Annotated in this window: 49 protein-coding genes and 2 tRNA genes (2 of these 51 cut by a window edge); 25 read left to right on the top strand and 26 right to left on the bottom strand. The window is 66.7% G+C overall.

Annotated features, from left to right (window positions below; genetic code table 11):
* The 6 genes from EC845_RS09015 to EC845_RS08990 all read left to right on the top strand — a co-directional run.
* Positions 1-1,147, top strand: the end of a protein-coding gene (locus EC845_RS09015; RefSeq protein ID WP_123297304.1) for an ATP-binding protein. The gene continues 2,336 nt to the left of window position 1, outside the view; only the last 1,147 of its 3,483 coding nucleotides appear in the window; its start codon lies off the left edge, out of view; it ends in the stop codon at positions 1,145-1,147.
* Positions 1,131-2,069, top strand: a complete 939-nt coding sequence (locus EC845_RS09010; protein WP_123297301.1) for a response regulator — start codon at positions 1,131-1,133, stop codon at positions 2,067-2,069. Before EC845_RS09015 ends, EC845_RS09010 begins: the two co-directional genes overlap by 17 nt.
* Positions 2,070-2,242: 173 nt before the next feature.
* On the top strand, positions 2,243-2,896 hold the full coding sequence (locus EC845_RS09005; RefSeq protein WP_123297298.1) for a TetR/AcrR family transcriptional regulator: 654 nt from the start codon (positions 2,243-2,245) through the stop codon (positions 2,894-2,896).
* A gap of 129 nt (positions 2,897-3,025) precedes the next feature.
* Entirely contained in the window at positions 3,026-4,189 is a 1,164-nt protein-coding gene (locus EC845_RS09000; RefSeq protein ID WP_123297294.1) for a Gfo/Idh/MocA family protein, read from the top strand.
* A 118-nt stretch (positions 4,190-4,307) separates the two neighbouring features.
* The gene (locus EC845_RS08995; RefSeq protein WP_123297291.1) at positions 4,308-5,495 is read left to right on the top strand and encodes a dihydrodipicolinate synthase family protein; all 1,188 of its coding nucleotides are present in this window, start codon (positions 4,308-4,310) and stop codon (positions 5,493-5,495) included.
* Between the two features lie 11 nt (positions 5,496-5,506).
* Entirely contained in the window at positions 5,507-6,385 is an 879-nt protein-coding gene (locus EC845_RS08990; protein WP_123297288.1) for a sugar phosphate isomerase/epimerase, read from the top strand.
* A 58-nt stretch (positions 6,386-6,443) separates the two neighbouring features.
* Here the strand turns inward: EC845_RS08990 and EC845_RS08985 are convergent, their stop codons facing one another.
* The 3 genes from EC845_RS08985 to EC845_RS08975 form a co-directional block, all read right to left on the bottom strand.
* Positions 6,444-7,721, bottom strand: coding sequence for a CitMHS family transporter (locus tag EC845_RS08985; protein ID WP_123297285.1), 1,278 nt, complete (start codon positions 7,719-7,721; stop codon positions 6,444-6,446).
* 99 nt (positions 7,722-7,820) lie between these two features.
* Complete coding sequence (locus EC845_RS08980; RefSeq protein WP_123297281.1) at positions 7,821-8,531, bottom strand: RraA family protein; 711 nt, start codon at positions 8,529-8,531, stop codon at positions 7,821-7,823.
* A gap of 74 nt (positions 8,532-8,605) precedes the next feature.
* Positions 8,606-9,574 (bottom strand): hydroxyacid dehydrogenase, encoded by a 969-nt coding sequence (locus tag EC845_RS08975; RefSeq protein WP_123297278.1) that lies wholly within the window; start codon positions 9,572-9,574, stop codon positions 8,606-8,608.
* Positions 9,575-9,971: 397 nt separating this feature from the next.
* Here EC845_RS08975 and EC845_RS08970 point away from each other — a divergent pair, with 397 nt between their 5' ends.
* The gene (locus EC845_RS08970; RefSeq protein ID WP_123297275.1) at positions 9,972-10,901 is read left to right on the top strand and encodes a LysR family transcriptional regulator; all 930 of its coding nucleotides are present in this window, start codon (positions 9,972-9,974) and stop codon (positions 10,899-10,901) included.
* A gap of 74 nt (positions 10,902-10,975) precedes the next feature.
* Here EC845_RS08970 and EC845_RS08965 read toward each other — a convergent pair whose 3' ends face one another.
* The 10 genes from EC845_RS08965 to EC845_RS08920 form a co-directional block, all read right to left on the bottom strand.
* A complete protein-coding gene (locus tag EC845_RS08965) occupies positions 10,976-13,180 on the bottom strand; it encodes a TonB-dependent siderophore receptor (protein ID WP_123297272.1) in 2,205 nt (734 codons plus the stop codon).
* A 312-nt stretch (positions 13,181-13,492) separates the two neighbouring features.
* The gene (locus EC845_RS08960; RefSeq protein ID WP_123297270.1) at positions 13,493-14,119 is read right to left on the bottom strand and encodes a GNAT family N-acetyltransferase; all 627 of its coding nucleotides are present in this window, start codon (positions 14,117-14,119) and stop codon (positions 13,493-13,495) included.
* A gap of 16 nt (positions 14,120-14,135) precedes the next feature.
* Complete coding sequence (locus EC845_RS08955) at positions 14,136-15,410, bottom strand: aminotransferase class I/II-fold pyridoxal phosphate-dependent enzyme (RefSeq protein ID WP_123297267.1); 1,275 nt, start codon at positions 15,408-15,410, stop codon at positions 14,136-14,138.
* Between the two features lie 3 nt (positions 15,411-15,413).
* A complete protein-coding gene (locus EC845_RS08950) occupies positions 15,414-16,829 on the bottom strand; it encodes an FAD-binding oxidoreductase (protein WP_123297264.1) in 1,416 nt (471 codons plus the stop codon).
* Positions 16,830-16,835: 6 nt separating this feature from the next.
* Positions 16,836-17,978: an Ldh family oxidoreductase gene (locus EC845_RS08945; protein ID WP_123297261.1), complete on the bottom strand. Its 1,143-nt coding sequence runs from the start codon at positions 17,976-17,978 to the stop codon at positions 16,836-16,838.
* Positions 17,979-18,017: 39 nt separating this feature from the next.
* Positions 18,018-19,709, bottom strand: a complete 1,692-nt coding sequence (locus EC845_RS08940) for an ABC transporter ATP-binding protein (protein WP_123297259.1) — start codon at positions 19,707-19,709, stop codon at positions 18,018-18,020.
* Positions 19,706-20,608 (bottom strand): ABC transporter permease, encoded by a 903-nt coding sequence (locus tag EC845_RS08935; RefSeq protein WP_123297256.1) that lies wholly within the window; start codon positions 20,606-20,608, stop codon positions 19,706-19,708. The genes EC845_RS08940 and EC845_RS08935 overlap by 4 nt, the downstream gene beginning before the upstream one ends.
* Before the next feature lie 2 nt (positions 20,609-20,610).
* The gene (locus EC845_RS08930) at positions 20,611-21,561 is read right to left on the bottom strand and encodes an ABC transporter permease (RefSeq protein WP_123297253.1); all 951 of its coding nucleotides are present in this window, start codon (positions 21,559-21,561) and stop codon (positions 20,611-20,613) included.
* Between the two features lie 2 nt (positions 21,562-21,563).
* Positions 21,564-23,258 (bottom strand): ABC transporter substrate-binding protein, encoded by a 1,695-nt coding sequence (locus EC845_RS08925; protein WP_123297250.1) that lies wholly within the window; start codon positions 23,256-23,258, stop codon positions 21,564-21,566.
* Positions 23,259-23,465: 207 nt separating this feature from the next.
* A complete protein-coding gene (locus EC845_RS08920) occupies positions 23,466-24,152 on the bottom strand; it encodes an RraA family protein (protein ID WP_123297247.1) in 687 nt (228 codons plus the stop codon).
* Positions 24,153-24,411: 259 nt separating this feature from the next.
* Between EC845_RS08920 and EC845_RS08915 the strand changes: the two genes are divergently transcribed.
* Positions 24,412-25,635 (top strand): ABC transporter substrate-binding protein, encoded by a 1,224-nt coding sequence (locus EC845_RS08915; RefSeq protein WP_158615659.1) that lies wholly within the window; start codon positions 24,412-24,414, stop codon positions 25,633-25,635.
* The gene (locus tag EC845_RS08910) at positions 25,593-26,045 is read left to right on the top strand and encodes a hypothetical protein (RefSeq protein ID WP_123297241.1); all 453 of its coding nucleotides are present in this window, start codon (positions 25,593-25,595) and stop codon (positions 26,043-26,045) included. Before EC845_RS08915 ends, EC845_RS08910 begins: the two co-directional genes overlap by 43 nt.
* Positions 26,046-26,162: 117 nt before the next feature.
* Here the strand turns inward: EC845_RS08910 and EC845_RS08905 are convergent.
* Together EC845_RS08905 and hrcA are read right to left on the bottom strand one after the other, a co-directional pair.
* A tRNA-Ile gene (locus EC845_RS08905) sits at positions 26,163-26,239 on the bottom strand.
* 227 nt (positions 26,240-26,466) lie between these two features.
* Positions 26,467-27,501: a heat-inducible transcriptional repressor HrcA gene (hrcA, locus tag EC845_RS08900; protein ID WP_123297238.1), complete on the bottom strand. Its 1,035-nt coding sequence runs from the start codon at positions 27,499-27,501 to the stop codon at positions 26,467-26,469.
* A gap of 89 nt (positions 27,502-27,590) precedes the next feature.
* Between hrcA and EC845_RS08895 the strand changes: the two genes are divergently transcribed.
* The 3 genes from EC845_RS08895 to rapZ are packed head-to-tail and all read left to right on the top strand — an operon-like array spanning position 27,591 to position 31,092.
* On the top strand, positions 27,591-28,475 hold the full coding sequence (locus EC845_RS08895) for an NAD kinase (RefSeq protein ID WP_123297235.1): 885 nt from the start codon (positions 27,591-27,593) through the stop codon (positions 28,473-28,475).
* 2 nt (positions 28,476-28,477) lie between these two features.
* Entirely contained in the window at positions 28,478-30,148 is a 1,671-nt protein-coding gene (gene recN / locus EC845_RS08890; protein ID WP_123297232.1) for a DNA repair protein RecN, read from the top strand.
* On the top strand, positions 30,145-31,092 hold the full coding sequence (rapZ, locus tag EC845_RS08885; RefSeq protein ID WP_370451271.1) for an RNase adapter RapZ: 948 nt from the start codon (positions 30,145-30,147) through the stop codon (positions 31,090-31,092). Before recN ends, rapZ begins: the two co-directional genes overlap by 4 nt.
* A 57-nt stretch (positions 31,093-31,149) precedes the next feature.
* On the opposite strand, the gene mutY is transcribed toward rapZ, so the two are convergent.
* Positions 31,150-32,274, bottom strand: coding sequence for an A/G-specific adenine glycosylase (gene mutY / locus EC845_RS08880; protein WP_123298026.1), 1,125 nt, complete (start codon positions 32,272-32,274; stop codon positions 31,150-31,152).
* 106 nt (positions 32,275-32,380) lie between these two features.
* A complete protein-coding gene (gene mutM, locus EC845_RS08875) occupies positions 32,381-33,253 on the bottom strand; it encodes a bifunctional DNA-formamidopyrimidine glycosylase/DNA-(apurinic or apyrimidinic site) lyase (protein ID WP_123297229.1) in 873 nt (290 codons plus the stop codon).
* Between the two features lie 103 nt (positions 33,254-33,356).
* Here mutM and EC845_RS08870 point away from each other — a divergent pair, with 103 nt between their 5' ends.
* From EC845_RS08870 to pth, 7 genes are all read left to right on the top strand, one after another.
* Complete coding sequence (locus EC845_RS08870) at positions 33,357-35,216, top strand: tetratricopeptide repeat protein (RefSeq protein ID WP_158615658.1); 1,860 nt, start codon at positions 33,357-33,359, stop codon at positions 35,214-35,216.
* Positions 35,216-35,719 (top strand): lipoprotein insertase outer membrane protein LolB, encoded by a 504-nt coding sequence (locus EC845_RS08865; RefSeq protein ID WP_123297224.1) that lies wholly within the window; start codon positions 35,216-35,218, stop codon positions 35,717-35,719. The genes EC845_RS08870 and EC845_RS08865 overlap by 1 nt, the downstream gene beginning before the upstream one ends.
* A gap of 76 nt (positions 35,720-35,795) precedes the next feature.
* Positions 35,796-36,674, top strand: a complete 879-nt coding sequence (ispE, locus tag EC845_RS08860; RefSeq protein ID WP_123297221.1) for a 4-(cytidine 5'-diphospho)-2-C-methyl-D-erythritol kinase — start codon at positions 35,796-35,798, stop codon at positions 36,672-36,674.
* 18 nt (positions 36,675-36,692) lie between these two features.
* A tRNA-Gln gene (locus EC845_RS08855) sits at positions 36,693-36,769 on the top strand.
* A 113-nt stretch (positions 36,770-36,882) separates the two neighbouring features.
* Complete coding sequence (locus tag EC845_RS08850; RefSeq protein WP_123297218.1) at positions 36,883-37,857, top strand: ribose-phosphate pyrophosphokinase; 975 nt, start codon at positions 36,883-36,885, stop codon at positions 37,855-37,857.
* 98 nt (positions 37,858-37,955) lie between these two features.
* The gene (locus EC845_RS08845; RefSeq protein ID WP_123297216.1) at positions 37,956-38,540 is read left to right on the top strand and encodes a 50S ribosomal protein L25/general stress protein Ctc; all 585 of its coding nucleotides are present in this window, start codon (positions 37,956-37,958) and stop codon (positions 38,538-38,540) included.
* A 133-nt stretch (positions 38,541-38,673) separates the two neighbouring features.
* A complete protein-coding gene (pth, locus tag EC845_RS08840; RefSeq protein ID WP_123297213.1) occupies positions 38,674-39,354 on the top strand; it encodes an aminoacyl-tRNA hydrolase in 681 nt (226 codons plus the stop codon).
* A 62-nt stretch (positions 39,355-39,416) separates the two neighbouring features.
* On the opposite strand, the gene EC845_RS08835 is transcribed toward pth, so the two are convergent.
* Positions 39,417-39,680 (bottom strand): YfhL family 4Fe-4S dicluster ferredoxin, encoded by a 264-nt coding sequence (locus EC845_RS08835; protein ID WP_123297210.1) that lies wholly within the window; start codon positions 39,678-39,680, stop codon positions 39,417-39,419.
* 352 nt (positions 39,681-40,032) lie between these two features.
* Between EC845_RS08835 and EC845_RS08830 the strand changes: the two genes are divergently transcribed.
* The 4 genes from EC845_RS08830 to EC845_RS08815 all read left to right on the top strand — a co-directional run bounded on the left by EC845_RS08830 (position 40,033) and on the right by EC845_RS08815 (position 45,164).
* Positions 40,033-40,983: an ABC transporter permease gene (locus EC845_RS08830; RefSeq protein ID WP_123297208.1), complete on the top strand. Its 951-nt coding sequence runs from the start codon at positions 40,033-40,035 to the stop codon at positions 40,981-40,983.
* Positions 40,984-41,152: 169 nt separating this feature from the next.
* Entirely contained in the window at positions 41,153-42,034 is an 882-nt protein-coding gene (locus EC845_RS08825; protein ID WP_233598018.1) for an ABC transporter permease, read from the top strand.
* A 158-nt stretch (positions 42,035-42,192) separates the two neighbouring features.
* Positions 42,193-43,719 (top strand): ABC transporter substrate-binding protein, encoded by a 1,527-nt coding sequence (locus EC845_RS08820; RefSeq protein ID WP_123297203.1) that lies wholly within the window; start codon positions 42,193-42,195, stop codon positions 43,717-43,719.
* A gap of 44 nt (positions 43,720-43,763) precedes the next feature.
* Positions 43,764-45,164 carry a tetratricopeptide repeat protein gene (locus EC845_RS08815; RefSeq protein ID WP_199739759.1) on the top strand — a complete coding sequence of 467 codons (1,401 nt, stop codon included), beginning with the start codon at positions 43,764-43,766 and terminating at the stop codon, positions 45,162-45,164.
* Between the two features lie 20 nt (positions 45,165-45,184).
* On the opposite strand, the gene EC845_RS08810 is transcribed toward EC845_RS08815, so the two are convergent.
* Both EC845_RS08810 and EC845_RS08805 read right to left on the bottom strand, forming a co-directional pair.
* Positions 45,185-46,810 carry a M81 family metallopeptidase gene (locus EC845_RS08810; RefSeq protein WP_123297201.1) on the bottom strand — a complete coding sequence of 542 codons (1,626 nt, stop codon included), beginning with the start codon at positions 46,808-46,810 and terminating at the stop codon, positions 45,185-45,187.
* A 161-nt stretch (positions 46,811-46,971) separates the two neighbouring features.
* Positions 46,972-47,682, bottom strand: a complete 711-nt coding sequence (locus tag EC845_RS08805; RefSeq protein WP_123297199.1) for a histidine phosphatase family protein — start codon at positions 47,680-47,682, stop codon at positions 46,972-46,974.
* Between the two features lie 225 nt (positions 47,683-47,907).
* Between EC845_RS08805 and EC845_RS08800 the strand changes: the two genes are divergently transcribed.
* Entirely contained in the window at positions 47,908-48,633 is a 726-nt protein-coding gene (locus EC845_RS08800) for an alpha/beta fold hydrolase (RefSeq protein ID WP_123297198.1), read from the top strand.
* Positions 48,634-48,675: 42 nt separating this feature from the next.
* On the opposite strand, the gene EC845_RS08795 is transcribed toward EC845_RS08800, so the two are convergent.
* Genes EC845_RS08795 through ptsP form a run of 3 tightly spaced genes read right to left on the bottom strand, consistent with a single transcriptional unit; the run spans position 48,676 to position 54,112 of the window.
* Complete coding sequence (locus EC845_RS08795; RefSeq protein ID WP_123297196.1) at positions 48,676-50,490, bottom strand: fructose-specific PTS transporter subunit EIIC; 1,815 nt, start codon at positions 50,488-50,490, stop codon at positions 48,676-48,678.
* A gap of 41 nt (positions 50,491-50,531) precedes the next feature.
* Positions 50,532-51,509: a 1-phosphofructokinase family hexose kinase gene (locus tag EC845_RS08790; RefSeq protein ID WP_123297194.1), complete on the bottom strand. Its 978-nt coding sequence runs from the start codon at positions 51,507-51,509 to the stop codon at positions 50,532-50,534.
* Positions 51,506-54,112 carry a phosphoenolpyruvate--protein phosphotransferase gene (gene ptsP, locus EC845_RS08785; protein ID WP_123297192.1) on the bottom strand — a complete coding sequence of 869 codons (2,607 nt, stop codon included), beginning with the start codon at positions 54,110-54,112 and terminating at the stop codon, positions 51,506-51,508. The genes EC845_RS08790 and ptsP overlap by 4 nt, the downstream gene beginning before the upstream one ends.
* 218 nt (positions 54,113-54,330) lie before the next feature.
* Here ptsP and EC845_RS08780 point away from each other — a divergent pair, with 218 nt between their 5' ends.
* Positions 54,331-55,335 (top strand): LacI family DNA-binding transcriptional regulator, encoded by a 1,005-nt coding sequence (locus EC845_RS08780; protein WP_123297190.1) that lies wholly within the window; start codon positions 54,331-54,333, stop codon positions 55,333-55,335.
* A gap of 84 nt (positions 55,336-55,419) precedes the next feature.
* Here the strand turns inward: EC845_RS08780 and coaD are convergent, their stop codons facing one another.
* From coaD to EC845_RS08765, 3 genes are all read right to left on the bottom strand, one after another.
* A complete protein-coding gene (coaD, locus tag EC845_RS08775; protein ID WP_123297189.1) occupies positions 55,420-55,932 on the bottom strand; it encodes a pantetheine-phosphate adenylyltransferase in 513 nt (170 codons plus the stop codon).
* A gap of 121 nt (positions 55,933-56,053) precedes the next feature.
* Complete coding sequence (locus tag EC845_RS08770; RefSeq protein WP_123297187.1) at positions 56,054-56,731, bottom strand: RsmD family RNA methyltransferase; 678 nt, start codon at positions 56,729-56,731, stop codon at positions 56,054-56,056.
* On the bottom strand, positions 56,728-57,027 hold the final stretch of the coding sequence (locus EC845_RS08765; protein WP_123298024.1) for a pitrilysin family protein. The gene runs 1,044 nt beyond the window's last position; only the last 300 of its 1,344 coding nucleotides appear in the window; its start codon lies off the right edge, out of view — the gene reads right to left on this strand; it ends in the stop codon at positions 56,728-56,730. Before EC845_RS08765 ends, EC845_RS08770 begins: the two co-directional genes overlap by 4 nt.

Below are 57,027 nucleotides of genomic sequence, written 5' to 3'. Positions count from 1 at the left end.
TTTTTCGCTGCTCATCGAGGGACAGGCACCGGCCTGGATACGTGCCGACGGCAAACGGCTGCGCCAGATCCTGCTCAACCTGCTGGGCAATGCGGTGCGCTTCACGGACCGCGGCGAGGTGCGGCTCAAGCTCGACTTCCGCCAGCACGTGGCGCGTATCGAGGTCAGCGACACCGGCATCGGCATCGCACCGCAGGACATCGAACGCATCTTCCTGCCTTTCGAACGCGGCAGCGCGGGACGGCGCAGCAGCGAGGCCGGCACAGGCCTGGGCCTGACCATCACCCACCTGCTCACCGAGCTCATGGGCGGCCAGCTGAGCGTGCACAGTGCGCTGGGCCAAGGCAGCACGTTCATCGTGCGACTGTACATTCCGGGCCTGGCCGAGACCGGATTGCACCTGCCCGTGGCGCAGGCGGCGGCGTTGCGGCCCGTCGTCGGTTACCGCCCGCCGCGCCGCTCCCTGTTGGTGGTCGACGATCAGCCTCTGCACCGGCAGTTGCTGGCCGGCCTGCTCACGCCTCTGGGCTTCGAAGTGCGCGAAGCCGCCAGCGGCAGCGAATGCCTGGAAGTGGTGGCGGCACAGCGTCCCGACCTGATCCTGCTGGATCTGTCGCTCGACGAGATGGACGGCTGGGAAACGGCAGCACGCTTGCGCGGCCGTCACGGGGCACGCGAGCTGCCCATCGTTTTTGTGTCGGCCAATCTCTTCGACAACCTGCCTGAAAAAGTCAATGCACTGGATTGCCAGGGTTTCGTGGGCAAGCCGGTGATCGAATCCGAGCTGCACGGCAGCCTGCAGCGTGCGCTCGGCCTGACATGGACCTATGCCACGGAAGCCGATCCGGCGGATGCCGTCGGCCCCCATGCTGCAAGCACCTACACGCCGGCCCCGCCCTTGCGTGCCATGGACACGGCATCCCAGGCACTGCTGGTCACCCACCTGCCGTCTGCCCTGCGCGAGGATCTGCTGCGTTTTGCGCGCCAGGGCAACGCCGCGCAACTCAAGCAGCATCTGCGCGACGCCAGCCATGCATTGCCGCAGCACGGTCAGGCACTGTCCATCCTGCGCGCCTGCTGCGACCGCTTCGATTTCCAGGCGCTCGCCGCGCTACTCAGGAACCCCGACCATGAATCCATCGATTGAAGCCGCTGCCGTCGCGGCATCCAATGCGGTACCTGCGCCTCGCCCGCCCTCGCAACCCGGTACGCAGCACGTCATCCTGGTCGTCGACGATGCCATCGACACACTGCACATGCTTTGCGACGCCCTGGTCGGCGAGGGCTATGCGGTACTGGTCGCCCGCGACGCCGAAGAGGCCGTGCAGCGACTCGACGTCACCGTGCCCGACGGCATCCTGCTCGATGCGGTCATGCCGGGGGCCAGCGGCTTCGAGCTCTGCCGGCGCATCAAGGCCACGCCCGCGTGGTCGCACGTGCCGGTGCTCTTCATGACCGGGCTGGCTGAAACCGAGCAGATCGTCGAGGGCTTTTCGTGCGGCGGCGTCGACTACGTCGTCAAGCCGCTGCGCATTCCCGAGGTCATGGCACGCCTGGCCACCCATGTGCGCAACGCCCGCGCGGCAAGGCTGGCGCGGGTGGCCGTGGATATCGCCGGCATGGGGGCCGTCGTGCTCGACAACGTGGGCCGCATCGCCTGGCGCTCGCCGCAGGCCACGCGCTGGCTGGCCGAAGCCTTCGAGTCGGTGGCGGCCCCGGCCTGCCTCGCCTGGCTGGCACAGGCCGTGACGTGCGGACAAAACACCACCGGACTGCTCGATGGCCGCCAGTTGCTGGCACGCCATGTCGGCATGAGCGGTTATGCCGAATCGACCGTGCTGCTCGACATGGCCAACCTGGGCGAACGCCTGCACAAGATCGCACTCACCCCGCGCGAAACCGAAGTCCTGTCGTGGCTGGCCAAGGGCAAGACCAATCGCGACATCGGCGACATCCTGGGCATGAGCCCCCGCACCGTCAACAAGCACCTCGAGCACATCTTCGAAAAGCTCGGGGTGGAGACCCGCACGGCTGCCGTGGCGGCAGCCGACCGTGTGCTGCGGACCTGAACCATGGGCGAGGCCGGTTTTTCTGCTCCTCAATTACCAATCTGGTGAATTAAAATAAGCCCCTGCAGGCGAAAACCTGGACCGGCGGGGCCGGCGCACCGCTGTCCGCGCTAACATGACCGTCGTCAGGCGCGGTTTTCCAGGCGCAGCCTGCGCAGCAACCCAAGGACCGCATGCCCGCCACCGCTCCCTCCTCGTTACCGGAAGCCAAACAGCGCGACGCCGAGCGTTCGCAGAAGGCCATTCTCACCGCCGCCACCACCGAGTTCTCCGAACACGGCCTGGCCGGTGCCCGCGTGGACCGCATCGCCGAGCGTGCCGGCCTCAACAAACGCCTGATCTACTATTACTTCAAGGACAAGGACAGCCTGTTCACCGCAGTGCTCGAGCATGTCTATACCGAGATCCGGCAAGCCGAACAAGGGCTGCGGCTCAAGGAGCTCGAGCCCATCGACGCCCTGCGCAAGCTCACCGATTTCACCTGGCGCTATTACATCGAGCACCCAGAATTCATCACCCTGCTCAACAGCGAGAACCTGCACAGGGGTCGACATCTGAGCGTCTCGGACAGCGTGCGGCAGGTCAATGTCGCCGTCATCGAAACCCTGGGCGATGTGCTCGAGCGGGGGCGCGTCCAGGGCGTGCTGCGCGGCGGCATCGATCCCATGCAGCTCTACATCAGCATCGCCTCGCTGTCGTACTTCTACCAATCCAACGCCTACACGCTCTCGAATGTCTTCGGACGCGACCTGATGTCGCCGCGCATGCAGACCCAGCGCAGTTCGCACATCGTCGACGTGATCCTTGGCTACTGCGTCAAGGACTGAGGAAAACCCGACGGAGGGGGCTGTTGACGGCCCCCTTTTTTTTACCTACTATTCACCAATCAGTTAATTAAGGCCGTTCTGGCCACAGGCAGATGCACCGGCATCGCCTCAACTCTGGAAGGTGGAGACATGGCAACACAACGACTCGGACTCATCATGCACGGCGTCACGGGCCGCATGGGCATGAACCAGCATCTGATCCGCTCGATCGTCGCGATCCGGGCCCAGGGCGGCGTCACGCTCTCGAACGGCGACACCGTGATGCCCGACCCGATCCTGATCGGCCGCAATGCCGAGAAGATGGAGGCCCTGGCCAAGGCCCATGGCATTGCCCGCTGGGGCACCGACCTGGACGCTGCGCTGGCCAATCCGGAGGACACGGTGTTCTTCGATGCAGGCACCACGCAGATGCGTCCCACGCTGCTGGCCAAGGCCATCCGCGCAGGCAAACACGTGTATTGCGAAAAACCGATCGCCACCAACCTCAACGAAGCCGTCGAGATCGCCCGCATGGCGCAGGAGTCCGGCCTCAAGCACGGCGCGGTGCAGGACAAGCTGTTCCTGCCCGGCCTGCGCAAGCTCGACATGCTGCGCCGCGCGGGCTTTTTCGGCCGCATGCTCAGCGTGCGGCTGGAGTTCGGCTACTGGGTGTTCGAAGGCGACCTGCAGCCCATCCAGCGTCCGAGCTGGAACTACCGGCAGGAAGACGGCGGCGGCATGATCCTCGACATGATGTGCCACTGGCGTTATGTGCTCGACAACCTCTTCGGTGAAGTCAAGTCCGTGTCGTGCCTGGGCGCGACCCACATCCCGCGCCGGTGGGACGAGAAAGGCCAGCCCTACCCCGCCACCGCCGACGATGCGGCCTATGCGACCTGCGAACTCACCGGCCACCAGGGCGAGCCCGTGATCGCCCAGCTCAACATGTCGTGGGCCACCCGCGTGCGCCGCGACGACCTGGTCACCTTCCATGTCGACGGCACCGACGGTTCGGCGGTGGCCGGACTCAGCGAGTGCCGGGCCCAGTCCCGCGTGGCCACGCCCCGCCCGGTCTGGAATCCCGACGTCAAGCAGAGCATGGATTTCATGGACCAATGGCAGCTCATCCCCGACAGCCAGGTCTACGACAACGGCTTCAAGATCCAGTGGGAACACTTCATCCGCCACGTGGTCGAGGACGCGCCCTACACCTGGACGCTGCCCGAAGGCGCCAAGGGCGTGCAACTGGTCGAAGCCGCGCTGGCGAGCTGGAAAGAGCGCCGCTGGATCGACGTGCCCGTGCTGAACGTGTAGGGCCTTCCGCACCCGTGCGTTCGGGCCGCCCGGCCATGGACCCACGCCGTGCAGCTTCGTGCCGCAGGCGGCGGCCCTGCCCGCTGCCATCCCCTCCTCTCCTTGCACCGCACCCGACATGGCCCTCACCCTCCAACTCCCCACGGCTTCCGGCGCCGTTGCGCCCTACACCCTCACCGGCCGCCTGCCGCCCAAGGCGGCACCGGGCATCGTTTTCGACCGGGTGGCCTATTCGGCCGCGCATGTGGTGAACGATCCGCTGGCCGTGGCCAATCCCTGGCTCGACTGCCCCATCGACTGGGACGCCACCCTGGCCTATCGCCGCCACCTCTGGTCGTTGGGCCTGGGCGTGGCCGAAGCCATGGACACGGCTCAGCGCGGCATGGGATTGGACTGGCCCAGTTCGCTGCAGCTCATCGAACGTTCGCTCGATGCGGCGCGGGACTTTCCCGGTGCACGCATCGCCTCCGGCTGCGGCACCGATCATCTCGACCCGGCGCTCGCCCGCACCGTGGACGATGTCATCGCCGCCTACGAACATCAGATGGAAGCCATCGAGAAACTGGGCGGAAAACTGATCGTCATGGCCAGCCGCGCTTTGGCTCGCGTGGCCCGTGGCCCTGCCGACTACCAGCGTGTCTACGGCCGCATCCTGTCCCAGGCCCGCCAGCCCGTCATCCTGCACTGGCTGGGCGAGGCCTTCGATCCGGCTTTGCAGGGCTACTGGGGCGCCAGCGATTTCGAATCGGCCATGGAGACCGCGCTTGCCGTCATCGCGGACAACCCCGGCAAGGTCGACGGCATCAAGATTTCGCTGCTCGACAAGGACAAGGAGATCGCCATGCGCCGCCGCCTGCCCGCAGGCGTGCGCATGTACACCGGCGACGACTTCAACTACGCCGAGCTCATCGCCGGCGACGGCTGGGGCAGCGAGATCACGCATGGGCAGAGCGATGCCCTGCTCGGCATCTTCGATGCCATCGCCCCCGCCGCCAGCGCGGCACTGGGCAAGCTCGCCGAGGGCGACCTCGCGGCCTTTCACGACATCCTCGGCCCCACGGTGCCGCTGTCGCGCCACATCTTTCAGGCCCCGACGCGTTTCTACAAGACCGGCGTGGTCTTCATGGCCTGGCTCAACGGACACCAGAAACACTTCACCCTGATCGGCGGCCAGCACAGCACGCGTTCGGCCCAGCACCTGGCCGAGCTGTTCCGGCTGGCCGATGCAGCCCACGTGCTGGAGCAGCCCGAGCTGGCCACCGCCCGCATGAAAACGCTGATGGCCGTGCACGGCATCGGCGACTGAGGAGGACGGACATGCGCGATTTCTCGACCGGCCACGAGTGGCTCTCCATCAACACCGCCACCATCCGCCAGCAGCAAGGCGAAGAACGCTCGCTGCTCGACATCATTGCCCAATGCGACCGCCGCGGAATCCGCGCCATCTCGCCCTGGCGCGATCAGGTCGCATCGGCCACCCTGACGGCGACCGCTTCCGCGATCCGTGCAGCGGGCATGGCCCTTTCGGGTTACTGCCGCGGCGGCATGTTCACGGCCACCGGCGAAGAAGGCCTGCAAGCGGCCCACGACGACAACCGCCGCGCCGTCGACGAGGCCTGCACGCTGAATGCCGCTTGCCTGGTGCTGGTGGTCGGCGCTCTGCCCGGCGCCCTGCAGGGCCAGGCGCTCAACAAGGATCTGCAGCTGGCGCGTCGGCAGGTCGAGGACGGCATCGGCCAGTTGCTCGACCACGCGCGCGAATGCGGCATGCCTCTGGCCATCGAGCCGCTGCATCCCATGTACGCCGCCGACCGGGCCTGCGTCAACACGCTGGAGCACGCGCTGGACCTGTGCGACACGCTCGACCCGGATCGCAGCGGTGCCCTGGGTGTCGCCGTCGACGTGTATCACACCTGGTGGGACCCCAAGCTCGAGGCGCAGATCCGGCGGGCGGGCGCCCCGCGCCTGCTGGCCTTCCACGTCTGCGACTGGCTCACCCCGACCACCGACCTGCTCAACGACCGCGGCATGATGGGCGACGGCGTCATCGACATCCCGCTCATCCGCTCATGGGTCGAGGACGCCGGTTTTGCGGGCTACAGCGAAGTCGAGATCTTCTCGAAAGCCAACTGGTGGAAGCAGCCGGGCGACAAGACCCTGGCCACCTGCATCGAACGCCATCGGCAAAGCGTCTGAAAATGCCGGCCCGCAGCCTGCTGTGGGCAGCCGCAGGCCATCGGCCTGCCCGGCCGCTTCAGTGATGGAGCGGAATGACACCGATCAGCAGCGACACGATCAGCATCACGAAGCTGGAGCCGACCGCCCACTTGATCGCCTGCTTCTGCACATCGCCGTAGTTCAACCCCAGCATGCTGACGAGCAGGTAGGTGGATGCGACCAGCGGGCTCAGGATGTGCACCGGCTGCCCGATCAGCGAGGCACGCGCCATCTCGACACCCGTGATGCCGTAATGCGCCGCCGCTTCGGCCAGGATCGGCAGCATGCCGAAATAGAACACGTCGTTCGACACCACCCAGGTCATGGGGATGCTGATGAGCGCGGTCACGATCGCCATATAGGGACCGAGTGCATCCGGCACCACGGCCACGATGGTCTTGGCCAGCGCCGAAGCCATGCCCGTCTCGTTCAGGATGCCGATGAACACACTGGCGGCAAACAGCATCATGGCGACCGACAGAATGGCCGGTGCATGCTCGGCCATGCGTTTCTGCTGGTCCTGGTGTTTGGGAAAGTTGACCACGAACGCAATCGCGGTGGCCAGCATGAACATATAGGCCAGGGGCAGGATCTCCATCACCAGTCCGACCATCAGCCCGATCGTCAGCGCCCAGTTGAAGTAGAGCTTCCAGCCGGCCGAAGGACGCTGTTCCAGCGTTTCCGACGCATCGAAACGAACGATGCCGACGCGCCGGCGTTCGCGCATGCCGAACAGCCAGGCCATGAAGAAGGCCCACAGCACGCACGCCAGCAACGGGACGATCAGCGGCGTGAAGACCGCGGACATCTCGACTTTCATCGATGCCGCGGCACGCGCCGTCGGACCGCCCCAGGGCAGCAGATTGCCGATCCCCGTGCACTGCAGCAGCAGGCAGGCGACCAGCGGCAGCGAAAGACCCAGGCGTTTGTAGATGGGCAGGAAAGCCGACAGCACGATCATGTAGACCGTGGCACCGTCGCCATCGAGGGCGACCACAAAACCGAGTGCGACCGTGCCGATGAAGATCTTCACCGGATCGCCCCCGACCGCACCGACGATGCGCCGGATGATGGGGTCGAACAGGCCGGTGTCCGTCATCAGCATGAAATAGGCCATGGCAAAGATGAGCAGCACGCCCGTCGGAGCGATCGTGCGAACGCCTTTGATCACCATGGCACCCATCTCGGGGCCAAAGCCCCCGATCAAGGCAAAGACCGTGGGCACCAGAATGAGCGTGGCCACGGCGGACATCCTGCCGCTGATGAGCAGGTAGATAAAGCAGGCGAACATGGCGAAGCTAAGGGCGACAAGCATGAACGTGTTCCTCCACCCCCCGGTCCGTCACGGATCGGGGAGAAAAATATAGTTGGTGATGATCGACCCGCCCCGAAACCGGCGGATCAGGCTTGTCGTTCAGACCGGCAGACCCTTGGCCCGCAGCGTCGCATCGAATCGTTCCGGATCGGAGCGGCCGGTTTCGTTGTCGGCGCGTATCTTCGCTTCCTTGACGAGATGGGCGCGGCCACGTTCCAGGATATGGGCGGCATCGGCGGCTGGAACCGCGATGACACCGTCGGCATCGCCCACGATCAGATCGCCCGGCAGCACGGCCATGCCCGCACACGAGATCGGCACGTTCACTTCGCCCGGGCCGTCCTTGGTCGGACCGCGGTGCGTGTGCCCCTTGGCAAAGATCGGCATGCCCTCCTCCGCCCATTCGCACAGGTCGCGCACGGCGCCGTCGATCACCAGGCCACCCAGTTTCCGGGCCACGCAGGTGGTGCGGATCAGGCCGCCGACCAGCGCCTGCGTCACGTCCCCGCCGCCGTCGATGACCAGCACGTCACCGGGCTGGACCATCATCAGGGCCTTGTGGATCATCAGATTGTCGCCCGGCCGCACCCGCACGGTCACGGCGGGGCCGCACAGCACGGTGTCCAGCCGGGCATGGTATTGGCGCAGTCCGATGGTGCCGATGTGGCGGCTCATCGAGTCGCCGATCGCGGCCACCGGAATCTCGCGAAAAGCGGCGACGATCTCGGGTGCGGGTCCTTCGACACGCGGGTTGATGCGATAGCCGGCAGGCCATTGATGCGACGCGATGGTCGGAGCGGGGGTAGTCATGGGCAAACTCCAGTCAGGTCAGTCGGTCCGTCGATCGATCGACGGATCGATCGGGCGACGGGGATAAAAAAAGCTCAGGCCAGCACTTGCGGATTGACGCAAGCGGCCGGGTCGGCAGGCTGGCCCTGCAGCCAGCCCAGAACGTTGCGGGCCGCGCCACGGGCCATGCCGGCCAGCGCCGCGGGGGTCGAGCCGCCCACGTGCGGAGCCAGCACGACGTTGGGCAGCGCCGCCAGCGCATGGCCGGCGGGCAGCGGCTCGACAGACATCGTGTCGAGGCCGGCGGCATACAGTTGCCCGGACCGAAGGGCCGCGATCAAGGCCTCCTCGTCGATCACTTCGCCGCGGGCCGTGTTGACGACGATGGCGCCACGCGGCAGGCGTGCGAGCTGTTCGGCGCCCAGCATGCCTCGGGTGTGTTTGTTCAAGGGCACGTGGAGGCTGAGGACATCCGCCAGGGGGAGGATCTCGTCCACCGAAGCCACCAGGCGCACCGCGGGGTTGGGACTGGTTTTCAGGCCTGGATCGAAGGCCACGACCTCCATGCCCAGAGCCAGACAGACCGCCGCCACGCGCTGGCCGATCTGGCCGAAGCCGACGAGGCCCAGCGTCTTGCCGTGCAGCTCGATGCCGTCCTGTACCCGCGACCAGCGGCCCGCATGCAGTTCGGCGTCCATCCAGGCGATCCGGCGTGCGGCGGCAAACATCAGGCCCAGCGTCATTTCGGCGACGGATTGCGCATTGGCGCCGGGCGTCACATAGACGGGAATGCCTCTGTGCGTGGCCGCATCGACATCGATGTTGCTGACGCCGACGCCATGCTTGGAAATCACCTTGAGCGTCGGGCACGACGCGATCGCCGTGGCCGAGAGATCGACGGTGCGCGAAATCACGGCATCGATCGGCTCGCTGGCCATGATCCGCTCGACCTCCTGCACGTCGTTGCCGTTCTGCAGGTAGATCACACGAGCCTGGGCCTGGTCCAGGAGTTCCACGCCGCTTGGGGCGAGTCGGGGCGCTGTCACGAAGATGGTGGGGGTCATAGGAATGCAGGAAAGAGATTCAGGGGTCGAACCGCGCGGAATCCGCGAGATCGCAGGAGGGGTCGCCGTTTTCCGTTGCATGACGACTGGGCGCGCAGGCCATGAGCCGGTCCGTCGCAGCGGCGTGCCGGCGATGGGCGCGGGCAGGGTCTCGCTGGAAACGCCGGCCCTGTTTCGCCACCGCAGGTTTCAGTCTTGGCGGGTCCGATCGGCCGCCGCAGCCAGGCCATGCAGACCGGCGCCGTCGAAGCCGTGAACACGGCTCATGGATGCACCGGCACGGGCCGGCTCCGTCTTGTTTCGCATGCTTGTCTCCTTTTATGGAGAGCCATTCTGCGAATGACAAATCATTCCGTCCATTTAATAATATTCATACATCGATTCCTTGGATTCATGAATGGACATCAACCTGAGAGACCTCAAGTACTTCGAGGCCGTGGCCGAGCTGGGCCATGTCGGCCTCGCAGCGGACAAGCTGGGCCGTACGCAGCCGGCCCTCACCAAGGCGGTGCAGCGGCTCGAGGACGCGTTCGACAGCAAGCTCTTCGAGCGCCATGGCCGTGGCATCCAGCTCACGGCGGTGGGCGAAGTCCTGCTGGCTCGCGCACGGCTGCTGCGCGGTGCCACCGAAGAGGCCTTGCGTGAGGTCAACGACTTTGCGCGGGGCAATGCAGGCCATGTGCGCATCGGAAGCGGCCCGATCGCCGCCGACTACGTGCTGCCGGAAATCTGCAACCTGCTGCTGGCCGAAGCCCGAGACACCACCATCGACATCACCACCGGCCCGAGCATGATGCTGCGCGAGCGCCTGAGGGAGGGCACATTGGATCTGCTGATCGGCCTGATGCCCGAGAACGACGACGAGCTCGTCACCCATGCCATCGTCGAGGACGTCGTGGTCGTGGCGACCAGCCGCAACCATCCGGTGTTCCAGTTGCCCGACATCACCATGGAATCGCTGCTCCAGTGGAACTGGGTGTTGCCGCTCGAAACCATTCCCAGCCGCCAATGGCTGGATGCGGCCTTCAGGTCCCGAGGCCTGCCGACGCCTGCCGTGCAGATCAACGCCAACTCGGTCCCCCTGCTGCCCCGCCTGATCGCCCACAACGATCTGCTGAGCTTTCTGTCGCGCCATACCCTGGCGGAAGGGCGAGGCACCGAAGCACTGCGGGAGGTGCCCCTCAAGGAAACCGAGCTGCACCGCAAGCTCGGCGTCACCTATCGCAAATCGGGTTATCTGTCGCCCGCGGCCCGCCGCCTTCTGACGTTGCTGCGAACGCGCGGAAAGAGCCTGTTCGTGCGGTCGGGGGATGCCGCTGAACGTTGAGCGACGCATAAAAAAAAGGCCTGCCGTTTTCACGGCAAGCCCTTTCCAGATGGCGCGATCGCGGTTTTACACGATCAGAAATCCACCTGGGCCGACAGCATCAGCGTGCGGGGTGCACCGACGGTTGCATAGCCCTTCGCGGTCACCCAATAGCCCTTGTCGGCGACGTTTTCCAGGTTGGCACGCAGCACCACCGGCTTGCCGGCGACCTGGGTCGCATAACGGGCGCCCAGGTCGACACGGGTCCAGGCCGGCATGCGCAGCGTGTTCGAGGCGTCGTACCACATCGACGAGGTGTGGATGACCCGTCCGTTCACGCTCAGACCCTGCACCCACGGCGTATCCCAGTCCAGTCCGACGTTGAAGGTGCGCGTCGGCACACCGTTGGCATCGTTGCCCTGGTTGGTGCCGCTGGCTGTCCGCACCAGCTTGGCATCCATCAGGGCGACGCTGGCCATGGCGCGCAGACCGCGCTGGATTTCGCCGTAAGCCGTCAATTCGATGCCTCGGTTGCGCTGCTCGCCGCCAAAGCTGTAGACGTTGTTCTCGACGATGCTGCTGGGATTCTCGATCTGGTAGACCGCGATCTGCGTGATCAGCGAACCCCAGTCGCGCTTGACGCCGATTTCATGCTGTCTGGATTTCTGCGGCGCGAAGACCTCGCCCCGGTTTTCGTAAGCGGGGCCGGCGACCCCGCCGGCCGTCAGACCTGCGGTGTAGTTGTAGTACACCGACGTGTCTTTCAGGGGCTTGAAGACCAGACCGACCAGCGGGGTGACCGAGCTGGCCTTGTAAGGCGTGGAGCCATTGACGCTCTTCTGATCGATGGTCTGGTCGCGCAGGCCCAAGGTAGCCAGGAAGCGGCCGTTGAACAGGCTCAAGGTGTCGGCCACGGCGAAGCTGTGCTGGGCCAGTTCTGCAGTCTTGCTGGGTTTGCCCCGTGCAAACGTGATCGCGGGCAGGGGCGAAGGGTTGTAGATGTTGGACGCGACGGGGGTGTTCGTCAGTTGGTAGAAGTAGCCGGTCTCGCGCTGCAGGGCATTGGCCGATACCACCACCGTGTGGCCGATCGCACCGGTGCGGAAGCGCGTACGCAGACCGACATCGCCGGACGTGGCCTTGTTGTACTCGTCGTAATAGCCGTTGTTGACCGAGAAGTTGCCCTGCGAATCGATGCGCAGGTCCGTCGGCCGCGACACCGCGGTCGGGAAAGTCTGGTCGGTCGAGGCATCCGTGTAACCGATGCTGCCGTAGAGCGTGGTGTTCTTGCCGAGGTCGAACTCGATGCGCGAAATGGCCGTCTTGGCTTGTTCCGTCAGCTCGGTTCCGGGGTAGAAGTTGGTTCGGGCATCGGGCACGGCAGGAATCTGCGTGGTGCCGGCACGGAACGCGCTCTGTGGGCGGAACTCGGTGGTCTTGCCGGTGGTGCGCATCACATCTGCCGACCAGCGCAGACGCTCGCCCGCGTAATCGACACCGAGCGAACCCAGAGCGACGCGCTGGCGTCCGTCGTCGATGTTGCCCTCGCCGTTGCGCCATACGCCATTGACGCGAACGCCCCACTGGTTGTCCGCGCCAAAACGGCGGCCGACATCGAGGTGGGTGCCGAACTGGGCTTTGCCCATGTAGGTCGAGGTCAGACGGGTCAACGGAATGTCGTTGGCCCGCTTGGTCACCACGTTGATGGTGCCGCCGATGCTGCCGCTCGGTCCGACGCCGTTGGTCAGCGAACCCGGGCCCTTGAGCACTTCGACGCGTTCGATCATCTCCAGCGGCACGCGGGTCGCCGGCACCAGGCCATACAGACCGTTCATGCTGACATCGCGGGCCCCCACCGAGAAGCCGCGAATCTGGAAGTCGTCGCCATAGCCGCCGCGTGCCTGCAACGTCCGCACCGACGCGTCGTTCATGACCACGTCAGCAATGGTCAGCCCCTGCTGGTTCTCGATCAGTTCGGAGGTGTAGTTCGTCGTGCTGAAGGGAACGTCCATCAGGTCGGTGCGGCCCAGGATGCCCAGATCGCCGCCTCGGGCGAGCTGTCCGCCGGAATAGGTCTTCTGCAGGCCTCCGATGGCTTCGGCCTGACCGATGACCTCGACTTGGCCGAGGGTGGTCGTCGCGGGGGTTGTAGAAGGGGTCGTCGTAGGCGCGGTCTGTGCCGCGACACCTGCGGCAGCGACGGCAAAGCTGATGCCCAGACAGTGCTGGATCAGAGACATGAGCGGCGAAAGCTTGAAGGACGACGCGAGACCGGCGTCGCGGACAGACGTTGAATGCATGGGAGGTTTGTAGAGGGCGCCCTGTCGACCGGGCGCAGATGGAGAAGCGGAAAGTACGATGAACCGACCTTCGCATGGAGGCAAGATCGGCTATCATAATCGTTCTCATTATAAATCTAAAAAACACCCATTTGCGTTATCGATGCTCTCCTTATGTTGTACGGACGCCGTGAGCCGGAGGCAAGGAAAGCAACGATCGCCGAAGCGATACAACCCGCTGCGCGCAGTCCTGTGACGGGAATTGCATCGGGGGCAGTCAGGGTCGGGCAACCGGAACACCGACCGGTGGCCCCTGGCGCCGCCGAACAGGGCTCAAGCCTGCCGATGACGGGCCACACGGGCCAGGATTTTTTTCTCCTGCTCGTCCTTGATGCGCGCCACCAGTTGGGTAGCGGCTTCCAGCGTCGACGACACTTCGCGCCAAGGCGTTTCGGCGAGCGGCCCTGCCCGCCTGCCGATGTGTTTCTCGAAAGGCAGCGAGCGGAACAGCGCCAGATCGACGGTGGTGTCGAAGAGCGGCCGGTAGCCCAGCGACACATACAGCGCAAAGGCCTCGGGCTGCCGGAAACCGGTGCTGAGATAGGCCCGCGTATAGCCTTGCCGAACGGCACTCTCCTCGAGCGCCGCCATGACGATGCGCGACAGACCCTGACGGCGCCAGGCCGAATCCGTCCACACCCGCTTGATCTCCACGGTCTCGTCGTCGTGGCTCATGTAAGCGCCGCCGGCGATCACCTGGCCGTCGCGGATCAGCAGCAGGAAGTCGCCCAGGGGCGGGACAAAGGCCTGAGGCGGGTACCGGTTGACTTCCGACGGTCCGTTGCTGGCCGTCGTGCTGCGGAATTCCCCATACCTCTGCGCATATTCGGCGTCCAGCGACTGCAGCAGGCGCTGGGCACGAGGATCATCGGGGGTGGTGCGGATGAGTGTGTCGCCCATGGTTTTTCCAGATCGATCAGAGGGCCGTGACGGCGATCGTCGTTTCCTCGTGCGCCCGAGGCGCGAGTTCGAGCAGCGCGACCGCGTCGGCCAGGCGTGCATGCGCACGCTGCAGGTCGTTCAAGCTGGCGGCAAACGACAGGCGAATGAACGGAGACTGCCCATGGGCGTGCCCTGCCACCAGGGCCACCCCGTTCTCGAGGAACCACTCGGCCACGTCCTGGTCGGTCGTCAACACCTTGCCGTCCGGCCGGTAGCGCCCCAGCAGTGCGGAGCAGTCGAGCCAGGCAAAGAACGAGCCCTTGGGCGGATAGACGCTCAGCCCCTCGATGCGGTTGAACTGATCGGCCACGAAGGCCGCGCGTTCACGGTAGGCTTCGCGCGAGGCCGCGAGGAAATCGCCCGCCACACCCGACAGCGCCGCCAGCGCAGCCGCCTGCCCCACCGAAGACGGTGCCGAGGACACCTGCGACTGCACCGCCTCGAGCGCCTTCACCAGGCGGGCAGGCGCCAGCGCCCAGCCCACTCGCCAGCCGGTCATGGCATACGTCTTCGAGACACCGTTGACGACCAGGATGCGGTGACGCAGGTCGGGCGCGACTTCCAGCAGGCTGGGCGCGCCTTCGGGTGCGAAGACGATGTGTTCGTAGATCTCGTCGAGCATCACCAGAACATGGGGATGACGGCGCAGCACCTCGGCCAGCTCCAGCAGGCGGGCGCGGCTGTAGATCGCGCCGGTCGGATTGCTCGGCGAGTTGATCAGCAACCACTTGGTGCGCGGCGTGATGGCCTGTTCGAGCTGCTCGCCGGTCAGCGTGAAGTCGTTGGCCTGTGTGGTCGCCACCACCACGGGCTTGCCCCGGTTGATCTGGATGGCCCCGATGAAGGTCGACCAGTAGGGACTCGGCAGGATGACCTCGTCGCCTTCGTCGAGGGTCGCCTTGTAGGCATTGAAGATGACCTGCTTGCCGCCGTTCGAGACGATGACTTCGTCGATGCCGAAACGCTGGCCGAGCTTGGCCGAATAATGGTCGGCGACGGCCTGACGCAGGGCCTTGGTGCCGCTGGTCGGGGTGTACTTGGTCTTGCCGGCGGCCAGGGCCTCGACGGCGGCTCGCTTGATCGGCTCGGGGGTATCGAAATCGGGTTCGCCGGAGGTCAGCGAGATGATGTCGCGACCTTCGCTGCGCAGCTTCTCGGCCAGTTGGCCCGCTTGCGCGATAGGGGAAAGAGCGACATTCCGCAAGGCGGAAGACAGCAGGGAATCCGCAAACGTATTGGACGAGGACATGGCTTAGAGAACTTTCCCGGGGTTGAAGATGCCCTGCGGATCGAGGGCTGATTTGACCTTCTGCATGAGCTTGATTGCGACGGCATCCTTGTAGTCGGGCAGGATGGCGCGTTTGATCTGTCCGATGCCGTGTTCCGCGCTGATGGTGCCGCCGTGGCGATGCACCGAGTCGTAGGTGATGCCGTGCAGAGCGTCCTCCTGCGCGAACAGCTCGGCCAGCGACTGCCCTGGGGCATGCGACAGGTTGTAGTGCAGGTTGCCGTCGCCCAGATGGCCGAAGATCATCGGCCGCAGGCCGGGCGTGTGGGCCTGCAGGCGCCTGGCGTTGCTGGCGAGAAATTCCGCGATGCGCGAAACCGGCAGGCCGATGTCGTGCTTGATGTTCGCGCCGTCGCGCCGCTGTGCCAGACCCAACCCCTCGTGACGCAGCCGCCACAGCGACCGTGTTTTCGACGGGCTGTCCGCAATCACGGCATCCCTCACTTCTCGGCTTTCGATCGCCGGCTCGATCAGGGCCGCCAACCGCACCTGATCCTGCTCCTCGTCGTCGAAGCCCGAGACTTCGAGCAAGGCATACCATTGATCTTCGGCAGCGGGCAAGGGCAAGGCGATCTCGGGCACATGGCGTGCCACCAGGGCATAGATGGGCCCCGATATCAGTTCGAAAGCCGTCAGTGCCGGACCGAGCCTGGCCCGCGACCGCTCGAAGAAGTCGACCACGGCGGCGATGCTGCCGAAGGACAGAAAGGCCGTGGTCTGCGAGGACGGACGCGGAAACAGCTTCAGCGTCGCCGCCGTGACGATGCCCAGCGTTCCCTCGGCCCCGATGAACAGGTCCTTGAGTGCGTAACCCGTGTTGTCCTTGCGCAGGCCCGCGAGTCCGTTCCAGACTTCGCCGTCGGCCGTCACCACTTCCAGCCCCAGCGCCAATGCGCGGGTGTTGCCGTAGTGCAGCACCTGGGTTCCACCGGCATTGGTCGAAAGATTGCCGCCGATCGTGCAACTCCCTTCCGAGCCCAGGCTCAGCGGAAACAGGCGGTCGGCCTGCTCGGCCGCGGCCTGAACCTCGGCCAGCGTACAGCCGGCCTCTGCGATCACCGTGTTGTCCTGCGCATCGACCTGGCGGATGCGGTCGAGCCGGCGGGTGGACAACACCACCGCGGCACCCGTCGCATCGGGCGTGGCGCCACCGACCAGTCCGGTATTGCCGCCCTGCGGCACGATGGGGAAACCGTACCGGCGAGCCAGCCGAACCACCCCGGCCACCTGCTCGGTGCTGGCGGGCCGCACCACACAACGCGCCTGGCCCACCAGGCGTCCGTGCTGATCCGCCAGATAACCGGCGGCATCGGTACCCGTCAACACGTGGGCCGGGCCCAGCAGTTCGACGAGCGAAGAATGAAGGGAGTGCTCGCTCATGGCCGTTCAGTCCACAGGATTCAAGACAAAGGGAACACCGGCCCGTGTGCTCACGGCGCGCAGTTGCTCGACCAGAAGACCGGGCAACGGCACGCCGCCGGCTTGCCGCTCGCGCCAATGCGCGGCTTCGAGGTCACCGGGCACCAGCACGGGCAGTTCGGGGTCGGCCGGTACCACCCCGTGCAGGAAGTCGGCCATGCCGGCAACCGAATCCGTGAAAGCACCCAGGCCGACCAGTGCCGCCGGGTCGATCACGATGAAGGAGTGGCCGATGTTGGCCGGCGCATCCGCCAGAGACGGATCGGCGGCCGTGGCGGCGGCAAACGCGCCGCCGTTGAGGCTGGCCCCGACGATCTGCGCGAACAGACCCAGCCCATAGCCCTTGTGGCTGGCCAGCGTCTCGTTGCTGCCCAGCGGCGTCAGGCCGCCGCCCTGGCGTTCGAACAGACGGGCATGCGCGGCCTGCGGATCTTCCACCGGCTGCCCGCCCTCGTCCACCACCCAGCCCGCCGGGATCGGCTGATCGCGCAGCGCACGCACCCGGACCTTGTTGGCCGCGCTGGTCGAGGTCGCGATGTCGAGCACGACATCGTCGCGGCCCTCGCCGGCCGGTACCGCCCAGGCGATGGGATTGGTGCCGAGCACCGGAACGCTGGCACGCGTGGGCACCACCAGCACGCCCTTGGCCGAGCTGGTGACGATGCCGATCAGACCGGCTTCGCTGGCCAGCCGTGCATAGACACCGGCCGCACCGAAGTGATGGGAGTTGCGCACACCGGCAAACGCGATGCCGTGCAGGCGGGCCTGCGAGATCGCATCCTGCATGGCCGCATGGGCAACCGGATGGCCCAATCCGGCCTGCCCGTCCCATAAGGAGGTCGCCCCGAATCGCCGGACCCGCACCGGCTCGGCCGCCACCACCAGTCCCTTGCCCCGCAGCCGGTCGTAATGCGGCAGCATCGAGATGCCGTGCGAATCCACGCCCAGCAGATCGGTCTGCACCATCAGGCGGGCCGTCACTTCGGCATGCGCCGCCGACATGCCCCAGGCCTGCAGCACGGCCACGATCTGCTCGCGCAGTTGCGCTGCGGGATAACGCCGTTCTTGTTCTTCCGCCGGCTGGGTAGCGGGATGAGTCTTTGAATTCATGGAGGGGGAAAGGCTTCGATGGGACACGACAACCGGGTTTCAGGCCCGCAAGGCCACGGGCTCGACGGCTTCGCTGCGCTCGTGTGCCAGACGCCGTCCCGGCACGGCGGCCAGCAGATCCTGGGTGTAGCGTTCGGCAGGCGCACCGAAGATCGAGGCCGCAGGGCCCTGCTCCACCACCGTTCCCTGCCGCAGGACCACGATGTCGTGGGCCACGGCGGCCACCACGGCCAGGTCGTGCGAGACCAGTACGTAACTCACGCGCAGTTCGTGCTGCAGTTCGGCCAGCAGCGCCAGAATCTGGGCCTGCACCGACACATCCAGCGCAGACACGGGTTCATCGAGGAACAGCAATTCCGGCTTGAGCGCCAGCGCCCGCGCGATCGCGACCCGCTGCCGCTGCCCGCCCGAGAGTTCGCGAGGCAGGCGGCCGAGCACGGCACGCGGCAGTTGGACCTGGTCGACCAGGCGCTGCGCCTCCTGCACCAGCGCCTGCCCCTTGAGCAGTCCGAAAGCACGCAGCGGTGCCACGATGCTGTCGAAGATCGTCAGGCGCGGATCGAACGAGGCATAGGGGTTCTGCTGGACCAGTTGCAGGCGCTGCCGCAGCGGTCTGAATCCCGCGGCATCGAGACGCGTCAGATCGTGCTGTTCATCGAGCATGATGCGGCCCGAGGTCGGCTTGTCCAGCCCCAGTGCCAGCCTCAGCAGCGTGGTCTTGCCCGATCCCGACTCGCCGACGATGGCCAGCGTCTGCCCCGCCTGCACACGCAGCGAGACGCCGTCCAGCGCCTGGAAGGTCTGCGCGGGTTTGCGCCGCAGCCAATCGCCCGTGCCGGGCAGTTCGAACGCCTTGCTGACCGATTCGAAGCGCAGCACCTCGCGCGCCGGTTCGCCGAGGCCGATCGGTGCGGCCTGCGGCACCCGCCAGGCCGGTGCGGCCTGAAGCAATGCCCGGGTGTAGTCGTGCCGCGGGGCCTTGAGCACGGCACCGGGCGTGCCCTGTTCCACGATGGAGCCGGAACGCATCACGAGCACCCGGTCCGCGCGGTCGGCCGCCACGCCCAGGTCGTGCGTGATGATGAGCATGGCGATGCCCTGGCGGCGCACCAGCGCCTCGAGATGATCGAGGATGCGCCGCTGCACCGTGACGTCGAGTGCAGAGGTCGGCTCGTCCGCGATGAGCAGTCGAGGACGTCCGGCCAATGCGATCGCAATCAGCACCCGCTGGCGTTGTCCGCCCGAGAGCTCGTGCGGGTACTGGCGGACACGCAAGGCCGGCCGGTCGAGCCCGACCTGCTCCAGCAGTTCGAGCACGTCGGCATCGAGCACCCGGCCACGTGAACCGCGCACCCGCTGCACCACCTCGCCGACCTGGCGGCCGATGCGCATGGTCGGGTTGAGCGCGACCATCGGATCCTGCGGCACCAGCCCCACCGTGCGCCCGCGCACCTGGCGCCAGCGCGTCTCGGAGTAACGCGTGGCATCCTCGCCCGCAATCGAGACCGAGCCGCCGACGATCTTGGCATTCGGGGCCAGCAGCCCCATCAGCACACTCGCCAGGGTCGACTTGCCCGAACCCGACTCCCCCACGATCGCAACCGTCTCGCCCGCCGCGATCGACAGGCTCACGCCGTTCACGGCCTCGACGGTCTGCTCGCGGCTGCGGTAATGCACACGCAGGTCACGCACGGCGACCAGCGCCTGTGCTTGCACATCGGGCAGGCTCATGACTGCAACTCCTCGAGTGTCTTGGCAATGTGGTTCAGGCTGAACACCACCACGGCCACGAACAGGCCGGGCAGCAGCGAGACCCAGGGCGCGGTCATCAGATAACCCCGGCCTTCCGCAATCAGCGTGCCCCATTCGGCCGCCGGCGGCTGTGCACCGAAGCCCAGAAAACTCAGCGCCGCCACGGCCAGCACCGCACCGCCGAACTCGAGGATCGCCAGCACCGCCACGGGCCCCGACGAATTGGGCAGGATGTGGGTCCAGACGATGTTCAGCCAGCGCGTGCCGCTCAGGTGCGCGGCCTCGATGTAAGGCAGGGCCTTGACCCGCAGCACCTCGGCCCGTGTGGTGCGCGCGAAGGCAGGGATGCTGCCCACGCCCACCGCGATCGCCACCTGCAGCGTACCGAAGCCGATGGCCGTCACGATGGCCAGCGCCAGCAGCAGGGCCGGGATGGCCAGCTTCACGTCCACCAGACGCATCAGCACCGCATCCACCCAGCCGCCCATGAAACCCGACACGACCCCCAGAAACAGTCCCGCCACAGCCGCGATCACGATCGCCAGCGCCGTGGCCTGGATGGTCAGCCGCGAGCCGTAGATCACGCGGGTGTACAGGTCGCGTCCCACATGGTCGGTGCCGAAGAAATGGCTCGCCGACGGCACCAGCAGCTTCGAAGCGGGGGCCGTCGCATACGGGTCGTGGGACGAGAATGCACCGGGCACCAGCGCGGTGCCGATCACCAGCAGCACCAGCAGCACCGACAGCGTGAAACCGGGCCGGCTCACGAGTACGCGCAGCACCTCGCCCAGACCCCTGCGCCAACGCGCCCCTCGCCCCGTCGGCGCTCCGTCCTCGTTACGCACGGCCAGATGCAGCCCGGAGGGAATTTCAGCCATGATCAGTTCACCTTCACGCTATGACGGACGCGCGGATCGAGTACCAGGTAGAGCAGATCGACCACCAGGTTCACCAGCACAAAAGCCGCCGCGGCAATCACGACGATGGCCAGCACCACCGGAATGTCCTGGGCCAGCACGGCCTCCTGCGCCAGGCGCCCGATGCCCACGCGCGAGAACACCGTCTCGGTGGTCACCGCCCCCGTCACCGTGGCACCGACCAGCAGTCCAAGAATGGTCAGGGTCGGCAGCGCCGCGTTCTTCAGCGCATGGCGCGTGTAGACCGCGAAGTGCGAAATCCCCTTGGCCTTGGCCGTCTGGATGAAAGGCTCGCGCATCGTGTCTTCCAGGCTGCGGATCAGCACCTGGGCCAGCATCGCGGCCGACGGCAGCGACATGGTCAGGCTCGGCAGGATCAGGCTCTTCCACCCGTTCGATCCGCTCGACGGCAGCCAGCCGAGATTGAACGCCACCAGCTGGATCAGCAGCAAGCCGACCCAGAACGACGGCAGTGAGACCCCCAGCACCGGCAGGCGGCTCAGAAACACCTTGAGCGGCCGCCAGCGCACGTAGGTGGCCGTGATCGCGATCGCCAGCCCCAGGATCAGCGCGAACAGCACCGAGGTCGCCCCCAGCAGCGCCGTGCTCGGCAGCCGCGAGAACACCATGTCGTTGACCGACTGGCTCTTGGTGGCCGAGGTGCCGAAATCGCCGCTCAGAATCCCCGTGAGATTGACGAAGTACTGCTCCACCGGCCCGCGTGTCAGACCGTAATAGGCCTTGACCTGCTGCAGTTCCTCCGGCGAGAGCGCATCGATCTGCTGGTCGTTGGTGGCCAGCAGATAAACCAGCGTATCGCCCGGCAGCACATACAGGATCAGATAGGTCACGGTATAGGCGGCCCACAGCACCAGCACGGCCTGCAGCACCCGCCCGACGATGTAGCGCAGCATGCTTACTTCTCGATCCAGATGTCGTTCACCTGCAGGAAGCTTTCCCCGCTGAACGCCACGCCATGGACCTTGGCCGAGACGGCCGCCTGCTGCGTGCGCGCAAACACCGGGAAAAAAGCGTTCTCGGCCAGGATCAGGTCCTGCACCTGTTCATAGACCTTCTTGCGGGCCGCCGTGTCCGGCTCGGCCAGACCCTGGTCGAGCAGTTGCTGCAGCTTGGCCTGCGTCGCCTCGCTGAAACGATTGCGCGTCACCGCAGAACCGGAATAACGCACATCCGAATGCGACTGGATGACCGCCGGATCGCCGCGGGTCAGCACGCCGCGGTGCAGGTCGTAGTTGCCGGCCACATAACGGGCATTCGCGTCGCCTGCCGTCACCGGCAGCAGTTGCAGATCGAAGCCGGCCTGCTTGACCTGATCCTGGATCAGCACGTCGCCCGGCTTTTCTTCGGTGATCGGATACACCACCGTCAGCTTCTTGCCGTCCTTGTAGCGATAGCCGTCGTTGCCGACTTTCCAGCCCGCATTCTCCAGAATCTCGGCCGCGCCCTGGGTGTCGTGTGCCAAGGCGGCGGCCTGCGACTTGTAATACAGCGTCGACGGCTCGATCACCCCCTCGGCCACCGGAAAATGGCTGCCGAAGATGGTCGCGGCGTAGGTCTTGCGATCGATCGCTTTCTGGAAAGCCTGGCGCACGGCCGGCTCGGCAAACGGACGGCCGTTGCCCACGTTGGGGTACAGGCTTTCGGTGATGCCCGGAATCGACCGCTGGATGACCTGCAGCCCGCGGCTGGTGATGTATTTGTAGTCCTCGTTGGCGAACGGATCGCGCGGCCAGGCGATATCGATCTCACCCGACACCACGCTGCCCACCCGATTGCTGCTCTCGGGGATATAGCTCACGCGGATCTCGTCGAGAAAGGCTTCGCCCTGGTTCTCGCTGGCGCCCGAGGCCCAGTGGTAGCCCGGACGCTTTTTCAGCACGATGGTCGACTCGGGCGCGTATTCCTGGATCACGAAGGGGCCGGAGCCGATCAGCTTGCCCAGATTGCGGTCCTTGATACTGGCCTCGCGGTAGGTCGCCGGCGCCAGGATGCCCAGGTTGGTGGTCGATGTCGCTTGCAGGAAAGCCGCATTCGGCACCTTGAAATTGACCTTGACCGTGTAGGGGTCGACCACCTCGGACGACACATACCCGTCGATGTACGACTTGCCGAACGCGGTCGGCAGTTCCTTGAGCAACGCCACGTTCGAATCGAAGGACAGTTTCACCGCGGCCGCATCGAACTTCTCGCCATTGCTGAACGTGACGTCGTCACGCAGGTGGAAGGTGTACTGCGTGGCGTCTGCATTCAGTTCCCAGCTCTTGGCCAGCCAGGGGATGATCTCGCCGGTCTTGGGGTTCTGGTCGGTCAGCTGGTCCACCACCGCGCGCAGCACCGAGCGATGCTCGATCCAGTAGACCTGGAAAGGATCCAGGCTGACCAGTTGGGTGTTGTCGCTGCGGAAGGCGATTTTCAGCGTGCCGCCGGGTGTGATTTCGCCGGCGGGCGCCGCCGTTGCACCGCTCGACGCGGCCGTGCTCGGCGCGTCGGTCTTGGAGCAGGCGGCCAGCGTGAAGAGGGCCGCGAGCGCCACCAGGCGAGTCGCGATCGACAGCTTGCGGAAAGGAGGAATCGAGAGTTCGGATTTCATGACGATGGATGGACGTAACCGAAAGGAAAAGGGTGACTCGGGCTAGAAAACCGGAACCGATAAAGGGAATTCGATTTCCTGTTTCCGCATCATCAGGAAATCCGGCCCGAGGGAAAACATTCCCCACGGCAGAAGGCGCAGGAAATTCTAGGAGGGGCTTGCGCCGAGCCTAAGGCCGATTTATGAATATGAATATCTGGCCGGCCCTCAAAGCACCTCGTCCCCTTGCAGTACACCCGAGGCCCTGAGAGCGGCCGTCAGCCATGTCGAGGCGGTCTGCCCGCGGGCGATTTCCTCGAGCCGTGCCGTTTCGGCGGCCACTTTCCTTTCGGCGAGCAGCAGCAGATCTTCGGCTTTCTCGCGCGCGATCACCACCACGCCATCGGCGTCGCCGACGATCAGATCGCCCGGATGCACCGAGGTGCCGCCGGCCGACAGGGGGTGATTGATCAGTCCGGGCACAAACTTCGTGGGCCCTGCCGGATTGAAGCCGGCACTGAAAACCGGAAAACCCAGCCCGAGCAGCTCGAGGCGGTCTCTCACCGCGCCGTCGACCACGACGCCGCCCAGCCCGATCTTGCGGCAAACGCTGATCATGATCGCGCCCATGAGTGCCGCCGTCTGGTCGCCCTTGCCGTCGATCACCAGAATGTCTCCGGGCCGGGCCAGCGCCATCGCCGCGTGGATCATCAGGTTGTCGCCGGGGCGAACCTCCACGGTGATGGCAGGGCCGGCGAGTTTCATGCCGTGATGAACCGGCGCAATGCGCCCATGCATCGTTCCACGGCGACCGGCGACGTCCGCCCAGATCGCCGCCTGAAAAGCGGATGCCCGGGCGACGACTTCGGGGGCCACCCGAGTGACATCGCGGACGATTTGACATGAATCGCTCATCGTTCGATATTCAGCGGAAACCGCTTTGGCAAGGGATTTTCAAAGGCATCGAATCTAACCCATCGAAATCCCCTGGCGCCTGGAATATACAAATATCGATACAACACGAACGACTAAGCAAAACATCGTTCCTGCATAGAATCCGGCAGCGTCATGGCGTCCTGCCCAGCAGTTTCCACCGAACGATTCGAATATCGATATGTCTTTTTCAAATAGCCCTTTCAAAACCACTTTCCGACGGCACCTGCATCGCCTCGCGGTGTTTTCATGCATCGTCACCCTCGCCGCTTGCTCGAAATCGAACGACACTGCCGAACGGCATAGCGCCGAGACCGCCGGCCGCAACGACGCGCAAATCCAGCAGGGCGGCACGCTCAAGGTGGCCTTCCGCAGCGACAACACCCAGCTGGTCAGTCTCGATCCCTTCCAGGTGTATTGGGTCGAGCACCGCAATGTGCTCAGAGCGGTCGTCGACCAATTGACCGATCAGGACCCCAAGACCGGCGAGATCATTCCCTGGCTGGCCACGCGTTGGGAAATCAATCCGAACGCGACACAGTTCACGTTCTTTCTTCGTGACGACGTGACCTTCAGCAACGGCGAGAAATTCGACGCCCAGGCCGTGAAGCTGGCATTCGACTCGAATTCGGCCTTGCTCAAGGAGCTGCCCATGGCCATCGGCAAATCCTACGTCGACGGTTATGTGTCCACCGAGGTCGTCGATGCCTACACCGTCAAGGTCAATTTCAAGAATCCCAATGCCGCGTTCCTGCAGGCGACCTCGACCACCAACCTGGGCATCCTGGCCCCGGCTTCCTACAGGGACCACGGCGTCAAGGACCGCAATCTGGGCAAACTGATCGGGTCCGGCCCCTTCACGCTCGAGGAGTACACCCCCGAGACCCGGGTGGTCCTGAAGAAACGCGAAGGTTATGCCTGGCCCTCGGCGGTCAGCGACAACAAGGGGGCCGCCTATCTGGATGAAATCCAGTTCACCTACATCCCCGAGAACGGCAACCGGGTCGGCAGCGTCGTCTCGGGCGAGATCGACATCGCCTGGCCCCGGGATCCCTTCACGGACGAGGAGTATCAGTACATCGCCAGCCGCGGCTTGACGCTCGTTCAACGCGCCCGTCCCGGCATCACCGAAAGCCTGTACCCCAACGTGAACAACGGCAGGCCGTTCTCGGACCCCCTGGTGCGCGAGGCTTTCCAGAAAGCCATCGACCGGAAAAGTTATGCCTCCACCTTCTTCGGCAATCATTACCCCGTGGCCGAAGGCGTGATCGAGCCGTCGACGCTGTACTACAAATCCCAGGCGCAGAACCTGCAGCATGACCCCCAAGCCGCCAACGCACTTCTTGAAAAGGCCGGCTGGAAACTGCGCGAGGATGGCTACCGTTACAAGAACGACGAAAAGCTGACGGTGGTCTACCCCTCGTGGACGGCAAAGCGGGCGACATCCTGGTTCAGGATCAGGTGAAAAAAGTCGGTTTCAACATGGTGCTGCTGCCGGTGACCGCAGGCGATGCCAGCAATCGATTCATCGCCGGCGACTACGACCTCAGCCGTGGCGTGCTGTCCAGAGGAGACCCCGTGGTCATCCAATCGCATTCGGATGTCCGTTACTCCGGATCGGCCATCGCCAGGAATCGCTTCACGCCAGAGGTCCAGGCCCAACTCCAGGTGTTGCTCGACCGTGGCGCGGCCGAACCCGACACGGCCATCCGCAGAGGCTTCTACGAAGAGGCGCAGGACCTGATCCTCAGTGAGAACGGCTTTTTCCCGGTCTATGCGCGAGCCCAGCATGGCGCGATCGGAAAACAGGTGCACGGCTACAAGCTCACCGGCGATGCTTTCCTCAATGTGAACGACATCTGGATTTCGAAATAATCTGGATTTCGAAATCGCATGAGCGGGCACCGGGCCCGCTTCGTCGCATCGCCACGATCGCAAAGAAAAAAGGCCTACCGCGATGGCGGTAAGCCTTTGTTTTTTCCAGTTTTCAGATGGTAGGCCGTGCTGGGCTCGAACCAGCGACCAACGGATTATGAGTCCGCTGCTCTGACCAACTGAGCTAACGGCCCAACGTGAAAACTCGCGCACGCCACGACGGACGTTTGCGCGGACCGGACGGCATCCCCAGCGGGCGGCACGCGGTCCAGGCGGCATTGTAGTGGCTTGCCGGGGCGGCTCCGGCAAAGCGGTCCAGGATGCGGGCATTTGATAGTCAACCGGCCCGAGCGGCCCTGCGGCCCACGCCAGTCACCCGCAACGCACCGGTGCGGCAACGGTGGGCGCGGCCGCGCGCCGCTCAACCGCGTCCGGGCGGCGGTTGATGGCTGAGCGCGTTGCCCACCATCTTGGCGGTGATGTCCACGATCTGGATCATGCGGTCGTAGTGCATGCGCGTGGGGCCGATGACGCCCAGCGTGCCCACGATCTGGCCGTCGACCGCATAAGGCGCGCTGACGATGGAGAGCTCTTCGACCGGCACGATGTGGCTTTCGCCACCGATGTAGATCCGCACGCCCTGGGCCTGGCTGGAAATGTCGAGCAGGCGCAGCAACTGGGCTTTTTCCTCGAAGAGGTTGAAGGCCCGGCGCAACTGGTTCATGTCGGTCGAGAAATCGCTGACCGACAGCAGGTTGCGTTCGCCGGAGATCACGACCTCCTCTTGCGCCTGGCTCATGGCTTCGCTGCTGGCCTGCACCGCAGCCTGCATGAGCGATGCGATTTCGCCGCGCAGATTGTCGATCTCGCTTTGCAGCCGAATGCGGACTTCGTCCATGCCCATGCCGGCAAAGTGTGCGTTGAGGTAGTTGGCGGCCTCGATGAGCTGCTGCTGGGTGTAGTCGGCTTCGGTAAAGATAACCCGGTTCTGCACATCGCCGTCGGGGGCTACGATGATGACCAGCAGGCGGCGTTCGGACAGCCGCAGGAACTCGATATGACGGAACACCGAGGTTCGGCGCGGCGCCATGACGACGCCGACGAACTGCGACAGGTTGGAGAGCAGGCCGGCGGCGTTGGCGATCACCTTCTGGGGCTGGTCGGGCACCAGGCGCTGGGTCGACCAGTCCGGGCTGCCCGCAGCCGCCGACTGGTCGGCGGTCAGCATGGTGTCGACGAACAGACGGTAGCCGCGGGCCGTGGGTATGCGTCCGGCCGAGGTGTGGGGGCTGACGATGAGCCCGAGTTCCTCGAGGTCGGCCATCACGTTGCGGATGGTGGCAGGCGACAGATCCAGGCCCGAAGCCTTGGAAAGCGTGCGCGAGCCGACGGGCGTGCCATCGGCAATATAACGCTCGATGAGAGCCTTGAGCAGCAGCTTGGAACGATCATCCATGACACTTCGATTGTATGCAGTGAAGCACCCGCACGGGATCGAGTTCGATACTGTCTTTTTCCACAGCTTATTTGTGCTTTAATTTCGCCATGAATATTCAGTTCCAGCATGTTGCGCTCATCGGCAAATACCAGGCGGCGCAAGTCGACGCGGCCCGGCAGTTGCTCGAGGAAGTGGCAGCCTTTGTCCAGGGTCTGGGCTGCGAAGTCCACATCGAGCAGGACACGGCCCGCCACACCGGCATCCAGGGCCACTCGGTGCTGGATGTGCAGGGCATCGGCGCACGCTGCGACCTGGCCCTGGTGGTCGGCGGCGACGGAACCATGCTGGGCATCGGCCGGTTGCTGGCCCCGTTCGACATTCCGCTGATCGGCATCAACCAGGGCCGCCTGGGTTTCGTGACCGACATTCCGCTCAAGGATTACCAGAACGCCCTGCCCCCCATGCTGGCGGGTGCCTACGACGTCGACCGGCGCGGCCTGCTCTGGGCCCGGGTGATGCGCGGCGGCGACTGCGTCTTCGAATCCTCGGCCATGAACGATGTGGTGGTCAACCGCGGCGCAACCTCGGGCATGGTCGAGCTGCGCGTGGAAGTCGACGGCCGTTTCGTGGCCAACCATCGCGCCGACGGCCTGATCGTGGCCACGTCCACCGGCTCCACGGCGTACGCCCTGTCGGCCGGCGGTCCGTTGCTGCATCCGCGCGTGGGCGGCTGGGTGCTGGCGCCGATCGCTCCCCACATGCTGTCGAACCGCCCCATCGTGCTGTCCGACCAGAGCGAGGTCACCCTCGAGGTCGTGGCCGGCCGCGACGTCAGCGCCAGCTTCGACATGCAGTCCCTGGCCACCATCGTGCTGGGCGACCGCATCGAGGTGCGCCGTGCCGCCCACGAAGTGCGGTTTCTGCACCCCGTGGGCTGGAGCTATTTTGACACCCTGCGCCGCAAACTGCACTGGAACGAAGGTACTAGCTGATCATGGCCATCAAACGCCTGGCTCTCAAGGATTTCGTGATCGTCGACGCGCTCGAGCTCGAGCTCGAAGACGGCTTCACGGCACTGACCGGTGAAACGGGCGCAGGCAAGTCGATCCTGATCGACGCCGTGCAGTTGCTGCTCGGGGCCCGCGCCGACCCCGGCGTCGTGCGCGACGGCTGCACACGCGCCGAGCTCAGTGCCGAGTTCGACAGTGCGCCCGCCGTCTCGGCCTGGCTCGAGGCCAGCGGCTACGAAGCCGCCGACACCCTGCTGCTGCGCCGGCTCATCGACAAGGACGGCAAATCGCGGGCCTGGATCAACGGCAGCCCCGCCACGGCCACCCAATTGCGCGAGCTGGGCGGCATGCTGGTCGACATCCATGGTCAGCACGCCTGGCAAAGCCTCACCCAGCCCGACTCGGTGCGCGATCTGCTCGACGCCTATGCCGGCGTGGACACACGGCCGCTGCAGGCCGGCTGGTCGGCCTGGCGCACGGCGCAGCAAGCCCTGCAGGCGGCCGAGCAGGCCCAGGCCACGATGCAGACCGAACGCGAACGCCTGATCTGGCAAATCGGCGAAGTGGGCAAGCTGGCGCCGGGCGCGGACGAATGGACCGAGCTGCAGGCCGAGCATCTGCGCCTGTCGAACGCACAGAACCTGATGGATGCCGCCGGCGGCGCGCTGCAGGCGCTCGAAGCCGATGCCGAAGACGGCGGCGAATCCGCCGGCGCGCTGCGGCTGCTGAGCCAGGCCCAGGGCCTGCTGGCCCAGGCCCAGGACGCCGAACCGGCCTTTGCCGCTCTCGCCGACATCCTGGCCCAGAGCCTGGCCCAGGCCGAAGACGCCGCGCACAGCCTGCACACCTATCTGCGCAAGAACGGTCCCGACCCCGAGCGGCTGGCCGAGCTGGACGAACGCATCGCCGCATGGCTGGCCCTGGCCCGCCGTTTCCGGCGAATGCCCGAGGATTTGCCCCTCCTGCTGTCCGAATGGCAGGACGCCCTGGCCCGCCTCGATGCAGCGGCCGACCTCGACGGCCTGCGCGCCGCCGAGGCCCGTGCGAGTCAGGCCTACCTCAAGCTGGCGCAGGGGCTGTCCGCCCAGCGCCGCTCGGCCGCACCCCGTCTGGGCAAGGCGATCACCCAGGCCATGCAGGGCCTGGGCATGCAGGGCGGCTGTTTCGAAGTCGCGCTGTCCCCGGCCCCTCATCCCACCTCGCACGGTCTCGAGAACGTCGAGTTCCTGGCCGCCGGCCACGCCGGCAGCCGCCCGCGTCCGGTGGGCAAGGTGGCCTCGGGCGGCGAGCTTTCACGCATGGCGCTGGCCATCGCGGTGACCACCAGCCGCTTCGGCACGGCCCAGACGCTGATCTTCGACGAGGTCGACTCGGGCGTCGGCGGTACGGTGGCGCAAACCGTCGGCCGGCTCATGAAACAGCTGGGCATCGACCGCCAGGTGATGGCCGTCACCCACCTGCCCCAGGTGGCCGCCTGTGCCGACCACCACCTGGTGGTCCACAAGCAGCTCAAGGGCCGGCAGACCATCAGCACCATCAACAGCGTGATCGAGGAGCAACGCGTCGGTGAAATCGGCCGTATGCTCGGAGGCGAACGCCAATCGGGTACCACCCTGGCGCATGCCCGAGAAATGTTAGGAGCAAAGACCCCGTGAGTACCGCCGGCCCCCTCGACAAAGCCGCCCCCCCGTCCCCTGAAGCCGCCCCGCAGCTGGAGCTGGTGCTCATCACCGGCATGGCTGGATCCGGAAAATCGGTCGCCGTCCGTGCCCTCGAAGACGCCGGTTACTACTGCGTGGACAACCTGCCGCCCGAGCTGCTGCTGCCCTTCGTCGACATGCAGGCCGCCGCACGCCGCGAGCGCGTGGCCATCGCGGTCGATGTGCGCAGTGCACATTCGTTGCACCTGGTCCCCGGTGTGCTGCAGAGCCTGCGCGCACGCGGCGGGGTCATGGTGAAGACGCTGTTCCTCGATGCGGCCACGGCCACGCTGGTGCACCGTTTTTCCGAAACGCGCCGGCGCCACCCGTTGTCGAGCCAGCAGCTCGACAACGACGCCCTCGACCTGCAGCGTGCGCTCATCGACGCCATCGAGATCGAACGTGAGCTGCTCGCCGACCTGCGCGAGCAGGCCCATGTGCTCGACACCAGCATCATGCGTGCGGCGCAATTGCAGAGTTATGTGAAGGCCTTGCTGACGCTGGAAGCCACCGCCCACGAAAGCCTGGTGCTGGTCTTCGAGTCGTTCGCCTTCAAGCGCGGCATTCCCATCGATGCCGACTATGTCTTCGATGTGCGCATGCTGCCCAATCCCCACTACGAGCCCGAGCTCAAGCGGCTCACCGGGCGCGACGAACCGGTGGCGCTTTATCTCCAGCGCCACGACAGCGTGGGCCAGATGCAGGCCCACATCAGCGGCTTCCTGCGCCATTGGCTGCCGCTGCTGGCCCAGGACCAGCGCAACTACGTCACGGTGGCCATCGGCTGCACGGGCGGCCAGCACCGGTCGGTCTACCTCGTCGAACAGCTCAGCAAGGCCTTCAGCGGCGACTGGAACACCCTCAAGCGCCATCGCGAGCTCGACCAGCACAGCAGTTGAGAACACTCGCCCCGCCCGGGCCCGCCGGGAGACGACGGCCTGCCGGCGCGATCGACCTCAGAACAGGCGCGTCTGACCGTCGCCCAGCAGCTTGGTGATCGGCGCCGGCATGCCCGTCGATGCGCGCTGCGCCGCGTCCACCCAGCGTCCGGGCAAGGCAGGATCGGCCGCGCCTTCGGGCCAGTCGTGAACCACCGGATGCAGGTGCAGGTCCTTGTGGGTGAGCACGTGCGTGAACATGGGCAGGAAATGCAGCCCGGCATCGCCCACCTCGCGCCCCACGCTGGCGGCCAGGTCGGCTGCCTCGTCGAACAGCGGCAGGCAGAACAGTCCGGCCCAAACCCCGGGCACAGGACGCTGCGACAGCCAGACGGCACCATCCGCGCGGCGCAGCCACAGCAGCCACAGGGTCTGCGACGATCGTTTGAGCACACGGCTCTTGATGGGGAAACGCGTCGGCTCGCCCAGGCGGTAGCCTGCGCACAAATCTTGCACCGGACAGCGGGGACAGTCCGGACGCTTGGGTGTGCACAGCGTGGCGCCGAGATCCATCTGCGCCTGCGTGTAGGCAGGCATGGTGCGAGCCAGGTTCTCTCGCGGCAGAAGGCGTGTCGCGATATCCCACAGGGCACGGGTCGCGCGGGCCTGGGCCAGGTCGCCTTCGTAGGCCAGCACACGGCTCAGTACCCGTTTGACGTTGCCGTCGAGAATCGCCACGCGCTCACCGAAACAGAACGCGGCAACGGCGCTGGCGGTGGAGCGGCCGATGCCCGGCAGGGTCTCGAGCTGCTCCGCGCTGCGCGGAAACTCGCCGCCGAAACGCGCCACGACGTCTTGGGCGCAACGGTGCAGGTTGCGCGCCCGGCTGTAGTAACCCAGCCCGGCCCACAGCGCCAGCACGTCGTCCAGCGGCGCGGCGGCCAGATCGGCGACGGTGGGAAAGCGGTCCAGGAAGCGGGTGTAGTAGTCCAGCACGGTGCTGACCTGCGTCTGCTGCAGCATGATTTCCGAGAGCCATACCCGGTAGGGGTCCTGGGTCTGCTGCCAGGGCAGGGCATGGCGCCCATGCACCCGTTGCCAGTCGACCAGGCGGCCGGGAAATGCCGCCAACCCCTCGGGCGGCCCGGTCAGGGCAGAGGCGGCAAGGGCGGGAACGTGCTCGGCGTAAACGGTGTCGGACATGCCGGTCATGGTGAGGAAAAGCGGCGCCGTCGAAAGAGCGCCTGCAGGTATCGAAAAGGAATCGGACAAACGACCGGGAGGACAAGGCGGTGTCGGCGACGCCCGCTCAGGCCTTCTGGCATTGCGGGCAATAGTAGGTCGACCGCTGGCCCTGCACGATCTGCCGGATGGGACTGCCGCAGATGCGGCAGGGCTGACCGGCGCGATCGTAGACCATGGCTTCGAGCTGAAAATAGCCGCCCTGCCCCTGCGCGTTCTGGAAGTCGCGCAGTGTACTGCCGCCGCGCTCCACGGCACGGGCCAGCACGTCGCGGATGGCGCGATGCAGCCGGATCGCACGCGCCAGGCTGATGCGGTGGGCCGACGTGGTGGGCCGGATGCCCGCGAGGAACAAGGCCTCCGAGGCATAGATGTTGCCGACCCCGACCACCACGTCGCCCGCCAGCAGCACCTGCTTGATCGGGGCTCGCCGCAGCTTGAGCCGGGCGTGGAAGGCCTGGGCATCGAACGCGTCGGTGAGCGGCTCGACACCCAGGCGGCCCAGCAGCTTGACGGCCACCGGATCGTCTTGCCCGCGTGCCCACACGACGGCGCCGAAGCGGCGAGGATCATGCAGGCGCAGCCAGCCGCGGTCGGTGTGCAGGTCGAAATGATCATGGTCGCCGGCCGGCGGCAGCGCGTCGGCAAAGCGCAGGCTGCCCGACATGCCCAGGTGCAGCAACAGCACATGGGGTTCCGGAGAGGCATCGGCCACGGCCGGCAAGGCGGCACCGGCCCAGGCAACGGAAGGCTGGATATCGAGCAGCAGGTACTTGCCCCGCCGCCGCACGCCCAGCACCTGGGCACCGACCAGTTCGCTGGGCTCGCAGCCCAGCGGCCAGCGCAGCGGTTTGCCCAGGCGCACGCCCAGGACGCGCGCGCCCTGGATCCGGTCGGCAAAACTCAGGCGCGTGACCTCGACTTCAGGTAATTCAGGCATGAGGCGCATTGTCGCCTCGGCCGCGCCTGGCAGACACCCTGTCGACCGTGCGTCCTACGCCCGGCGTCCTGAAAAAACGGAGAGCTTCCTTTATGATCCCTCCATGAATTGGTCCGCCGCGTTTCGCTCGCTCTTCCTTCTTGCGCCCTTGGCGAGCCTTGCCGTTTCGGCGCAGGAAGCGCCACCGCAAAGCCAGCCGGTGCCATCCAAGGCGACGCCGCTGAGCGCCGACCCGCCCGCCAATCCGCCGCTCAACTCCAGCATGGACGGCCGGCTGATGTACGAGTTGCTGCTCGGCGAGTTCAGCGTGCAGGAAGGCGCCGTTTCGCGCGGCTACGCGATCTTCCTGGACGCCGCACGCCGCACCGGCGACCCGGCCCTGTACAAGCGGGCGACCGAACTCGCGCTCGAGAGCCGTTCGGGCGATGCCGCCCTGCAGGCGATCGAAGCCTGGCGCCGGATCTACCCGCAGTCCAGGGAAGCCAACCGCTACCTGCTCCAGACGCTGCTGGCCCTGAACCGAACCGCGGAAACCCAGGATGCGCTGCGCCGCGAGATCGCGGCCACGCCCCTGCCCGAGCAACCCATTTCCATCCTGGCGATTCCGCAGCTGTATGTGCGCGCCAGCGAAAAGGCGCTGGCGGCACGGGTGGTCGAGACCGCTTTGCAACCCAGCATCGCAGCCGGCGAGCCGCCCGTGGCCTCCGCCGCGTGGGTCACGATCGGCCGCATGCGCCTGCAGGCCGACAATGCGGAAGATGCCGTCGAAGCGGCCCGGCAAGCCCAGCGCATCGCCCCCCAGGCCGACGGAGCCGCGCTGCTGGCGCTGGAAATCGCCGCAGCCGGCAAGGGCGATCTGTCCATCCCCCTGCTCGAAACCTATCTTTCCCAGCCCACGGCACGCGCCGAAGTGCGGCTGGACTACGCCCGCATCCTGCTGCAGGCCCGCCGCTCGCCAGAGGCTCGCGCGCAGCTCGAACAGGTCACGCAGGCGCCGCCGAACCAGGCCGCCAACAGCTACGCGCTGGGTGCACCGTCGCCGGCCGGCGAAGCCTGGCTGCTGCTCGGCCTGCTCGATCTGGAACAGAAGCAGCTCGACACGGCCGAAGCCAGCCTGCGCCGTTATCTCGAGATCAGCCAGAACGAAGGTCGCGGCGAACGTCAACTGGCCAACAAGCGCCAGGCTTTCCTGGCCCTGTCCCAACTGGCCGAACAGCGCAGTGACTACAACGCGGCCGATGCGTGGCTGCAGCGCATCGACGCCCCCGACGCCGCGGCCGACACGCTGTCGCGCCGCGCCGCATTGCTGGCCCGGCAAGGCCGCGTCGACGATGCCCTGCGCCTGATCCGCGAAACGCCGTTGCCCTCGGCCCCCACGCCGGCGGCCGTCGAACGCCTGAAGGCCTTGGCCGAAATCCAGGTGCTTCGCAACAACGGCAGGGGCGCCGACGCCTACGTCCGCCTCAACGGACTCAACCGCGATGCGGTGCTGGCCGGCAAGCCCGACGCCGACCTGCTCTACGATCAGGCCATGCTGGCCGACGAGCTCGACCGCGACCACGAAGTCGAACCCTTGCTGAGGCAGGTCATCAAGCTCGATCCGACCCATGCGCACGCCTACAACGCGCTGGGCTATTTCTTTGCCGACCGCAACGAGCGTCTGCCCGAAGCGCGTGAACTCATCCGCAAGGCCCTGTCGCTTTCTCCCAAGGACCCCTTCATCACCGACAGCCTGGGCTGGGTCGAGTTCCGCATGGGCAACACCGCCGAGGCCATCCGCGTGCTGCAGCAAGCCTACGCCTTGCGCCCCGACGCCGAGATCGCCACCCATCTGGGCGAAGTGCTGTGGACAGTCGGCCGCCAGGAGGAAGCCCGCCAGGCCTGGCGCGATGCCCAGAAGCTCAATCCCGATCTTCCCGTGCTGCGCAGCACCCTGCAGCGGCTGAACGTGGGAACGCCGTGATGCAGCGCCGTGCCTGCCTGTCGGCCCTGGCCGGCGGTGTCGCTGCACTGCTGCTCTCTGCCTGCGCCACCCCCACCCGCACCTTGCCGCCCAGTGCCGACCGGTATTGGCTCGGTCGCCTGTCGCTGCAGACGCTCACCGACCAGCCTCAGGGTTTTGCCGCCGGTTTCGAGCTGTCGGGCCAGCCTGCCCGAGGTGAGCTGGTACTCACGTCGCCCGTCGGCAGCCGCATCGCCGAAGTGACCTGGAACGAACGCCAGGCCGTGCTCAGCCAAGGCAATCAGAAACAGGCCTATGCCTCGCTCGACGCGCTGATCACCCGTCTCACGGGCACTGCCGTTCCCGTTCCCGCCCTGTTCGACTGGCTGGATGGCCGTGCCACCGCCGTCGAGGGCTGGCAGGTCGACCTCAGCCGCCAACCCGACGGCCGTGTGTCGGCGGTGCGGCAGTGGCCCGCCCCCGCCACCGAACTCAAGCTGGTGTTCGACGCCAGCGGCAGCTAGCGCACGCACTCGTCCTGGCTGCCCCGTGCTACGTGCCGGGCGCCGCGAGTCTCTTTCCCGCAACACGTCCAGCCCTGTGAAGACGCTCTACGATCTGCCCGCTCCGGCCAAACTCAACCTGTTTCTGCACATCACAGGCCGGCGGCCCGACGGCTACCATCTGCTGCAGTCGGCCTTCATGCCGATCGACTGGTGCGACGTCCTGCACATCGAGGCACGCCAGGGCCCGGCCCTGTCTCGCGAAGACCTCGGCCCGCCCCTGCCGCCCGACGACCTGTGCCTGCGCGCCGCCAGGCTGCTGCAGCAGGCCACGGGCTGCACGCAGGGTGCGCACATCGCCGTCGACAAGCAGATTCCGGCCCAGGCCGGCATGGGTGGCGGGTCGTCGGACGCGGCCACCGTGCTGATCGCGCTCAATCGTCTGTGGAAAACCGGCCTCGACACCCATCGCCTGCAGGCCCTGGCATTGCAACTGGGCGCAGACGTGCCGTTTTTCGTGGCGGGCCGCCCGGCCTGGGTCGAAGGCATCGGCGAGCGGCTGACCCCCATCAGCCTGCCTCCGGCCCGTTTTGTGGTGATCAAGCCCGCCGGCGGACTCGAGACCGCCGCAATTTTTTCATCGCCTCTTTTGAAGCGCGATACAAAGCCTGCTACAATAGCGGTCTTTGCTGCAAACCAATACGGATTTGGACAAAACGACTTGCAAGAAGCTGCATGCAGTATGAATACTGAAGTGGCCCAAGCAATAGAGGCGTTACAATCCTTGGGTTTACAGGGTCGAATGACGGGATCGGGTAGCGCAGTATTTGCCCACATCCCTGAAGGAAAAAAAATTAGCGATTTCGCAAATTTTTCTTCACTTCCAGTCAATTGGACCCTGAAAATTTGCGACAATATGGCGCTTCACCCACTAGCCGGGTGGAATGTCAGCGACAGTTTATCGGCTGTAACTTGAAAGAGTGACAGCCTGTGTAGGGGAGTCGCCAAGCTGGTTAAGGCACCGGATTTTGATTCCGGCATGCGAAGGTTCGAATCCTTCTTCCCCTGCCAACCAATCACGATCGATCAGAATAGAAACAAGCTCTACAAAGAAGCGCATCTGTTCTGGTCGATTTTGCTTTTGGACCCTCCCCTGACCATCGTCATCGCCGGAACCCCACGAGATGAGCGCGCAACATCCTGACTTCATGGTTTTCACCGGTAACGCGAATCCCGCGTTTGCCGCCGAAATCGCCCAGCACCTCAACATCACCCTGGGGGCCGCTACGGTGGGTCATTTCTCGGACGGTGAAGTGACCGTCGAGATCAACCAGAACGTGCGTGCTCGCGATGTGTTCGTGGTTCAGTCGACCTGTGCTCCCACGAACGAAAACCTGATGGAGCTGCTCATCATGGTCGACGCGCTCAAGCGCGCCTCGGCCGAGCGCATCAGTGCCGTCATCCCCTACTTCGGTTATGCCCGCCAGGACCGCCGCCCGCGTTCGTCGCGTGTGCCGATCTCGGCCAAGGTCGTGGCCAACCTGCTGCAGACCGTGGGCGTCTCGCGTGTTCTGACCATGGATCTGCACGCCGACCAGATCCAGGGGTTCTTCGACATTCCCGTCGACAACATCTACGCCTCGCCCATCCTGCTGGGCGACCTGCGCCAGAAGAACTACGAAGACCTGATCGTGGTCTCGCCCGACGTCGGCGGCGTGGTCCGTGCCCGCGCACTGGCCAAGCAGCTGGGTTGCGACCTCGCCATCATCGACAAGCGCCGTCCCAAGGCCAACGTCAGCGAAGTCATGCACGTGATCGGCGAGATCGAAGGCCGCAACTGCGTGATCATGGACGACATGATCGACACCGCCGGCACGCTGCTCAAGGCTGCCGAAGTGCTCAAGCAGCGTGGCGCAAAGAACGTGTACGCCTACTGCACGCACCCCATCCTGTCGGGCCCGGCCATCGACCGCATCAGCCAAGGCGATGCGCTCGACGAAGTGGTCGTGACCAACACCATCCCCCTGAGCGATGCCGGCCGCGTGTGCGCCAAGGTTCGCCAGCTGTCGGTGGCCCCCCTGTTTGCCGAGACCATCCAGCGCATCTCGCGCGGCGACTCGGTGATGAGTTTGTTTGCCGAGCAGAACCAGACGTTCTGAACGGCAGGCATGTCGAGTGGCGGTTCGCGCGCTGTGCGTGACCGCCTTTTATGAAAACGGAGCCCGCTGGTCGCGGCAGGCTTCAATCGGAGATTACTATGAAATTCGTCGCTTTTGAGCGCTCCAAGCAAGGTACGGGTGCGAGCCGCCGTCTGCGCATTTCGGGCAAGACCCCTGGCATCGTCTACGGTGGCACCCAAGAACCCCAACTGATCGAGATCGATCACAACGCGCTGTGGCACGCCCTGAAGAAGGAAGCGTTCCACGGTTCCGTCCTCGAGATGGACCTGGCCGGCAACACCAGCTCCGTGCTGCTGCGCGACGTGCAATACCACCCGTTCAAGCAACTGGTTCTGCACGTTGACTTCCAGCGCGTGAACGCCAACGAACGCCTGACCGTCAAGGTGCCCGTGCACTTCAAGGGCGAAGAAAACTCGCCCGCCGTGAAGCAAGCCCAGAACCTCGTGACGCACGTCGTGACCGAACTGGAAATCTCCAGCCTGCCGGGCGACCTGCCCGAGTTCATCGAAGTGGACCTGTCCGAGCTGGCCGAAGGCGCTACCGTGTTCGCCAAGGACGCCAAGCTGCCCAAGGGCGTGCAACTGGCCACCCAAGGCGACACCGTGCTGGTGAGCGCCGTGGCTCCTGCCGCTGAAGAAGGCGGCGAAGAAGAAGCCAAGTAAATCTGGCTCACGCTTCGTCACACCGGCACCGACAGGTTGCCGGGTGCAGAAAGGCCCACTTCGGTGGGCCTTTTGTTTTGCGCAACGGCCTGCCGATCACGGCGCGGGCGGAACGTTTTGGAATAATCGCGTCATGATCAGACTTTTTGTGGGGCTGGGCAATCCCGGGCCCGAGTACGACGACACGCGGCACAATGCCGGCTTCTGGTGGATCGACAGCCTGGCGCGCTCGCTGGGTGTGTCGCTGTCCATGGACAAAGGCTATTTCGGCCTGCTGGCACGCACCACGCTGATGGGGCAGACCATCTGGCTGCTCGAACCGCAGACGTACATGAACGCGTCGGGCCGGTCGGTGGGCGCGCTGGCGCGTTTCTTCAAGATCAAGCCCGAGGAAATCCTGGTGGTGCACGACGAGCTCGACATCGTGCCGGGCCAGGTCAAGCTCAAGCGCGGCGGCGGACATGCCGGCCACAACGGCCTGCGCGACATTCAAGCCCAGCTCGGCACACCCGACTTCTGGCGCCTGCGGCTGGGCGTGGGACATCCCGGCGTGAAGTCCGAGGTCGTCCACTGGGTGCTGAAAAAACCGTCGCTCGACCATCGCATCGCCATCGATCTGTGCATCGACCGCTCGCTCAAGGCCGTGCCCGATCTGGTCCAGGGCGAGATCGACAAAGCCACGATGCTCATCCACACCAGCTTGCCGCCACGGCCCAAGCCGCCCCGGCAGCCCCGGCCGGATCAAACCGCTGCAGCCGCCAGTCCGGCCACCGGCGCGGCCACGGACGCGCGCAAAGATCCGCCTGCGGCCTGAAGCCGCTCGTGTGCCGGTGCAGACGTCATCGAAAAAGGCCCTGCAAGGGCCTTTTTTGTCGATCAGGCCGAAGGCTGGACGCCGGCCTGCAACCGTTCGTATTTCTGGAACAGCGTCTCGTGGTTTTCGATGTGCTCGGGGTTGACCGGAATGCAGGAGACCGGGCAGACCTGGACGCACTGGGGTTCGTCGAAGTGGCCGACGCATTCGGTGCATTTGCCCGGGTCGATCTCGTAGATCATTTCGCCCAGGTAGATGGCCGAGTTGGGGCATTCGGGTTCACACACATCGCAATTGATGCACTCGTCGGTGATCATCAAAGCCATGTCGGACTCCCGGGGCGCTGCACCGTGCGCAGCGCAGGCAGGCCGGCGGCGGCAGGGACGGCAACAGTCAAGGATTCGCAAGGCATGACTCGTATTATCCCGCTTGGCTCGCGGACGGCCAAACTTGGCGTGCATACCCCGGCAGCGAGCAGCAGCATTGTGTGGGGACCGGCAGACACCGGCGCCCTCACCGCCACACGGCGCCACCTCACAAGACACCGTACACCGGGCACAGCGCTTGCAGGCGATTTGCCGCTATGCTCGGCCTTGGCCAGGGTCGCAAGGCCTCGTTGACCGGTCGGCTCTCCGCCGCCGCGTTCCCATTCACCACTCGATTCGATCTGCCGTTTTCATGAGTGCATCCCTGCTGCAACGCACCCTGACCCTGCTGGCCACCCTGCTGGCGGCTTCGGCGGTGATCTTTCTGGCGCTCGAAGTCTTGCCGGGCAACGCCGCGCAAATGCTGATGGGCGCCGACGCCTCGCCCGAGGCACTGCAAGCCCTGGAGCAGAAGCTGGGCCTGGACCGGCCCGCGCTGCAGCGCTACGGCGGTTGGCTGGCCGAGATGGCGCACTGCAGAATGGGCAACAGTTATGTGTACGGCACGCCCGTGTCGGAACTGGTCGGCGAACGCCTGACCCTGACACTGCCCCTGACGCTGCTGGCCATGGCCATCACCACCGTGGCCGCCCTGCTGGCCGGGATCTACGCCGCCACCCGGCACAACCGGCTGGGCGACGTCGGCATGATGACGCTGAGCCAGTTGGGCATCGCCATCCCGAGCTTCTGGTTCGCGATCCTGCTCATCCTGCTGTTCGCCGTGCAGTTGCGCTGGTTCGCGGCGGGCGGTTTTCCGGGCTGGGACGAAGGCGTGTGGCCCGGCCTCAAGGCCCTGATCCTGCCGGCGCTTTCGCTGGCGGTGGTTCAGGCGGCCATTCTGGCGCGCAACACGCGCTCGGCCATCCTCGAGGTGCTGCACGAGGACTTCGTGCGCACGGCACGTGCCAAGGGCCTCGACGAGCGCGCCATTCTGTGGCGCCATGTGCTGCGCAACGCGCTGGTGCCCGTGATCACCGTGATGGGCTGGCAGTTCGCCAGTCTGCTGGCAGGCACGATCGTGGTCGAGAACGTGTTTTACCTGCCGGGCATCGGACGGCTGATTTTCCAGTCCATCGCCAACCGCGACCTGATCGTGGTGCGGGACTGCCTCATGCTGCTGACGGCCCTGGTGATTCTGGTGAATTTCCTGATCGACGTGCTGTACGTGGTGATCGACCCGCGCATGCGGGGTCCGGCCCGCTAGGACGGGCCGGCTGCCCTGTCGAACGCCAGTCGCCCGCCTCGGATTCCATCGACCGCCTCCGACCGATCCCGATCTCATCCCACACCCCCCTGCCGTCATCCGCCCTTCCATGCCGACCCCAGTCCCCCCCTCCTCTCCAAGCGCTGCAACGGCTTCGGCGGCGACCTCGATGCCTGCCGCCGCACGCACGGCGCTGCCGGTCGCTCCGCGCAAGCCCCGGGGCTTCTGGGCCCGTGCCTGCCGCCACCGCAGCTTCATGCTGGGACTCGTGCTGACGGTGCTGTTGCTGGCCACCGCAGCGCTGTCCTATCTGTGGACGCCCTGGCCGCCCTACGACCTGAACATCCGCGGCAAGCTGCAGTTGCCGAGCGCTGCCCACTGGCTGGGCACGGACAACCTGGGCCGCGACGTGCTCTCGCAGATCATGGTGGGGGCTCGCAATTCGATCACGGTGGGGGTGATCGCCGTGGGCATCGGCGTGATCGGCGGGGTGCTGCTCGGCATGCTGGCCGCCACGCGCGGCGGCTGGATCGAGACCGTCATCATGCGGGTCACCGACTTCACGTTGGCCTTCCCGGCCATCCTGCTGGCGATCATGCTCACGGCCGCGCTGGGCGCCGGCATCGTCAATGCCATCGTGGCCATCGGCATCGCCAACATTCCGATCTTCACCCGGCTCACGCGGGCCACTGCACGCAGCATGTGGTCGCGCGAGTTCGTGCTGGCGGCACGCACCTGCGGCAAGAGCGACTGGCGCATTGCGTTCGAGCATGTGCTGCCCAACATCGTGTCGGTGATCGTGGTGCAGGCCACGATCGAGTTCGCCATCGCCATCCTGGCCGAGGCCGCGTTGTCCTACCTCGGCCTGGGCACCCAGCCGCCCGATGCCTCGTGGGGCCGCATGCTGAGCGAAGCCCAGACCTTGATGTTCCAGGCACCGCGGCTGGCGATCTACCCGGGCATTGCGATCGCCCTGGCGGTGCTGGGATTGAACCTGCTGGGCGACGGACTGCGCGACCTGCTCGACCCGAGGCTGGCGCGCCGCCGCTGAAGACGCGGCATCGCCCGGGCCCGGCCACGAACGCGGCGCCAAAACACACGCTTTGCGAGCCCTCGGCGTTTTGCCCTATATTGGCCCTCCGAGGAAACTACCATTCACACACGCCTGCGGCCCATGCCGCCGGACTGTCCATCAAGAGGAGTCGCTTCATGTCCCTGGCCCGTCGCCCGTCCCTGCATCGTCGAACCGTTCTGTACAGCGCAGCCCTGGCGGCCACGCTGCTGGCTGCCAGCCCGCTGGTGGCCCACGCGCAGGCCGGCGGAAAGAACACGCTGACGATCGGCGTGACGCTGGAACCTGCACCCGGCCTGGACCCCACGGGCGGCGCGGCTTCGGCGATTTCCGAAGTCACGCTCTACAACGTGTACGAAACGCTGACCAAGTTCTCGGAAGCCGGCAAGGCCGAACCGCTGCTGGCCGAGAGCTGGACGGTGTCTCCGGACCAGAAGACCTACACCTTCAAGTTGCGCCAGGGCGTGAGTTTCCACAACGGCGAGCCGTTCAATGCGGCTGCGGTCAAGTTCTCGTTCGAACGCGCCGCCGCAGACGGCTCGACCAACAAGGACAAGGCGGTATTCACCAACATCGCCCGCATCGACACGCCGGATGCCGCCACGGTGGTGCTGGTCCTCAAGGAACCCAATCCCGATTTCCCGCTGCTGGTGGCCCAGGGCACCGCGGCCATCGTCGAGCCTAAGAGCGCGCCGACCAACATGACGCAGCCGGTCGGTACCGGCCCCTATCAATTCGGCAACTGGGCCAAGGGCTCGTCGGTCACGCTCAACAAGTTCGACGGCTACCGCCAGGCCGCAGCGGTCAAGATCAACCGCGTGACGTTCCGCTTCATCAGCGACCAGGCCGCCGGCGTGGCCGCCCTGCTGGCGGGCGATGTCGATTCGTTCCCGCGCGGCATCCAGGCACAGAGCCTGGGTCCGTTCCAGAACGACCCGCGTTTTCAGGTCCTGGTGGGCAACTCGCGGGCCAAGACCATTCTGGCCATCAACAACAAGAAGCCCCCGCTCAACGATGTCCGCGTGCGTCGCGCCATCGCGGCAGCCATCGACCGTACGGCCGTCGTCGACGGCGCCGTCGACGGCCTGGGCACGCCCATCGGTGCGCACTATGCGCCGGGCGCACCCGGTTACGTCGACGTGACCGGCATCAACGCCTACGATCCGGCAAAAGCCAAGGCGCTGCTCAAGGAAGCCGGCGTGAAGCTGCCGCTCGAGCTCAGTCTCAAGCTGCCGCCGCCGCCCTATGCACGGCGTGGCGGCGAGATCATCGCCGCCCAGTTGGCGCAGGTCGGCATCCAGGCCAAGATCGAGAACGTGGAGTGGGCGCAATGGCTGGACGGCGTCTACAAGAACAAGAACTACGACCTGAGCATCGTCTCGCACGTCGAGCCTTTCGACCTGGCGAAGTCGGGCGAGGCGGGTTACTACTTCCAGTACGAATCGCCCCAGTTCCGCGACCTGATGAGCCGCATCGCCAGCGCACCCGGCGACGCCGAGCGCAACAAGCTCTACGGCGACGTGCAGCGGCTGCTGGCCACCGATGCGGTCAATGCCTACCTGTACACCCCCCGTTGGGCCAGCGTGGCCAGCGCCAAGCTGCAGGGCCTGTGGAAAGACCAGCCCATCTTCGTCAACGACGTCGCCACGCAGTCCTGGAAGTAACGGCGGGCACGCCGCAACGGTCGCGCAATCACAGGCTCGCTCCCATGGCAACGCCACGCCGAGATCCCCTGGGCCAGCCGCACGATGCACACGGTCGTGCGGCCGAGGCCGTCGACGATTTTGTCCTGGGCTTCATCGCCTGCGATCTGCGCGTGATCCATGTGCTGGACGAGCAGGACGACGCCAGCGCCACGGTGCAGATCTGCCTGGCGATGCTGCACCTGTTTGCCGAATCGCCGGCCGGCGCCTTGCAGGCCCGGCTGCATCTGTCTCGGGCCCAGGCGGCACTGGCCGCCATGAGCCCGTCCCACCCGGCGCACGACAGGCTGACGCGATGGGCCGCAGCCACGCAGGCCTGGTGCAACGGCGACACGGCACAGGCCCTTGCCTTGCATGAAACCCAGGTCCGGCGCTACCCGCGCGACCTGCTGGCGCTCAAGCTGGGCCAGTACCATGCCTTCAACCGTGGCGACGCACCCGCCATGCTGCGGCTGGCCCTGCCCGGCCTGGATGCTGCGGCAGATGTACCGCAACTGCACGGCATGGCGGCTTTCGCGTACGAGCAGTGCCACTTCCTGGACGCGGCCGAGGTCCACGCCCGCCAGGCGCTGGCCATGCGGCGCGACGAGCCCTGGGCCCAGCATGCCCTGGCCCATGTGATGCTGGCTCGCGGCGAGCTGCATGCCGGCAGCCGTTTTCTGGCAGAGATGAGCGATGGCTGGAGCGGCCTGAACTCATTCATGCGCACCCACAACTGGTGGCATCTGGCCTTGTTCCTGATCGAGCAAGACCATCTCGACGAGGCGCTGTCGCTGTACGACCGCGAAGTGTGGGGCGTCGATACCTCGTGCAGCCAGGACCAGGTCAACGCGGTTTCGCTGCTGGCCCGGCTCGAACTGGCCGGTGCCGAGGTCGGTGAACGCTGGCAGAACGTGGCCGATCACCTGGTGACACGCACGGCGGACCAGGTCCTGCCCTTTCTCGACATGCAGTATCTGTACGGCCTGGCACGTGCGGCCCGTCCCGAGGCCGAAACGCTGCTGCAGCATGTCGCACGCCGCGCGCAATCGGCCTCGTCCGTCTCGGGCGGCGGGTCGGACACGGTCTGGCGCGAAGTCGCTCAGCCGGCTTGCCTGGGTCTGGCCGCGCACGCACGAGGCGACATGCGCGAAGCCGCCACGCAACTGGGGATCGCACTGCCCCGACTGCAGGAAATCGGCGGCAGCCATGCGCAGCGTGAATTGTTCGAGCAACTGCACCTCGACGCCCTGCTGCGCGCAGGCAGCCTGGCCGGCGCGCAGAACCTGCTGCAGCAGCGCCTGGCTCTGCAGCCCGAGTCGGTTCGCCTGCGCAAGCAAGCCCGGCGGCTCTACGCCGCATTGGCCCTGCCGGCGACGCTCGCCGACCCCCGAGACGTGACAGCCGCCGAGCCGGTCCGCCGCTAGACACTCAAACGATCGAACGCTCAGGCGACGGCATCGACCGGCAAACGCATGCCGGGCTCGCGATCGATCAAGGCCTGCCAGCTTTCCTCGTCCAGCGCATCGAGAGGCAGCACGGGCCGGCTGCGGCCCGAGTTGCCGTCGGTCGCAGGCAGGCCGCCCAGGTGGCTGTGCAGATCGGCACTCGACCATCCGCCGCCATCGGCCATCCGCATGGCGGGCCCGGGGGTGCGTGTGGCGTGCGCCGCATAGTCGAGCCGGAAGTGGGCCGAAGACTTGATCAGGACAACGTCCAGTCCGGACAATGCGACCTGCTGGCTGAGAAAGGCCTGGGTGTCGTAGCCCTGGATGCGTTCACTGGCGACCAGCACGTGTCCCACGGCCCCGCTTCCGCTCTGGATGAACAGCACGGCGCCCGCGCCGCCGTCGAGCGTCACGCCCGGCATCACCGGCCCGGCATTGCGGTAGACCATCGGGCCCAGGCGCTCGACCCGGGCGTTCCAGATCCCCAGCAAAGAAAGATCCGACGGCCCCGGCCCGGCGCGGCGCAGGTTCAGGGCGATTTCCCCACCGACGCCGGCATTCCGTGCCAATTGCACGGTTCGGGGATCGACATGAATGCCGGCGGCAAACCGGCTACGGCTGCGCAGCACTTCGGCCAGCAGGGTGCCGTCCTGGCCCAGGCCGCCCACGCCTGGATTGTCACCGGCATCGGCCACGACCAGCGTGCCCTGTCCGGGCTCGCGCAGCCACTGGCCCAATTCGGACGGTCCGGGAAGCGTGCTCTGCAGTTCGGCCCGGCGCCGCCAGGCCAGGCGCGCGAGTTCGCGGACGGCCTGCCGGCAGGCGGCAGGCTGCCCCGTGGCCAGCACGCTGACACAGGCACGGTCGTGGTCGGCAAAAGGGAAACCGCCCACGAGGGCCAGGTCGTCGAGACCGAGCTCGATCTCCAGCGCGCTGGCACGGGACGCCAGGCCGGCAAAAGGGCCGACCAGCGTCTGGGTGCTGCTCACCGGCACCACCAGCGGCAGCCGCACATGCCGGGTGCGCAGGGCCTGCCGCCTTTCGGCCGGCCAGTCGGCAGCACCCTGCCCCAGCCGGCGCAGCAGAAGGCTGGCCAGCCGGGCACCGCGCGCGGCGATGTCGGTCACGGGATAACAACGGCCCGCCACAACGACGTCGGCGGCAGCGACCAGGCCTTCGCCGACATTGCCATGGAAATCCAGTGCAACCCCGACGAGAGGACGAGGGCCGATGCGGCGGCGCACGGCCTGCAGCAGATCGGATTCGGGATCGGTCTGAGCCGCGGCAGACAGGGCGCCATGCAGCAGCAGCACGACGACCTCGAACGGACCCTGTGTCTGCAGCGCGGTGTCGAGCGACTCGAGCAAGGCCGATTTGAGTGCCGTGAAGTCGGCGGCGCTGATCGATCCACCCGGATAGGCCGCCGTGCACAAGCCCAGTTGCACCGGCAGGGCGGCCTGTTCGAAGACCTCGAGCAGGCCGGCCATCCAGCCGTTGTCCGAAGCCAGCTTTTGCCGCGCGGATTCGCCGCTCAGCCAGTGACGGCGGCGAAAGTCCTCGAGTCCCACCCGCCGGGGCATGAAGGCATGCCCTTCGTGGAAGAGTTGCAGTACGAGTGCTTGCATTGAAAACAGGAGTGGAATCCGCCGCCGCACAGGGCAGCGGGCGGCTATCTGAGCCGCCAGCGGCTGAACGTCACCCTCGGCGACGCCGCCTGGCTGTGGATTCTCGCCGAAGCCCGTGCCCCGGCAACGCAGCCGGAGACAAAATTCTCGGGGACGACCGGTCAGGGCGGCGGCGCAACCGCCGGGGCCGCTGCCGCCTGCACCGTGGACGGCTGGGCCGGCAAACCGGCGAGGTGGCGGTCGTCGGCCCAGCTCACGATGTCGATGTGCTCGCCCTGCACCTTGAGGCGATTGATGCCGGTATTGGGGATGGCCGCCGTGCGCGGTCCCCACAGGCTCTGGCCCTGAGCCGTACGCCAGAGCATGTCGAGCAGCCCGCCGTGCGTGAACACGACCAGCGTGCCGACCTCGGTCGGGTTGCGCGCCTGACGCTCGGAGTGAGCAGCCACTTCCGTGAACAAGGCCTGGAGAGCACGCGCATGGAATTGCCGGCGGCTTTCGGCAGGCCCGGGCAGGAGGAAATCGGGATCGTGTCGCAGCCACTGCGTCCACAGCTCGGGATGGGTCTGCGCCATATCGCCCACCGCGGTGCCCTCCATGTCGCCAAACGCCTGCTCGCGCCATACGGCACGGCTCTGCGGCTCGAGTTCGAGCCGGCGGGCCAGCGGCATGGCCGTCTGCGCTGTGCGGATCAGGTCGCTGGTGACCAGGTGGGTGATGCGGTCGGTCGCGCCCGGACCGGCCAGAGCAAGCGCCACGCGGCGCGCCTGCTCCTGTCCCAGGGCGTTGAGCGCGATGTCGCTGTGCCCCTGGAAACGCATCTGGCGGTTCCAGTCGGTTTCGCCATGGCGAATCAGGATGATGTCGGTCATAGCGGTCGATTATGGGCTCGTCGTGTGACGCCGCCCAGACAAGGGGCTTGCGCGATGTGCCATGGATGCGACAATACGCACCTTTCGCGGCCGTTCGAGGCCCGATTCTGCGGAACAGCGACGACAACCGTCCCGGCATTCCTGCCGCCGCACTGCTGCCCTTTGCGCCAGCCCGTCGACTCTGTCGCGGCCCGTCTGGCGCGGCGTTTTTTGAACTGTGCTTCCATGCCCTCCTCCCTACCCCAACTGATCCTGCTGCCCGGTCTGGCAGGCAATGCCGACCTGTGGCGCGATACGCTTGCCGTGCTGCCTGCCAAGTGGCGCACCGCCGTCACGACGGCCCACCAGCGTTTTGCCTCGCTGCCCGAGATGGCGCGTGCGCTGCTGGCGGATCACCCCGGCGACCTCGTGCTGTGCGGCACCTCCATGGGCGGTATGCTGGCGCTGGAAGTCTGGCGGCAGGCGCCCGAGCGCATCAGGGGACTGGCGCTGCTGGGCAGTTCCGCCCGGCCGGACACACCGGCGCTCGTCAAGCTGCGCGAGAACGCCATCCAGCGCTTCGAACAGGGCGACCTGCGGGAATTGATTTCGGCCAACGTGCCCTTCGCTTTCGACGAATGCCGTGCCGGCGACGCCAAGCTGGCGACGCGTTACGTCGACCAGGTGGTGGCCGAGGGTGCCGAGCAGTTGATTCGCCAGAACCGCGCCATCATGGCACGGGTCGACAGCCGGCCCGATCTGGCCCACATCCAGTGCCCTACGCTGATCCTCTGCGGCAGCAACGACCAGCTCACGCCGCTCGAGCATTCCCAGGAAATGGCGCGCGGCATTTCGCACGCCCAGTTGCACGTGCTGCCGCGCTGCGGCCACATGCTGACGCTGGAGCAGCCCATGCAGGTCAGCGGACTGCTGCTGGAGTGGCTCAAGCGCCTGGAAAAAGAGCTGGATTGAAGCCCGGCACGGCCACCTGCCGCCCAGGCCTCCGCTCACGCATCAGCCGGACACCAGCCGCTTCTTGAAGGCCCCGAGGGCCAGCGCCGTCACCACGGTACCGGCCAGGATGGCGCCGGCGTACAGCACCACATGGTTGACGGCGTTGGGGATGGCCAGCACGAAGATGCCGCCGTGCGGCGCCTGCAGGGCGATGCCCGCCATCATGCAGAGCCCGCCGGTGACCGCGGCGCCGATCATGCAAGCCGGAATGACGCGCAGCGGATCCCGCGCGACGAACGGAATCGCCCCTTCGGTGATGAAGGCCAGGCCCAGCACCGCGGCAGCCTTCGAGGCCTCGCGTTCCTCGTTGCTGAACCGGCTGCGGAAGATCCAGCAGGCCAGAGCAATGCCCAGCGGCGGCACCATGCCCGCCCCCATGGCAGCCGCCATGGGCGTGGCCACGCCGCTGGCGATGAGCGTGGTCGAGAACACGTAGGCAGCCTTGTTCACCGGGCCGCCCAGGTCGAACGCCATCATGGCTCCCAGCGTGATGCCCAGCAGCACGGCGCTGCTGGTCTGCATGCCCTTGAGCCAGTCGGTCAGTCCTGCCATGGCGAAGGCGACGGGTTTGCCGAGCACAAAGAACATCAGCAGACCGACGATGGCGGTACCCAGCAGCGGCAGGATGAGCACGGGCTTGAGGCCCTCGAGCGTGCGCGGCAGCCGGATGTGCCGGTTGAGCAGGTGCACCGCATAACCGGCCACGAACCCCGCCACGATGCCGCCCAGAAAGCCGGCCCCCAGCGTGTTGGCCAGCAGGCCCCCGACCATGCCGGGCGCGATGCCCGGGCGGTCGGCGATCGAGAAGGCGATGTAGCCGGCCAGCGCGGGCACCATCAGCGTGAAGGCGTGTTTGGCCCCGACCTGGAACAGGGTCCAGCCCAGGGTGCCGGCATTGGCATCGTCGTAGACGTAGATGCCGCCCAGCGCGAACGCCAACGCGATCAGCAGGCCGCCGGCGACCACAAAAGGCAGCATAAAGGACACACCCGTCATCAGGTGCTTGTATGGACCGGTGCGAGGCGCCTTGCTGCCTGCATCGGCGCGTACGGCCTCGCCCGGTGCGGACGAGGTCGCGGCCGCCGCCAGGCCCCACACGGATGCCTGCGCATCGGCCGTCTGAATCAGCGCACCCGCATCGCGGATGGCGGCCTTGGTGCTGGTGCTGTAAAGGCGTTTTCCCTCGAAACGGGCTTTGTCGACCTGCGTATCGGCGGCGATGACCACCAGGTCGGCCTGCGCGATGTCGCCGGCATCGAGGGTGTTCTGCGCCCCGACCGATCCTTGCGTTTCGACCTTGATGGCATGGCCCAGCGCCTGCGCGCCCTGCTCCAGGGCCTCGGCGGCCATGAAGGTATGGGCAACACCGGTGGGACAGGCGGTAATGGCCACGATGCGCAACGGCCTCGCAGCGGCCGGTGCGGTGCCGGGCTGCGCGTTCGTGGCGGTTTTGGCTTGCACGCGATGGGCGCGATCCTGCGTCACGGCAGGCGCAGGGTCGGCCGCGTGGCCCAGCGTAGCCAGCGCCTGCCGCAGCGCGGACTCGGCATCGTCGAGAACCGCTTGCGGCTGCAGGCGCAGCACCCGCCCGGCAGGCAGGTCGGGAAACTCCTCGCCGTCGTCGGCAACCACGATCAGGGCCGCCGCGCGACGCAGGTCGTCGTCGGCGTACTGACCGGTTTCGCCCAGGCTGCTGCGCACCTGGAGCACGAGGGTGTGGCCGAGGGTGGTGGCGGCGGCCTGCAGGGCCTCGCCGATCATGAAACTGTGGGCCGGCCCCGCAGGGCTGGCGGCAATCGCCAAGAGGTGTGCCATGGATGAGTCTCCGCGTTCGGAATATCGGTTGTCGTTGCGGCTCAGACGGCCTGCGGCTGGATGCGGGCGGCCAACGCCAGAACGTCGGCCAGGGGGGGCAGGCTGGGTTCGATGCGCTGGATGCGCGCTGCGGCGCAGGCCATGCCGAAGACGCCCGCCTGCGTGAGGGTCTGCCCGTCGCGCAAGGCGGCCAAGGTACCGGCGACCAGGGCATCGCCCGCCCCGACCGTGGTGGCGACCGGCACCCGCGGCGGCGTCGCCAGCCAGCAGCCCTGTGCGTCGCACAGCAGCGCGCCGTCGCCGCCCAGCGAGACGATCACGCGTTGCACGCCCCGGGCCAGCAACTGCCGCGCCGCAGCGGCCAGACTGGCCGTATCGGGCAACGCATGGCCGACCAGTTCCTCGAGCTCGGCACGGTTGGGTTTGATCAGGGCCGGTCCGGTGCCGGCACCGACGGCGGCAGCCCAGCCGTCGAGCACGTCGCGCAGCGTGGCGCCGGCCACGTCCACGGCCAGGGCAGCACCCCGGGCATGCAGGCGCTGCGCGAGCGTGAGCCATGTGGACACATGGCCACCGGGCGGCAGACTGCCGGCCAGTTCGCACCAGTCGCCAGGCTGCACACGGTCTTCGAGCACAGCCAGCAGCGACTGCTCGGCCGCCTTGTAGGCGGCTGCGTCGAGGTTCACGCCGGGCAGGTTGATATCGGTGGTGTCGCCGCGCTGGGCGTCGGCCAGCTTGATGTTGGTGCGTGTCCGGCCCGGCACGCGCACCATGGCGTCGTCGATGCCGCGCGCCGCAAAGGCCGTGGTGAACAAAGCGTCGTTGTCGGCGCCCAGCCAGCCGCTGGCCGTGACGGGAACGCCCAGGCTGGCCAGCACCGAGGCGACGCCGACGCCTTTGCCCCCGGCCTCGATCTGCTGGCCGCGTGCACGGTGGACGGCGCCCGGAACCAGCGTGTCCAGGCTGACGGTGTGGTCGATGGCCGGGTTGAGGGTGACGGTGTAGATGCGGCGGCTCATGCGGATTCTCCTGTCGCGCAGGCGGATGCCAGGGGCTCGGAGCGCAGGGCGGCTCCCAGGATGCGCACGCCGTCTGCCGTATCCTGGTCCAGCGCCTGCGCGGCGAGTTGCTGGAGTTCGACGAGCGTATGGCGGCGCAGCAGCGCCTTGACGGTGCTGATGTCGCTGCTGCTCACGCTCAGCTCGTCCACGCCCAGGCCCGTCAGCAGGGCCGCACCCAGCGGCTCGCCGGCCAGTCCGCCGCACACGCCGACCCAGCGGCCGTGCCGGCGGGCCCCCTCGACCGTGCGCGCGATCAACCGCAGGACGGAAGGATGCAGGCTGTCGGCCATGCCGGCCAGCTCGGGATGCTGGCGGTCCACGGCCAGGGTGTACTGCGTGAGATCGTTGGTGCCGATCGAGAAGAAATCGGCATGGGGCGCCAGCCGGTCGGCGATGAGCGCAGCCGAGGGCACTTCGATCATGATGCCGATCGGCACTTCGGGGCCCTGCACCTCGAGCCGGATGGCTTCGGCACGGGCCCGCAGCGCCTGCAGTTCCTCGACGTTGCTGATCATGGGGAACATGATGGACAGGGGGCCATGCTGGGCCGCACGGTAGAGGGCACGCATCTGCGGCACCAGCAGATCGTCGCGGCGCAACAGCAGACGGGCGCCCCGCACGCCCAGGAAAGGATTGTCTTCTTCGGGCAGGTTGAGGTGAGGCACCTGCTTGTCGCCGCCGATGTCGAGCGTGCGCACGATCAGCGGCCTGCCGTCGAGCGCAGCGACCATGTCGCGGTACACGCCGTACTGTTCGTCCTCGTCGGGCACGTGTTCGCGCTCCAGGAACAGGAACTCGGTGCGCATCAGGCCCACGCCGTCCGCACCCGCCTCGAGCGCCTTGAGCGCCTGATCGGCCCGGTTGACGTTGGCCGCGATCTCGACGCGATGCCCGTCGCGGGTGACGGCGGGCTCCATGCGGGCGCTGGACTCGGCCTTCTGCAGGGCTTCGAGCTGGCGCATGTGCTCGTCGGCCTGCATCAGAGCGGTCTCGCTCGGTTCCACATAGAGCCGGCCCCGGTAGCCATCGAGAATGGCCTTGACGCCCTGGGCGCCGGGCCGCACCGCCTCGAGCACGCCGGGCCCCGAGGCGACCACGGCCGGCAGGCCCAGGGCCCGCGCCAGAATCGCGGTGTGCGCGGCGGGGCCGCCCCTTGCGGTGCAGAAACCCTTGACGCGCCGGGTGTCGATCTGCGCGGTGACGGAAGGCGAAAGGTCGTCGGCCAGCAGGATCGCTTCGTCGGGCCAGGAGGCGCCCGCCTGGGTGTCGTCGCCGCCGCGCCCCAGCAGATGACGCAGCACCCGTTCGCCTGCATCCTGCAGGTCGGCGGCACGCGCGGCCAGGGTGGTGTCGGCCAGCGCGCGCTGGGCGGCGACGCGCTGCGCCAGACTCTGTTTCCAGGACCAGGCGGCACCGTGTCCGCGCACCACGGTGCGGCTGACATCCTGCAGCAACGCGGCATCGCGCAGCAGTTCGCCCTGAGCGGCCAGGATGGCGGCCTGCTCGCCGGCGCCGCGGTTGCGCGCGGCCTCGGCCAGGCCCTCGAGCTGCACCTGGGCAGCGGTCAGTGCGGTATCCAGTGCGGCCGCTTCATGAGCGATGCCCTGAAAGTGGTCTTCGGTCTCCAGCGTCTGCGTGTCGGCGCGGACCAGCAGTCCGACCACCAGGCCGGGACTGGCGGCTATGCCCGTGAATGTCTGGCGGGCATCGGGCTGCCAGTCGCCCAGCACGCGTCCGAGGCCCTGAGCCTGGGCATGGCGGGCCGCCGCGAGTTCGGCCTGCCGGGTTTCCTCGTCGCCCAGTTGGGCGATCACGGCCAGCAGCCGGGCCACGGCCTGCGGGGCATCCGCACCCTGCGCCGAAATGCGCAGCTTGGCGCCTCGTCCGGCCCCCAGGCTGAGCAGGGAGGCCACGCTGCGGGCATCGGCCACCGCGTCGCCATGGCGCACGCGGACCTGCGACTGGAAAGCCCGCGCGGCCTGTGCCCAGGCCCCCGCCGGCCGGGCGTGCAGGCCGTTGGGGTAGTTGAGCGCGATCTCCTGGCCCAGGGCGTAGTCCTCGAGTGCCCGCTCGGCAACCGCCCCGGCCGCGGATGAGGAGGCGGATTCGCCCCGCAGGGCCGCCACGATGTCTTGCGGATCGCGGGTGCCGAAGAGCGCGGCCAGACGCTGGTCGTCGCGCATGAGACGCGTGAGGCGGCGCAGCACCTGGATGTGTTCGTCCGATGCGGCGGCGATGGCCACCACCAGCCGCACCGGCGAGGCGTCGTCGCCCCAGCTGACGCCTTCCGGAACCTGCAGCACGGCCAGCCCGGTGCGCTGCACGAGGTACTTGTCCTCGACCATGCCATGCGGAATGGCCAGGCCCTGGCCCAGATAGGTGGTCGCCACGCGTTCGCGCTGCAGCAGGCTGTCGACATAGCCGGGCCGCACAAAGCCGGCCTGGACCAGCAGGGCACCGGCCGCACGCACCGCGTCTTCGCGATCGTGAGGACTGGCGCCCAGCCTGACTTCGACCGGGGTGTCGACCGGCGCTGCGGCCGCATCCGTTGAGGTGTTCATGGTGTCATTCCCGCACAAGTTCGATGCAGATTTGGTATCGATTTCAAATAGGATTATCAGTGCACGCTCAGACTGCCTCAACATCCCGAGACCGGAAACAAGGGTAAACACGGGTGTTTTCGGGGCTTCGTGGCCTTGTCCTGCATGGAAAAACGGCCCGATCCGAAGGCACAATCACCCCATTCGAAGAAATCGATACCAAACTGAAAGGACAAGCGGTGGCCAGCATCAAGGACGTTGCCCGACTGGCGGGCGTGTCGACCAGCACGGTCTCCCGTGTGCTCGGTCAGCCCGATGCGGTGCGCGAGGAACTGCGCCTGCGGGTGCAAGAGGCCATCGCCGAACTGGGCTACCGGCCCAACCTCGCCGCGCGCAGGTTGCGCCAGCAGCGGGCCTCCGTGATCGGTCTGATCGTGGCGGACATCCGCAATCCCTTTTTCACGGACATCAGCCGGGCCGTGGAGGACATGGCCTACGAACACGGGCTGCGGGTGATTCTGTGCAACTCGGACGAGGATCCCGCCAAGGAGCAGGCCTATCTCGACCTGATGAGCGACGAGCAGGCCAGCGGCGTGATCCTGGCGCCGACTGCGGACTATGTCCGCCGAGCCGCCAAGGCCGGCCCCGGCGCAACGGGCCTGCCTCTGGTGCTGGTGGACCGGTCGCCCGACATGGCCCATTCGGACTGCGTGCTGCTGGACAATGCAGACGCCGCCCACCGGCTCACGCGGCATCTCACCTCGCAGGGCTGGCGCGACATCGTGCTGCTGGCGGGTGCCCACAGCAGCACCGGACGATCACGCCGCGCCGGTTACGAAGCGGCGATGCAGGCCTCGGGGCTGACTCCGCGCGTACTGGCTCTGCCGCCCACGATTGCCGCCGGCCAGGCAGCCACGCAAGGCCTGCTGGCCGAGCCGCTGCGCCCGCAGGCCGTGCTCGCGACCAACGGATTGCTGCTGCTGGGCGCGCAACATGCGCTGCATGCGGCCGGCCTGCGCAGTCCGCAGGACGTCGCGCTGGCGGGCTTCGACAACAACGACTGGACGGCCCTGCAGCATCCGGGCGTGACGGTGATCGCACAGCCCACCTACGACATCGGGCGCAGTGCCTGCGAACTGCTGCTCCAGCGCATGCGCGAACCCGGACGCGGCGTCCGGCGCATCGTGCTGCAGGGGGAATTGCTGGTGCGCGGCTCGACCGAAGGGCCGGCGCCCGCCCGTTGAGCAGGCCGGGCCGAGAGCCGGCGTCACGATCCGGTGCGGGCGGTTGCGGCGTTCCGCTTCAGACGCCGGTCGGGCGGCAGACGCTCAGACCTGCACCACGCCGCGGCGGGCGGCCACCTTGTCCATGAGCCGGGCCTGCACGGTGGGCGAGACGAACTCCTTGACCTCGCCGCCCAGGATGGCGATCTCGCGCACGAAGGTGCTGGAGATGAACTGGTACTGATCGTTGGGTGTCATGAAGATGGTTTCGACATCGCTCATCAGCTTGCGGTTCATGCCGGCCAGCTGAAACTCGTAGTCGAAATCGGTGACGGCACGCACACCGCGCACGATGGCCTTGGCCCCCTGCCCGACGACGAAATCGCGCAGCAGTCCGGAAAACGGATGCACCTCGACCTGCTGGCCGTGCACCGCCAGCGCCTCGCGCGCCATGGCCATGCGTTCTTCGAGCGAGAACAGCGTTTTCTTGTGATGCCCGGCGGCCACGGCCACGATGACTTTTCCGAAGAGCTGGGTGGCGCGCAGCACCACGTCTTCGTGGCCCAACGTCATCGGGTCGAAGGTTCCAGGGTAGACGACGGAGATAGGCTGGGTCATGGGGTCTCCTGGGCCGTGCCGGACGGCGCTGCGGGTGGCGGCGGATGGTCGGTGGAACAACAGACCTGTCGTCGGTCTTTGCTGCGCCGCATTATGCCTATCGCACGGGCCTGCGCACGTCTCAGGGCTGCGGCGCGATGCGCTGCAGCAGATGCGCGTGCACGGCACCGGCCTTGAGATAACGGTAGGGCTGCAGGCCCAGGGCGGCGATCTCTTCGGCGTCGTAGGCCCGCGGCGCCTCGAGGTAAAGCCAGCCGCCGACGGCCAGGGCCTTCTGGGCGGCGGCGATGGCCTGACCATACCAGGGTACATCGAAAGGCGGATCCAGCAGCACGAGATTCGCCGTCCCGGCACCCCAGCGGCCCAGGGCGACCAGGCCGTCGCCGCGCAGCACGTTCACCGCATCGGCGTCGAGCCTGGCCTTGCTGGCGGAAAGCTGGGCGACGAGGCCGGCGTCCTGTTCGATCAGGGTGACGCGGCCCGCGCCGCGCGAGGCGGCTTCGAAACCCAGCGCACCGGTGCCCGCGAAGGCGTCGACCACCTGCCAGCCCGACCAGTCGCCGTCGGCGCTGGTCAGCCAGTTGAAGAGCGTTTCGCGGACGCGATCGGGGGTCGGACGCAGGCCGGGCTTGTCGGCCACGGCGAGTTTGCTGCGTTTCCATTGGCCGCCGATGATGCGCACCTCGTGCGCGGCCCGGCGAGGCGAGCCGGTCGCGCCCCGAGGCTTGCCGCGGGCGGCCGAGGTCTTGGCGGGGGCCTTGCGGCCGCGGGGGGATGGTTTTCCGGATGCGGTGGTCATGGTTGAGCTCCCACGGTGACAGTCACCATGCGGTCGGGTTGAAGATGGCGTTGAAAGGCGGCCCGGACATCGTCGGCCGTCAGCCGGGCGATCTGGTCGGTCCAGGTCTCGAGGTAGTCGAGCGGCAGGCCGTTCCAGGCGATGTTGGCGACGTTGGCCAGCAGCTTGGCGTTGCTGTCGAGGCGCAGCGGGAAGCCGCCGATCAGGTTGTCCTTGGCGGCCTGGAGCTCCTCGGGCGTCGGACCCTGCGCCACGAAATCGCGGATGACGCCGGTGGCGACGTCGAGCGCCTGGGC

The organism is Comamonas sp. BIGb0124 (genome assembly GCF_003752175.1).
Classification (GTDB): Bacteria; Pseudomonadota; Gammaproteobacteria; order Burkholderiales; family Burkholderiaceae_C; genus Comamonas_F.
The sequence above is the reverse complement of the archived record's forward strand: the minus strand, read 5'-3'. Positions and strand labels throughout refer to the sequence as shown.

Excerpts from the sequence above, each read along its gene's own strand:
- EC845_RS09010 (WP_123297301.1), top strand. The coding sequence starts at position 1,131 with ATGAATCCATCGATTGAAGCCGCTGCCGTCGCGGCATCCAATGCGGTA.
- EC845_RS09005 (WP_123297298.1), top strand. The coding sequence starts at position 2,243 with ATGCCCGCCACCGCTCCCTCCTCGTTACCGGAAGCCAAACAGCGCGAC.
- EC845_RS09000 (WP_123297294.1), top strand. The coding sequence starts at position 3,026 with ATGGCAACACAACGACTCGGACTCATCATGCACGGCGTCACGGGCCGC.
- EC845_RS08995 (WP_123297291.1), top strand. The coding sequence starts at position 4,308 with ATGGCCCTCACCCTCCAACTCCCCACGGCTTCCGGCGCCGTTGCGCCC.
- EC845_RS08990 (WP_123297288.1), top strand. The coding sequence starts at position 5,507 with ATGCGCGATTTCTCGACCGGCCACGAGTGGCTCTCCATCAACACCGCC.
- EC845_RS08985 (WP_123297285.1), bottom strand. The coding sequence starts at position 7,721 with ATGCTTGTCGCCCTTAGCTTCGCCATGTTCGCCTGCTTTATCTACCTG.
- EC845_RS08980 (WP_123297281.1), bottom strand. The coding sequence starts at position 8,531 with ATGACTACCCCCGCTCCGACCATCGCGTCGCATCAATGGCCTGCCGGC.
- EC845_RS08975 (WP_123297278.1), bottom strand. The coding sequence starts at position 9,574 with ATGACCCCCACCATCTTCGTGACAGCGCCCCGACTCGCCCCAAGCGGC.
- EC845_RS08970 (WP_123297275.1), top strand. The coding sequence starts at position 9,972 with ATGGACATCAACCTGAGAGACCTCAAGTACTTCGAGGCCGTGGCCGAG.
- EC845_RS08965 (WP_123297272.1), bottom strand. The coding sequence starts at position 13,180 with ATGCATTCAACGTCTGTCCGCGACGCCGGTCTCGCGTCGTCCTTCAAG.
- EC845_RS08960 (WP_123297270.1), bottom strand. The coding sequence starts at position 14,119 with ATGGGCGACACACTCATCCGCACCACCCCCGATGATCCTCGTGCCCAG.
- EC845_RS08955 (WP_123297267.1), bottom strand. The coding sequence starts at position 15,410 with ATGTCCTCGTCCAATACGTTTGCGGATTCCCTGCTGTCTTCCGCCTTG.
- EC845_RS08950 (WP_123297264.1), bottom strand. The coding sequence starts at position 16,829 with ATGAGCGAGCACTCCCTTCATTCTTCGCTCGTCGAACTGCTGGGCCCG.
- EC845_RS08945 (WP_123297261.1), bottom strand. The coding sequence starts at position 17,978 with ATGAATTCAAAGACTCATCCCGCTACCCAGCCGGCGGAAGAACAAGAA.
- EC845_RS08940 (WP_123297259.1), bottom strand. The coding sequence starts at position 19,709 with ATGAGCCTGCCCGATGTGCAAGCACAGGCGCTGGTCGCCGTGCGTGAC.
- EC845_RS08935 (WP_123297256.1), bottom strand. The coding sequence starts at position 20,608 with ATGGCTGAAATTCCCTCCGGGCTGCATCTGGCCGTGCGTAACGAGGAC.
- EC845_RS08930 (WP_123297253.1), bottom strand. The coding sequence starts at position 21,561 with ATGCTGCGCTACATCGTCGGGCGGGTGCTGCAGGCCGTGCTGGTGCTG.
- EC845_RS08925 (WP_123297250.1), bottom strand. The coding sequence starts at position 23,258 with ATGAAATCCGAACTCTCGATTCCTCCTTTCCGCAAGCTGTCGATCGCG.
- EC845_RS08920 (WP_123297247.1), bottom strand. The coding sequence starts at position 24,152 with ATGAGCGATTCATGTCAAATCGTCCGCGATGTCACTCGGGTGGCCCCC.
- hrcA (WP_123297238.1), bottom strand. The coding sequence starts at position 27,501 with ATGGATGATCGTTCCAAGCTGCTGCTCAAGGCTCTCATCGAGCGTTAT.
- EC845_RS08895 (WP_123297235.1), top strand. The coding sequence starts at position 27,591 with ATGAATATTCAGTTCCAGCATGTTGCGCTCATCGGCAAATACCAGGCG.
- recN (WP_123297232.1), top strand. The coding sequence starts at position 28,478 with ATGGCCATCAAACGCCTGGCTCTCAAGGATTTCGTGATCGTCGACGCG.
- mutY (WP_123298026.1), bottom strand. The coding sequence starts at position 32,274 with ATGTCCGACACCGTTTACGCCGAGCACGTTCCCGCCCTTGCCGCCTCT.
- mutM (WP_123297229.1), bottom strand. The coding sequence starts at position 33,253 with ATGCCTGAATTACCTGAAGTCGAGGTCACGCGCCTGAGTTTTGCCGAC.
- EC845_RS08870 (WP_158615658.1), top strand. The coding sequence starts at position 33,357 with ATGAATTGGTCCGCCGCGTTTCGCTCGCTCTTCCTTCTTGCGCCCTTG.
- EC845_RS08865 (WP_123297224.1), top strand. The coding sequence starts at position 35,216 with ATGCAGCGCCGTGCCTGCCTGTCGGCCCTGGCCGGCGGTGTCGCTGCA.
- EC845_RS08850 (WP_123297218.1), top strand. The coding sequence starts at position 36,883 with ATGAGCGCGCAACATCCTGACTTCATGGTTTTCACCGGTAACGCGAAT.
- EC845_RS08845 (WP_123297216.1), top strand. The coding sequence starts at position 37,956 with ATGAAATTCGTCGCTTTTGAGCGCTCCAAGCAAGGTACGGGTGCGAGC.
- pth (WP_123297213.1), top strand. The coding sequence starts at position 38,674 with ATGATCAGACTTTTTGTGGGGCTGGGCAATCCCGGGCCCGAGTACGAC.
- EC845_RS08835 (WP_123297210.1), bottom strand. The coding sequence starts at position 39,680 with ATGGCTTTGATGATCACCGACGAGTGCATCAATTGCGATGTGTGTGAA.
- EC845_RS08830 (WP_123297208.1), top strand. The coding sequence starts at position 40,033 with ATGAGTGCATCCCTGCTGCAACGCACCCTGACCCTGCTGGCCACCCTG.
- EC845_RS08825 (WP_233598018.1), top strand. The coding sequence starts at position 41,153 with ATGCCTGCCGCCGCACGCACGGCGCTGCCGGTCGCTCCGCGCAAGCCC.
- EC845_RS08820 (WP_123297203.1), top strand. The coding sequence starts at position 42,193 with ATGTCCCTGGCCCGTCGCCCGTCCCTGCATCGTCGAACCGTTCTGTAC.
- EC845_RS08815 (WP_199739759.1), top strand. The coding sequence starts at position 43,764 with ATGGCAACGCCACGCCGAGATCCCCTGGGCCAGCCGCACGATGCACAC.
- EC845_RS08810 (WP_123297201.1), bottom strand. The coding sequence starts at position 46,810 with ATGCAAGCACTCGTACTGCAACTCTTCCACGAAGGGCATGCCTTCATG.
- EC845_RS08805 (WP_123297199.1), bottom strand. The coding sequence starts at position 47,682 with ATGACCGACATCATCCTGATTCGCCATGGCGAAACCGACTGGAACCGC.
- EC845_RS08800 (WP_123297198.1), top strand. The coding sequence starts at position 47,908 with ATGCCCTCCTCCCTACCCCAACTGATCCTGCTGCCCGGTCTGGCAGGC.
- EC845_RS08795 (WP_123297196.1), bottom strand. The coding sequence starts at position 50,490 with ATGGCACACCTCTTGGCGATTGCCGCCAGCCCTGCGGGGCCGGCCCAC.
- EC845_RS08790 (WP_123297194.1), bottom strand. The coding sequence starts at position 51,509 with ATGAGCCGCCGCATCTACACCGTCACCCTCAACCCGGCCATCGACCAC.
- ptsP (WP_123297192.1), bottom strand. The coding sequence starts at position 54,112 with ATGAACACCTCAACGGATGCGGCCGCAGCGCCGGTCGACACCCCGGTC.
- coaD (WP_123297189.1), bottom strand. The coding sequence starts at position 55,932 with ATGACCCAGCCTATCTCCGTCGTCTACCCTGGAACCTTCGACCCGATG.
- EC845_RS08770 (WP_123297187.1), bottom strand. The coding sequence starts at position 56,731 with ATGACCACCGCATCCGGAAAACCATCCCCCCGCGGCCGCAAGGCCCCC.